The sequence below is a fragment of the Streptococcus sp. LMAG:39 genome (assembly GCF_008680485.1).
GTDB lineage: Bacteria > Bacillota > Bacilli > Lactobacillales > Streptococcaceae > Streptococcus > Streptococcus pasteurianus.
The window spans coordinates 1,095,164-1,152,834 of record NZ_NALE01000001.1 but is presented as its reverse complement, the minus strand read 5'-3'; the positions used below and the strand labels follow the sequence as shown (position 1 = coordinate 1,152,834).

At 36.4% G+C, this 57,671-nt stretch carries 52 protein-coding genes, 3 tRNA genes, 2 pseudogenes and 1 other annotated feature (1 of these 58 cut by a window edge); of the genes and pseudogenes, 27 read left to right on the top strand and 30 right to left on the bottom strand.

Features of this window, described 5'->3' with window-relative positions; genetic code table 11:
• Positions 1–1,104: 1,104 nt before the first annotated feature.
• Entirely contained in the window at positions 1,105–1,416 is a 312-nt protein-coding gene (locus tag CCC20_RS05685) for an IS3 family transposase (protein WP_238374705.1), read from the top strand.
• Positions 1,417–1,544: 128 nt separating this feature from the next.
• Here the strand turns inward: CCC20_RS05685 and ftsH are convergent, their stop codons facing one another.
• Genes ftsH through CCC20_RS05650 form a run of 7 tightly spaced genes read right to left on the bottom strand, consistent with a single transcriptional unit; the run spans position 1,545 to position 7,419 of the window.
• The gene (gene ftsH / locus CCC20_RS05680) at positions 1,545–3,527 is read right to left on the bottom strand and encodes an ATP-dependent zinc metalloprotease FtsH (RefSeq protein WP_003067077.1); all 1,983 of its coding nucleotides are present in this window, start codon (positions 3,525–3,527) and stop codon (positions 1,545–1,547) included.
• A 21-nt stretch (positions 3,528–3,548) separates the two neighbouring features.
• Positions 3,549–4,091 carry a hypoxanthine phosphoribosyltransferase gene (gene hpt, locus CCC20_RS05675; RefSeq protein ID WP_041974053.1) on the bottom strand — a complete coding sequence of 181 codons (543 nt, stop codon included), beginning with the start codon at positions 4,089–4,091 and terminating at the stop codon, positions 3,549–3,551.
• A gap of 4 nt (positions 4,092–4,095) precedes the next feature.
• Positions 4,096–5,361, bottom strand: coding sequence for a tRNA lysidine(34) synthetase TilS (tilS, locus tag CCC20_RS05670; protein WP_003067072.1), 1,266 nt, complete (start codon positions 5,359–5,361; stop codon positions 4,096–4,098).
• Between the two features lie 4 nt (positions 5,362–5,365).
• A complete protein-coding gene (locus tag CCC20_RS05665) occupies positions 5,366–6,652 on the bottom strand; it encodes a serine hydrolase (protein ID WP_058692596.1) in 1,287 nt (428 codons plus the stop codon).
• Between the two features lie 15 nt (positions 6,653–6,667).
• Positions 6,668–6,787, bottom strand: coding sequence for an SP_0009 family protein (locus CCC20_RS05660; protein ID WP_013851384.1), 120 nt, complete (start codon positions 6,785–6,787; stop codon positions 6,668–6,670).
• A gap of 1 nt (position 6,788) precedes the next feature.
• On the bottom strand, positions 6,789–7,160 hold the full coding sequence (locus CCC20_RS05655; RefSeq protein WP_009855232.1) for an FtsB family cell division protein: 372 nt from the start codon (positions 7,158–7,160) through the stop codon (positions 6,789–6,791).
• Positions 7,147–7,419: an RNA-binding S4 domain-containing protein gene (locus CCC20_RS05650; protein WP_003067061.1), complete on the bottom strand. Its 273-nt coding sequence runs from the start codon at positions 7,417–7,419 to the stop codon at positions 7,147–7,149. Before CCC20_RS05650 ends, CCC20_RS05655 begins: the two co-directional genes overlap by 14 nt.
• A gap of 278 nt (positions 7,420–7,697) precedes the next feature.
• Here CCC20_RS05650 and CCC20_RS05645 point away from each other — a divergent pair.
• A pseudogene (locus tag CCC20_RS05645) lies at positions 7,698–8,018 on the top strand (IS982 family transposase); the annotation flags it as partial.
• Between the two features lie 126 nt (positions 8,019–8,144).
• Here the strand turns inward: CCC20_RS05645 and mfd are convergent.
• From mfd to CCC20_RS05600, 9 genes are all read right to left on the bottom strand, one after another.
• Complete coding sequence (gene mfd / locus CCC20_RS05640) at positions 8,145–11,642, bottom strand: transcription-repair coupling factor (protein ID WP_058692883.1); 3,498 nt, start codon at positions 11,640–11,642, stop codon at positions 8,145–8,147.
• A gap of 4 nt (positions 11,643–11,646) precedes the next feature.
• On the bottom strand, positions 11,647–12,216 hold the full coding sequence (gene pth / locus CCC20_RS05635; protein ID WP_003067049.1) for an aminoacyl-tRNA hydrolase: 570 nt from the start codon (positions 12,214–12,216) through the stop codon (positions 11,647–11,649).
• A gap of 77 nt (positions 12,217–12,293) precedes the next feature.
• Positions 12,294–13,409, bottom strand: coding sequence for a redox-regulated ATPase YchF (ychF, locus tag CCC20_RS05630; RefSeq protein ID WP_058692595.1), 1,116 nt, complete (start codon positions 13,407–13,409; stop codon positions 12,294–12,296).
• A gap of 140 nt (positions 13,410–13,549) precedes the next feature.
• Complete coding sequence (locus CCC20_RS05625) at positions 13,550–13,744, bottom strand: DUF951 domain-containing protein (protein WP_003067038.1); 195 nt, start codon at positions 13,742–13,744, stop codon at positions 13,550–13,552.
• A gap of 11 nt (positions 13,745–13,755) precedes the next feature.
• On the bottom strand, positions 13,756–14,640 hold the full coding sequence (locus CCC20_RS05620) for a diacylglycerol/lipid kinase family protein (protein ID WP_003067036.1): 885 nt from the start codon (positions 14,638–14,640) through the stop codon (positions 13,756–13,758).
• A 130-nt stretch (positions 14,641–14,770) separates the two neighbouring features.
• Entirely contained in the window at positions 14,771–15,907 is a 1,137-nt protein-coding gene (gene dnaN / locus CCC20_RS05615; RefSeq protein ID WP_003067033.1) for a DNA polymerase III subunit beta, read from the bottom strand.
• 157 nt (positions 15,908–16,064) lie between these two features.
• A complete protein-coding gene (dnaA, locus tag CCC20_RS05610; RefSeq protein ID WP_058692594.1) occupies positions 16,065–17,420 on the bottom strand; it encodes a chromosomal replication initiator protein DnaA in 1,356 nt (451 codons plus the stop codon).
• Positions 17,421–17,623: 203 nt separating this feature from the next.
• Positions 17,624–18,400 carry a ParB/RepB/Spo0J family partition protein gene (locus tag CCC20_RS05605; protein WP_058692593.1) on the bottom strand — a complete coding sequence of 259 codons (777 nt, stop codon included), beginning with the start codon at positions 18,398–18,400 and terminating at the stop codon, positions 17,624–17,626.
• A gap of 59 nt (positions 18,401–18,459) precedes the next feature.
• Positions 18,460–19,725 carry a S1C family serine protease gene (locus CCC20_RS05600; protein WP_058692592.1) on the bottom strand — a complete coding sequence of 422 codons (1,266 nt, stop codon included), beginning with the start codon at positions 19,723–19,725 and terminating at the stop codon, positions 18,460–18,462.
• A 210-nt stretch (positions 19,726–19,935) separates the two neighbouring features.
• Between CCC20_RS05600 and rlmH the strand changes: the two genes are divergently transcribed.
• A complete protein-coding gene (rlmH, locus tag CCC20_RS05595) occupies positions 19,936–20,415 on the top strand; it encodes a 23S rRNA (pseudouridine(1915)-N(3))-methyltransferase RlmH (protein WP_003067023.1) in 480 nt (159 codons plus the stop codon).
• A gap of 136 nt (positions 20,416–20,551) precedes the next feature.
• Here rlmH and CCC20_RS05590 read toward each other — a convergent pair.
• A tRNA-Arg gene (locus tag CCC20_RS05590) sits at positions 20,552–20,625 on the bottom strand.
• Positions 20,626–20,887: 262 nt separating this feature from the next.
• Positions 20,888–21,225 (bottom strand): annotated as a pseudogene (locus tag CCC20_RS11475) (helix-turn-helix domain-containing protein); the annotation flags it as partial.
• Positions 21,226–21,422: 197 nt separating this feature from the next.
• Here CCC20_RS11475 and CCC20_RS05580 point away from each other — a divergent pair.
• Positions 21,423–21,494, top strand: a tRNA-Glu gene (locus tag CCC20_RS05580).
• 30 nt (positions 21,495–21,524) lie between these two features.
• A tRNA-Asn gene (locus tag CCC20_RS05575) sits at positions 21,525–21,598 on the top strand.
• Positions 21,599–21,663: 65 nt separating this feature from the next.
• On the opposite strand, the gene CCC20_RS05570 is transcribed toward CCC20_RS05575, so the two are convergent.
• The 3 genes from CCC20_RS05570 to CCC20_RS05560 all read right to left on the bottom strand — a co-directional run bounded on the left by CCC20_RS05570 (position 21,664) and on the right by CCC20_RS05560 (position 26,932).
• Positions 21,664–24,258 (bottom strand): YfhO family protein, encoded by a 2,595-nt coding sequence (locus CCC20_RS05570; protein ID WP_287179457.1) that lies wholly within the window; start codon positions 24,256–24,258, stop codon positions 21,664–21,666.
• Positions 24,259–24,352: 94 nt separating this feature from the next.
• A complete protein-coding gene (locus tag CCC20_RS05565) occupies positions 24,353–25,975 on the bottom strand; it encodes an ATP-binding cassette domain-containing protein (RefSeq protein WP_058692590.1) in 1,623 nt (540 codons plus the stop codon).
• Between the two features lie 84 nt (positions 25,976–26,059).
• Positions 26,060–26,932 carry a YitT family protein gene (locus CCC20_RS05560; protein ID WP_003067016.1) on the bottom strand — a complete coding sequence of 291 codons (873 nt, stop codon included), beginning with the start codon at positions 26,930–26,932 and terminating at the stop codon, positions 26,060–26,062.
• Positions 26,933–27,156: 224 nt separating this feature from the next.
• Positions 27,157–27,359: a binding site (T-box leader), on the top strand.
• Positions 27,360–27,413: 54 nt separating this feature from the next.
• Between CCC20_RS05560 and trpS the strand changes: the two genes are divergently transcribed.
• The 3 genes from trpS to CCC20_RS05545 all read left to right on the top strand — a co-directional run bounded on the left by trpS (position 27,414) and on the right by CCC20_RS05545 (position 31,282).
• Positions 27,414–28,436 (top strand): tryptophan--tRNA ligase, encoded by a 1,023-nt coding sequence (gene trpS / locus CCC20_RS05555; RefSeq protein WP_013852368.1) that lies wholly within the window; start codon positions 27,414–27,416, stop codon positions 28,434–28,436.
• Positions 28,437–28,694: 258 nt separating this feature from the next.
• Entirely contained in the window at positions 28,695–30,176 is a 1,482-nt protein-coding gene (gene guaB, locus CCC20_RS05550; RefSeq protein WP_003067014.1) for an IMP dehydrogenase, read from the top strand.
• Positions 30,177–30,415: 239 nt separating this feature from the next.
• Positions 30,416–31,282 carry a GRP family sugar transporter gene (locus CCC20_RS05545; protein WP_058692589.1) on the top strand — a complete coding sequence of 289 codons (867 nt, stop codon included), beginning with the start codon at positions 30,416–30,418 and terminating at the stop codon, positions 31,280–31,282.
• Positions 31,283–31,343: 61 nt separating this feature from the next.
• Here the strand turns inward: CCC20_RS05545 and recF are convergent, their stop codons facing one another.
• Positions 31,344–32,438 carry a DNA replication/repair protein RecF gene (recF, locus tag CCC20_RS05540; RefSeq protein ID WP_285394584.1) on the bottom strand — a complete coding sequence of 365 codons (1,095 nt, stop codon included), beginning with the start codon at positions 32,436–32,438 and terminating at the stop codon, positions 31,344–31,346.
• A gap of 2 nt (positions 32,439–32,440) precedes the next feature.
• Positions 32,441–32,818, bottom strand: coding sequence for a S4 domain-containing protein YaaA (gene yaaA, locus CCC20_RS05535; RefSeq protein WP_270619764.1), 378 nt, complete (start codon positions 32,816–32,818; stop codon positions 32,441–32,443).
• A gap of 88 nt (positions 32,819–32,906) precedes the next feature.
• Here yaaA and yfmF point away from each other — a divergent pair, with 88 nt between their 5' ends.
• The 9 genes from yfmF to CCC20_RS05490 all read left to right on the top strand — a co-directional run bounded on the left by yfmF (position 32,907) and on the right by CCC20_RS05490 (position 41,009).
• On the top strand, positions 32,907–34,151 hold the full coding sequence (yfmF, locus tag CCC20_RS05530) for an EF-P 5-aminopentanol modification-associated protein YfmF (RefSeq protein WP_041972964.1): 1,245 nt from the start codon (positions 32,907–32,909) through the stop codon (positions 34,149–34,151).
• A complete protein-coding gene (gene yfmH / locus CCC20_RS05525) occupies positions 34,152–35,441 on the top strand; it encodes an EF-P 5-aminopentanol modification-associated protein YfmH (RefSeq protein ID WP_003067004.1) in 1,290 nt (429 codons plus the stop codon).
• Between the two features lie 63 nt (positions 35,442–35,504).
• Positions 35,505–36,446: a helix-turn-helix domain-containing protein gene (locus tag CCC20_RS05520; protein WP_003067002.1), complete on the top strand. Its 942-nt coding sequence runs from the start codon at positions 35,505–35,507 to the stop codon at positions 36,444–36,446.
• A gap of 8 nt (positions 36,447–36,454) precedes the next feature.
• Complete coding sequence (pgsA, locus tag CCC20_RS05515; RefSeq protein WP_003066999.1) at positions 36,455–37,009, top strand: CDP-diacylglycerol--glycerol-3-phosphate 3-phosphatidyltransferase; 555 nt, start codon at positions 36,455–36,457, stop codon at positions 37,007–37,009.
• On the top strand, positions 37,006–37,848 hold the full coding sequence (locus CCC20_RS05510) for an energy-coupling factor ABC transporter ATP-binding protein (RefSeq protein ID WP_003066997.1): 843 nt from the start codon (positions 37,006–37,008) through the stop codon (positions 37,846–37,848). The genes pgsA and CCC20_RS05510 overlap by 4 nt, the downstream gene beginning before the upstream one ends.
• On the top strand, positions 37,824–38,666 hold the full coding sequence (locus CCC20_RS05505; protein WP_003066995.1) for an energy-coupling factor ABC transporter ATP-binding protein: 843 nt from the start codon (positions 37,824–37,826) through the stop codon (positions 38,664–38,666). The genes CCC20_RS05510 and CCC20_RS05505 overlap by 25 nt, the downstream gene beginning before the upstream one ends.
• Positions 38,659–39,456, top strand: coding sequence for an energy-coupling factor transporter transmembrane component T family protein (locus CCC20_RS05500; protein WP_003066993.1), 798 nt, complete (start codon positions 38,659–38,661; stop codon positions 39,454–39,456). The genes CCC20_RS05505 and CCC20_RS05500 overlap by 8 nt, the downstream gene beginning before the upstream one ends.
• Positions 39,457–39,588: 132 nt before the next feature.
• A complete protein-coding gene (gene apf, locus CCC20_RS05495; protein WP_003066990.1) occupies positions 39,589–40,173 on the top strand; it encodes an aggregation-promoting factor in 585 nt (194 codons plus the stop codon).
• Positions 40,174–40,379: 206 nt separating this feature from the next.
• On the top strand, positions 40,380–41,009 hold the full coding sequence (locus CCC20_RS05490) for a transglycosylase SLT domain-containing protein (RefSeq protein ID WP_003066988.1): 630 nt from the start codon (positions 40,380–40,382) through the stop codon (positions 41,007–41,009).
• A 29-nt stretch (positions 41,010–41,038) separates the two neighbouring features.
• Here CCC20_RS05490 and CCC20_RS05485 read toward each other — a convergent pair whose 3' ends face one another.
• The 3 genes from CCC20_RS05485 to sdaAB form a co-directional block, all read right to left on the bottom strand.
• Positions 41,039–41,674: an HAD hydrolase-like protein gene (locus tag CCC20_RS05485; RefSeq protein WP_003066986.1), complete on the bottom strand. Its 636-nt coding sequence runs from the start codon at positions 41,672–41,674 to the stop codon at positions 41,039–41,041.
• 98 nt (positions 41,675–41,772) lie between these two features.
• A complete protein-coding gene (sdaAA, locus tag CCC20_RS05480; protein ID WP_003066983.1) occupies positions 41,773–42,645 on the bottom strand; it encodes an L-serine ammonia-lyase, iron-sulfur-dependent, subunit alpha in 873 nt (290 codons plus the stop codon).
• 11 nt (positions 42,646–42,656) lie between these two features.
• Positions 42,657–43,328 carry an L-serine ammonia-lyase, iron-sulfur-dependent subunit beta gene (gene sdaAB, locus CCC20_RS05475; RefSeq protein WP_003066981.1) on the bottom strand — a complete coding sequence of 224 codons (672 nt, stop codon included), beginning with the start codon at positions 43,326–43,328 and terminating at the stop codon, positions 42,657–42,659.
• A gap of 228 nt (positions 43,329–43,556) precedes the next feature.
• Between sdaAB and mnmA the strand changes: the two genes are divergently transcribed.
• The 8 genes from mnmA (at position 43,557) to rpsD (ending at position 52,359) form a co-directional block, all read left to right on the top strand.
• Positions 43,557–44,678, top strand: coding sequence for a tRNA 2-thiouridine(34) synthase MnmA (mnmA, locus tag CCC20_RS05470; protein WP_013852355.1), 1,122 nt, complete (start codon positions 43,557–43,559; stop codon positions 44,676–44,678).
• Positions 44,679–44,893: 215 nt separating this feature from the next.
• Positions 44,894–45,352, top strand: coding sequence for an NUDIX hydrolase (locus tag CCC20_RS05465; protein WP_003066976.1), 459 nt, complete (start codon positions 44,894–44,896; stop codon positions 45,350–45,352).
• A gap of 1 nt (position 45,353) precedes the next feature.
• On the top strand, positions 45,354–47,258 hold the full coding sequence (gene mnmG / locus CCC20_RS05460; protein WP_013852354.1) for a tRNA uridine-5-carboxymethylaminomethyl(34) synthesis enzyme MnmG: 1,905 nt from the start codon (positions 45,354–45,356) through the stop codon (positions 47,256–47,258).
• 86 nt (positions 47,259–47,344) lie between these two features.
• Entirely contained in the window at positions 47,345–49,321 is a 1,977-nt protein-coding gene (locus CCC20_RS05455; protein ID WP_117575218.1) for a DHH family phosphoesterase, read from the top strand.
• The gene (gene rplI, locus CCC20_RS05450; RefSeq protein ID WP_003066969.1) at positions 49,321–49,773 is read left to right on the top strand and encodes a 50S ribosomal protein L9; all 453 of its coding nucleotides are present in this window, start codon (positions 49,321–49,323) and stop codon (positions 49,771–49,773) included. The genes CCC20_RS05455 and rplI overlap by 1 nt, the downstream gene beginning before the upstream one ends.
• 36 nt (positions 49,774–49,809) lie before the next feature.
• Positions 49,810–51,171, top strand: a complete 1,362-nt coding sequence (gene dnaB / locus CCC20_RS05445) for a replicative DNA helicase (RefSeq protein WP_013852353.1) — start codon at positions 49,810–49,812, stop codon at positions 51,169–51,171.
• Between the two features lie 37 nt (positions 51,172–51,208).
• A complete protein-coding gene (locus tag CCC20_RS05440) occupies positions 51,209–51,481 on the top strand; it encodes a Veg family protein (RefSeq protein WP_003066965.1) in 273 nt (90 codons plus the stop codon).
• A 266-nt stretch (positions 51,482–51,747) separates the two neighbouring features.
• On the top strand, positions 51,748–52,359 hold the full coding sequence (rpsD, locus tag CCC20_RS05435) for a 30S ribosomal protein S4 (protein WP_003066963.1): 612 nt from the start codon (positions 51,748–51,750) through the stop codon (positions 52,357–52,359).
• A 95-nt stretch (positions 52,360–52,454) separates the two neighbouring features.
• Here rpsD and CCC20_RS05430 read toward each other — a convergent pair whose 3' ends face one another.
• Positions 52,455–52,997, bottom strand: a complete 543-nt coding sequence (locus tag CCC20_RS05430; RefSeq protein ID WP_270619768.1) for a TetR/AcrR family transcriptional regulator — start codon at positions 52,995–52,997, stop codon at positions 52,455–52,457.
• Positions 52,998–53,128: 131 nt separating this feature from the next.
• Here CCC20_RS05430 and CCC20_RS05425 point away from each other — a divergent pair, with 131 nt between their 5' ends.
• Positions 53,129–55,438 (top strand): YhgE/Pip domain-containing protein, encoded by a 2,310-nt coding sequence (locus CCC20_RS05425; protein ID WP_287179442.1) that lies wholly within the window; start codon positions 53,129–53,131, stop codon positions 55,436–55,438.
• Positions 55,439–55,656: 218 nt separating this feature from the next.
• Positions 55,657–56,010 carry a DUF1304 domain-containing protein gene (locus CCC20_RS05420; protein ID WP_003066957.1) on the top strand — a complete coding sequence of 118 codons (354 nt, stop codon included), beginning with the start codon at positions 55,657–55,659 and terminating at the stop codon, positions 56,008–56,010.
• Positions 56,011–56,048: 38 nt separating this feature from the next.
• Here the strand turns inward: CCC20_RS05420 and CCC20_RS05415 are convergent, their stop codons facing one another.
• The 3 genes in view from CCC20_RS05415 to CCC20_RS05405 are tightly spaced (each overlapping or abutting the next) and all read right to left on the bottom strand, a layout consistent with a single transcriptional unit that may run on beyond the window.
• The gene (locus CCC20_RS05415) at positions 56,049–56,954 is read right to left on the bottom strand and encodes a DUF4097 family beta strand repeat-containing protein (protein WP_287179441.1); all 906 of its coding nucleotides are present in this window, start codon (positions 56,952–56,954) and stop codon (positions 56,049–56,051) included.
• Positions 56,951–57,535 (bottom strand): DUF1700 domain-containing protein, encoded by a 585-nt coding sequence (locus CCC20_RS05410; RefSeq protein ID WP_287179439.1) that lies wholly within the window; start codon positions 57,533–57,535, stop codon positions 56,951–56,953. The genes CCC20_RS05415 and CCC20_RS05410 overlap by 4 nt, the downstream gene beginning before the upstream one ends.
• A protein-coding gene (locus CCC20_RS05405; protein WP_287179437.1) for a PadR family transcriptional regulator crosses the window boundary here: on the bottom strand, positions 57,522–57,671 show its final stretch. 177 nt of this gene lie beyond the right edge of the window; 150 of the gene's 327 nt are visible here — the last part of the coding sequence; the start codon falls outside the window, past its right edge — the gene reads right to left on this strand; the stop codon is at positions 57,522–57,524. The genes CCC20_RS05410 and CCC20_RS05405 overlap by 14 nt, the downstream gene beginning before the upstream one ends.

The following is a 57,671-nucleotide window of genomic DNA, read 5'->3' as shown; positions in this document are numbered from 1 at the left end:
TCTAAAACAGCTTGTCAACTACTTTTTTAAAGTTTTCTTCAAATCTGTTTCAATCTGATTACTGCTGAACATCTCGGACAACAGCTATATTAGTGTATCATCTCAAACTTACTTTGTCAACTTCTTTTTTAGATTTTCTGTAAGCCTGACTCCTGCTCTCTTACGACAGCTCAACTAGTATACTAAACTTAAGATAAACTGTCAACTACTTCTATCAACTTTTTTAAGTGTGGCTTGTCCCCCTCACGGGATGTAGTAGAGAATATGACTAAGGAGATTGTGGAAAAGGTGTAGGGGAGGCGTAAAAAGGGCGATTGGGGCTCTTCAAGTTTTTTGTCTTTCTACAAAAAAAGAGAGCTTATATTGAAAAGGAAGCAAGTTCACAAAATATCCACCCGAGTTCAAATTAGACTACCCAAGCGCAAAGAGCGGAGAGAGGCCTTCTATTGTCAAAAAATATGGGTTAAAATCAGACAACCAGACTCTAACTTGGACAAGAAAATACCGAGAAGAACCTACTTTACCCACCCAAGATTTACAAGGTAGGAAGTCCACTGGTCGTCCCAAAACAAAGAATCTAGAGGAACAGAATACTTATCTACGAATGGAGAATGCGATTTTAAAGACCTTAAGGACTCTCTTCAATCCGTGAGAAGAGTCCACCTCTATCAAATAGTGGAGCGGTTGAAAGATCGTTACTCCGTCTCCTCTTTGTATGTCTATTTCGGCTTCCCTAGTTTTTCTTATTGCTTTTGGTTGAGCAAGGGGAGACCGGTCTATAAGCGATTTGATGCGAACTTAGCCCCAAAGATTACAGCTATCTTCCATGACACTCAAAAGGGCTGTCGCTTCATTTTTTATCAACCGGGAAGACAGTATCAACTTTCCCCTAACCCTAAAACTGTCTTGCGCTATATGCGTATTCTTGGTCACCAGTCCCCTATTCGGAAGACGTAGTATCAATACTGCACCTGCACGCAACGAGAGATAAATGAAAAGGCAAGACACGTCCACTACAACGTGCTTGCCCGAAACCTTAAAGCAGAACGTCCTCTCCAAAAACTGACAACAGATGTCAGCTACGTTTACCACAAACAAGGGAGAATGTTCCTGAGTGTCATTAAAGATTGTTATGACACTTCCATTTTAGCCTATACGCTATCAGATTTCAATGATAACAAGTTAGTTTTTGACAACATTGACCTGGTCTTTCATGATTCCTGGGATTCAACCAAAGTCTGTATCCTTCATTCTGGCAAGGGAAATTGTTATGATAATGCAGCATGTGAGAATTTCTTTTCCCACTTGAAGAGTGAGTCCTTAAGACTATTTCCGCCTGAGGACAGGGAAACCCTCGTCCGTCAAATCAGGGAATACACTGACTGGTATAATTACCACAGACCACAAAAAAATTAAAAGGTATGACTCCCTTAGAATTTAGGGAAGCATACCTTCTAAAACACTAACCTTTTTTACTGTCCATTTTATTTGGGGCTTGACATATAGGCTCTCTCTTTGGTAATCATTGATATTAAGAATTTATACTATTCTTTAGAATCATCAGAGTCATCCATCTTTTCTTTGACTTCATCATATGATAGAGCGTGTGCTTCTTCACTATCGTTTTCTAGTTCTTCAGGCATTTTTCCTGTTTCATAGATTGATTTAATCTGAGCAGCATCAAGTGTTTCATATTTTAGAAGCGCTTCTGCAATAAGTTTATGTGTTTCACGATTATTATTGATAATATCCGCAGCTTTATCACGTGCTTCGTTAAGAAGTGTGCGAACTTCATCATCAATCATTTGTGCAGTTTGTGCAGAATAGGTCTTTTCAGGTGACAATTGGCCTGTCATTATTGCGTGATTTCCTTCATATTGAACAGGACCAAGTTTATCACTCATACCGTACTCAGTCACCATAGCACGAGCTAATTGTGTGGCTTGTTCAAAGTCATTTGAAGCACCTGTTGTTTGAGCATTAAAGATAATTTCTTCAGCAACACGACCACCCATCAAACCAGCTAATTGTTCTTTCAAATTATCTTTTGAATGTAACATTTGATCTTCTTTAGGAAGGGCAATCATATACCCACCAGCACGACCACGTGGCACAATAGTAACTTTATGGACAACACGTGCACTTGAAAGTACTAAACCAACGATTGTATGTCCTGCTTCGTGATATGCAACCATTTCTCGTTCTTTTTGAGAAATCGTACGGTCTTTCTTAGAAGGGCCTGCAATAACTCTATCTTCTGCTTCGTCAATATCTGAAGCATCGATTTTTTTCTTATTCCGACGAGCGGCCACTAGGGCTGCTTCGTTAAGAACATTTTCCAAGTCAGCACCTACAAATCCTGGTGTTTGTTGAGCAACAACTTTTAGATTAACATCTTCTGCTAATGGTTTATTTTTAGCATGAACTCGGAGAATAGCCTCACGTCCTTTTACGTCTGGGCTACCTACAAGAATCTTACGGTCAAAGCGTCCTGGGCGAAGAAGGGCTGGGTCTAGGACGTCGCTACGGTTTGTTGCTGCAATAACAATGATACTTTCATTGCCTTCAAAACCGTCCATTTCAATAAGGAGTTGGTTGAGCGTTTGTTCACGTTCATCATTTCCACCACCCATACCAGCGCCACGACGGCGTCCAACGGCGTCAATTTCATCGATGAAAATAATGGCACGTTCAGCCTTTTTAGCATCTTCAAAAAGCGATCTTACACGGCTTGCACCGACACCAACAAACATTTCAACGAAATCAGAACCTGAGATTGAGAAGAATGGAACACCAGCTTCACCAGCGACAGCTTTAGCAAGGAGTGTCTTACCTGTTCCCGGAGGGCCTTCTAAAAGGACACCAGCAGGAATACGAGCACCAAGGGCTTTGTATTTTTTCGGATTTTTCAAGAAATCAACAACTTCAACAAGTTCTTGTTTTTCTTCTTCAGCACCAGCGACATCAGAGAAACGAACTTTTACATTACCCTTACTTTGAGATTTGGCACGATTTTTACCAAAACTCATCGCTCCACGAGCGCCATTTCCTCCTTGATTCATCATCACAAAGAAAAAGACAATCAAGACAATGAAAGGAATGTAAGTAATAATGTAAGAAATCCAAGTTCCGCTTGAACTTTCTTGTTTGACAGTAACTTCAACATCGGCATCTTCTGCTGCACTTGTAATGGCTTCAATAGAAGAGTCACTTGGTAAAACAATTGAAGTGAATTCTGTTACAGTAGAAGTGGTACTTCCCTCCAAGAACGGAAGGCTTGAACTTGTTTCAGTCGTTTGAGCTTTTGTATATTCACCACTGACTTCAATAATACTTCCACTTGGTTGGTAAGTGATTGATTTAATATCACCCGCTTTAATTTGTTTAATTAAAGTTGAGTAATTAATTTGTTGACTTTGTGTACTTGTCCCTCTTAGATAATATTGAAAGGCTGTAATCCCTGCAATAATCAAAAGAATGTAAATAAAGGAATTTCGAACAAAGCCATTATTTTTGTTGTTTTTCATATAGTAATTATCGACCTTCTATTATTTTGAATAGATTTCTTCCTTTAGTACACCAACATATGGTAAATTACGGTAACGCTCAGCATAATCAAGACCAAACCCTACAATAAATTCGTTTGGAACATCGTAACAGACATAATCTGCTTCGATTTCGACAACACGACCTTCTGGTTTATCAAAAAGAGTTGCAATTTTTACTGAATTTGCTTTACGGTATTTAAACATATCACGAAGATATTTAAGAGTACGTCCAGTATCAATGATATCTTCGATAAAGACGACATCACGACCTTCAATATTAGTGTCAACGTCTTTTAAAATTTTAACTTCACCGCTACTAGTTGTTTGATTACCATAACTAGAAACGACCATAAAGTCTAATTCAACATGTGTATCGATGTGTTTGATTAATTCTGCCATGAATGGTACAGAACCTTTCAAAACACCGATTAAAAGAGGATTTTTGCCTTCATAATCTTTCGTTAGTTGTTCGCCTAATTCTTTGGTTTTGGCAATAATCTCCTCTTCTGAGTACAAAACTTTTTCAATATCTTGTTCAAGCATGACATCACCTATTTCTAATTTTTTCAATATACAATTTGCCCCCCATTATATCATGTTTAGAGGATTTTCTCAAATAAGTTTTACCGCCAACCAAGACAAAAATAATTTTTTTATCTTGTTCACCGATAATAGCATCTGCTCGTTCTTGAATCGGAATTTTTTCGTCAATAAAAAGCCTACGCAATTTTTTTGAAAAAGTTCCAAAATCAATGGAATCACCCGCTTGTCTTTGTCTTAAAAGAATGGGGTGAGAACTATAAACAGGAATGCCATCCTCATCCTTGTTTTTAAATTGAAATTGATATTGACCATATTTGACTATACTGTCATATTCTAGCATTTTTTCTGCTGATTCCCTATCGGTCTTAGGTCTGATTTTTGTGACCTGAAAGCTTTGGTAATCTTTCTTTAACCAATAATTTCCCTTGATTTGATAAACTACATTTGCCTTACTTCGTAACAACCGCAGCATTTCATCAAATTGACCGTGTGACACTTGCAAATCAGGAAATTCTTCAAGATAATTTTGAAAAAGGACAGCTTGTACAGCTGTTGTTTGTGCTAAAAATTGCGAACAATCTGTTACATCAATTTCTGCTGTTAAATCTTGAATAGCTTGAAAGAGTTGTTGACTTTCCTGTCCAAGATGTTGCAAAGCTTGCCTAAATTTGGGATTTTCCTTTTCCAAACTTGGCAGATATTGATTTCTAATACGATTTCGCAGATAATCCAATGACTGGTTAGAATCATCTTCAAAATGAAAAATTTCTGGTAAATTTTTTTTAGAGATTGTCAAAAAAGGACGGATTAATTCTCCTGTACAAAACGAGCTGACACCCTGCATTCCTGATAAATGACGGAGACGACTGCCACGCAAAAAACGCATAAAAATCGTTTCAGCTTGGTCATCTGCATGATGTGCGGTCACCACAGCAGTGTAGTTTTTTTCTACCATAATTTTTTTAAAAAATTGATAACGAAAATCACGCGCAGCTTTTTCCGAAAAAATACCAGAAAAATAATCGACATAAATCGGAATCTGATGTTTTTCAGCCCATTCACAAAGATAGGCTTCTTCCATTTCTGACTCTTGTCGCTGTTTATGATTGATATGAGCAATTCCAATCTCAATTTCTAATTTATCACGGTATATATACAAAAAGTGTAGCAGATTCATAGAATCTACTCCACCCGATACAGCTATTAAAACTTTTTTATGTTTGGCAAAATATGCCTTTTTTTGAATTTCTTTAAAAATATTATCGTACATATCACTATTTTAAAATGGCGTAAACATCATTAGCGATATTTGAAATATCGTCATAAGAAGCGTTGTTGGTAAAAATTGACAAGATGAAAGGTTCATCAGCATAAATAATGGCAACGTCATGTTTGTAATCATAGGCATCACCTATTTTATGAGCTACTTGAACGTCAATATCTCTTGAAATACGTGTTGTATCAAAAGCAGTTGATGATAGATAAGAAATAATGTCACCATCTTGATTGTAAATAGCTTCCATTAAGTTAGCTGCTGTCTTAGATGACATATTACGTGCTTTCATATCAATATCTGTTCCTGCTATCGCACTAATTTCTGAATTAAAGTCATCATCATATTGATTAGCAACATAATAACCTAAAATATTAGTTGCCACATTATCAGAATTTTGAGCGACAGCTTTTAACAAATCGTCAATAGCATATTCTTTATTATCAGCGGTTTTGCTAATTTTACCACTACCACTTGGGTCATAGGCTTTAGCAAAACTATTGACAGCATCAACATATTTTAAAGTATCATTTGCTGAAATTGTACCATCTTGAAGTTTTCCCTCAACATAATAAAGTGTAGCCAATTTAGCAATGCTTGCTGAATACATAACAGTATCAGCGTTAATCCCAGCGGTTGTTTGCGTTGATAGCTGCTTAACGTAAATAGAATAATTACTCTTATTATATTTTTGATTAAGAACTTGCTGAACTTTTTCCATACGGTTATCAGTAGCTGACAAATCATCTTCGCTAATCCAGCCTTTACCATCTACTTTATAGTATGTTCCGTGGTAAGTTGTTGCTTTTTGAGTCACTGTCACTTCTGAATACGAAGTCAAATCAGTTTTTACTTCTTTGGTTCCCGTGACATAAGGTGCTTGATAAACTTTAAAATCATCTTCTAGCCAATATTCTTTTGAAATATTTTCTTGGCTAATCACAACATCATCATAAATGAATTGACGACTGGCTTCAATATAACTACCATCCGATAATTCAAAAACTGGAATGGCACTATCATTAATGGTTAAATCAACAATTGATAACGTATCACCAGCTGATAAAGTATCAGATACTGTCGTTAAAGCAGCGTCTTTGTAGGTGTTGCTGTCTTGAGCCAAAATAGGATTGGTCGGAATACTATCAAAATAAGTTGTTTCCACTACTACATTTGATGTCAGTTGATACTTTTCTTCATTTGTTAAGGCAATCGTTTTTTCGGTGCTAACGACAGAAAGAGAAGTCAAGAAAAATGGTATCAGCATTACTGCAAATAGTTTTTTCATTGGCTTCTCCTTTCGTTAGTTTTTAGTTGATTGATAATTTTCTTCTCTGATTTTTTGATTTTCTTTGGCTAATTCTTCCAATTTTTCATCGGAATAAGCCAGAAATTTTTCAATGGTTTCGATTAAATTTTCCATATTATTTTGGTAATAAGTTTGGCAACGGATAGATTGTTTCACCAGAACGTGATAAGTAATATTTAGCGCGAGCATATTTTTCAACATAAGTATCATCTTTTAGACGGTCAGCTAGTAGCTTTTCTGCGTCTGTTTCAACGACTAATTTATCATAACTTTTTTGCAGTGAAACAACTTGCTCTTTACGCTCTTGTAAAGTTTGGTAACTTTTAACAAGGTTATAAGTTGGTAAAATAAACAGTAACATGACAACAATCAAAATCCAACCCATAAAACGATTACGTTTGCGGTTTTCTTCTTCGACATAACGCTTTTTGGTGTTTTCATCATTGATATATTGATTGTTCAATTGAACGATATTAGGCTTCTCCATCCGCTTCTATCCTTGTTTCGTTAATGATTTCATACATTCTGGTTGCATCTTCTTTTTTCGTGCTATCTTTCATTTCTAGAACACGTACTGTTAGCAATTTATTTCCAAAACGAATTTCAATTTCGTCGTTAATTTTTAAATCAGTTGATGATTTGGCTAAGATACCATTGACTTTGATGCGTCCTTTATCTGCAACTTCTTTAGCTACTGGACGACGTTTTATAATACGGGATACTTTTAAATATTTATCGAGTCTCATAATATGTCACCTCGCAATCTTTTCTATTTTATCATTTTTTTAGGAAAATAGCCGACTTAAACGCGTTTGTTAAGATAATGTAATAAAAGAGAGCTAATACCCTCCTATGTAAATTATGAAATGGCTTAAAATAATTTAATAATGAAAAATCAGGGCAGAAATAACTGTACCAGCAAAAAAGATAATAAATATCCGTGGTGCTAGTTCATTTCAACATACAATAAAAAGCCCAAATGGACTATACTGTAAGTGACGAAACATACAGGAGGTTAGTCCAAATGAGCCACTTACAGTATACAGCTAAATCTCATCATTTGCAATGGAATGTACGCCAATTATCACAAATTTGCCACCATTTTTATCAAAAGTATTGCCCAGATTCCTTTAAACATCGGCGTAACGTTGGATTAGTCAAAGTTTCAGATACATCACTCTTAGTTTTGCTCTTATTGCAGGCTGAATTAGGAATCACTTCGCAAAGACATTTCTACAAAATTTGTCGCCTCTTTCCGTGTGGTCAATTACTTGAGAGAAGTCGATTTAATCGACGGTCGAGACAATTAATTTGGTTAGTCCAACTTATCCGAAAAGCTATGAGTGATATACTTCTCTGTATTCAAGTTCCATTTTGACCTCCTTGATAATTCCAGTCTAGACTTTATCAAAAAGTTTACCATAAAATCTCTTTGATATACTAGCTTTCTACTGACAAAAGGCTTTGACAACTAGTCCTTTTCAATTTTTCTGGATTTGATTTCAGCTAGCATTTTACCGAAATTCTGAAGTTCTTCTAAAATCTCATAATCTTTTTTATCACGGATATTAAAAGTAATTTCAATTTTACCTTGATTTTCGCCAATACGGGCTTTCAAGTTTGTTTTTGAAAGAGCTTCAAAATAATCTTGTGTCAAGTAATGTTGCAGCGAAGCTTTTTCAAAACGTACTAATAGATTGTTATCTTTACGTTCCACAAGTTCTGTGAAAGCATTGTCCATATAAGCTTTACCCAAGCCAATTTCAAGTAAGTAGGCGACTTGGTCAGGGTATTCGCCAAAACGGTCAATTAACTCATCTTGTAAACTTTGATAATCTTTCTGGCTTTCAATTTCACGAATACGTTTATAAATTTCAATTTTTTGACGTTCATCGTCAATATATTCGCTTGGTAAATAGGCATCGATTTGTAAATTCATCTCCGCATTGCTCTTACGGCGCGCTTGAGATTTGCCTTGTTTCTTAGCGATAGCCTCTTCTAGTAACTGTGAATACATTTCAAAACCAACAGAGTCAATAAAACCACTTTGTGAGGCGCCAAGAATATTTCCTGCACCACGAATGGATAAATCACGCATGGCAATTTTGAAACCAGAACCTAATTCTGTAAAGCCTTTAATGGCATCTAAACGTTTTTCAGAGACCTCTGTCAAAATCTTGTCTGGGTGGTACATGAGGTAGGCGTAAGCAATTCGATTAGAACGCCCAACACGTCCACGAAGTTGATACAAAGTTGACAAGCCCATGTGGTCTGCATTTTCGATAAATAAAGTATTAACATTAGAAATATCAACACCTGTTTCAATGATAGTTGTCGCAACCAGAACATCGTAAACACCGTCAATAAAGTCCATGAGCGTATTTTCAAGTTGAATTTCACTCATCTGACCATGAACAAAACCAATACTTGCTTCAGGAACCAACTCTTGCAATTCTGACACTTTTTGGTCAATGGTGTCCACCCTATTGTAAACATAGAAAACTTGTCCGCCACGGTCAATTTCACGAATGATAGCCTCACGAATCAGACCAGGATTAGTTTCCAAAACGTAAGTTTGAACAGGGTAACGGTTAGTCGGTGGCGTTTCAATAACTGACAGGTCGCGAATTCCCAACATTGACATGTGAAGGGTTCGTGGAATTGGAGTCGCTGTCAAGGTCAATACATCAACTTTAGTCTTAAGCTCTTTTAATTTTTCTTTGTGCTTAACGCCAAAACGTTGCTCCTCATCAATAATAATCAAACCTAAATCAGCAAAATCAACATCTTTAGATAGCAGACGATGAGTACCAATAATGATATCAACTTGACCTTTTTTCAACTTGTCTAGGGTGTCATTTTGTTCTTTTTTGCTACGAAAACGACTAAGCACATCAACTGTAACAGGATAATTTTCAAAACGCTCCGAGAAATTTGTGTAGTGTTGTTGAGCAAGAACAGTTGTTGGCACTAAGACAGCTACTTGTTTATGGTCTTTAACAGCTTTAAAAGCGGCGCGCATCGCAACTTCTGTTTTACCAAAGCCAACATCCCCAACCAATAAGCGATCCATTGGCTTATCTTCTTCCATGTCGTTCTTAATTTCCTTGATAGAGCGAAGTTGGTCCTCTGTTTCTACAAAAGCAAAATCTTCGTCAAATTCCCGCTGCAAATCATCGTCTGGTGAAAAAGCAAAACCTTTTAGCTGACTACGTTCCGCATACAATTTCAACAAATCATCCGCAATGTCCTCAACTTGCTTAGAAACCTTTTGTTTGGTCTTTTGGAAACGACCATCATTTAATTTATTGATTTTAGGTTCCTTGCCATCTGCAGAAACGTATTTTGATAAACTTTCAATTTGCTCTACTGGCAATGAAATTGTTGAAGAACCTTGATATTGAATGGTCAAATAATCGCGGTGCACACCATGGATTTCAATTGTTTCAATTCCTAAAAATTTACCAATACCATGAACATGGTGAACCACATAATCACCTTTTGACAATTCATTGTAGTCTTTCAAACGTTCGGCATTGCTAATATTTGAACGACGAATACGGCGCTTAATTTTCTTATGATAAATTTCATGCTCGGTAATGAGAACAATTTTCTCATCAGCAAAATAAAAGCCATTTGATAAATTTCCAACAACTAGCTGAGCTTGTTGTGCTTGTAAATCATCTGCAGCAACCACAGGTAATTCCAAACCATATTCATGTAAATTCTCCTGTAAACGTTCTAAGCCATGCTGCGAATCTGCTTGAATTAAAACGGTCGCTTTAGATTTTTGATAACGATTAACTTCATCAATCAATAACGGAAATTGATTGAAAAATTCTTGCATTGGATATTGTGTAAAATTATGAAGTTTATCAAATTTAAGATTACCCAATCCTTTATGAAAATTAGAAAAGAACGTTGCTGGCTGATATTGACGTAAGTCTTTATAAATATCAGCAAAGTAAACCAAGCTTGACACTGCTTTACCACGTTGTAAATCTTCTGTCAATAAGTTTGCAACTTCCAAATCAAACTTAGCATTGCGGTCAACTAGCTTTTGAAAATCATCAAAAAAGACTGGTGTTCCCTTAGGAATGTAATCAAGTAACGTCCACTCTTTTGCATAAAAGAGTGATAAGAAACGTCTAATGTCTTGATGCTTATACTGTTCCTGAGTTGCAGCATAAAGCTCACTTAAATAAGCCTGCTGTTCATCTTTAGCAGTCTCTAAAAACGTCTCAAATGCCTTACTAGCTCTAGCAAAATCTTCTTCCGATAAAATGAGCTCATCAGCTGGGGAAATGGTTACCTGCTCAATATTACTAAGTGATTTTTGTGTTTCTGCATCAAACTGACGAATGCCATCAACTTCATCACCAAAGAACTCTAAACGATAAGGATAGTCAGCTGTCATCTCATAAATATCAACGATATCACCACGCCGACTAAATTCGCCTGGATTAAGAACCTGTGATACTTTTTGGTAACCGACATTTGACAGTACCTTTACAACCTTGTCAAGGTTGTAATCCTCACCGACAACAAAATTTAGCTGACTTTCAGCATAAATTTCTGGATTTGGTAGTAAAACACGGGCTCCCACTAAACTTGTAATTAAGATACCAGATTGCTTATTATCTTGTAAAAAATTTAAAGCTTCTAGGCGTGAGTGTGCCTTATCCATCGAGGCAAAAATAAACTCTGCCGCCGCAACATCATCCGCAAAAAAAGTATAAACCTTGTCCTCACCAATCAAGCTAGATAAATCACTAGCCAATTTTTCAACTTCATTTTGTGTTGAGGTGATGACAACTATTTTTTCCTCATTAGCCTGATAAGCAGAAGCAATGGCAAGAGCTCTACTAGAACCTGATAAGCCCATAATCAGTTGCCTACCAAGATTAGCCACGCCGCTATGCCATGTTTGAATAATCTTATTTTGGCTAAATAAATCAATAATATTCATAGACTTACCCATTAAATTTTTGCATGGTTTTTACAAAATCTGCTTCCTGTAAATAAAATTGAACAGCTTCATTAACCTTTTCAAGTGTATTAGTAACTGTAATATAATCATCTTGGTCAAATTTTCCAAGAACATGGTCAACTACCGAACGGCCTTGCTTCGGACGTCCAATACCAACTTTAATACGGTCAAATGCCTGCGTTCCAGTGTGTGCAATGATAGATTTTATGCCATTATGCCCACCAGCAGAGCCTTTTTGACGTAGGCGAATACGACCCACTTCCATATCTAAATCATCGTAAATCACCAAGAAATCTTTAATATCAATATTATAATACGTCAACAAAGCATGAATAGCGATACCTGAATTGTTCATAAAAGTGGTTGGTTTGACTAGATAAACTTTTTCTCCGTTGACAAAACAAGAACCAACTTCTGCTTTAAAATTCTTTTCCTCTGAAAATGTGACATTGAAAACCTTAGCAAGGCGATCAATTGCCATAAAACCAATATTATGCCTTGTTTCGTGATATTTACTGCCTGGATTTCCCAGACCAACAATCATTTTTACCATTAATTTTCCTTTCCAATAAATGCCAAAAGGGCTGGAAAAACTTTTTTCCAACCTCGGCAATATTTAATTAATTTTGCTTATACGTTAAAGCGGAATTCCATGATATCACCATCTTGAACCACATAATCTTTCCCTTCTTCACGAAGACGACCTGCTTCTTTGACAGCTTTTTCAGAACCATAATTGATTAAGTCATCGTAAGACATTGTAATCGCACGGATAAACCCACGTTCAAAGTCAGAGTGAATGATACCAGCTGCTTGAGGAGCCTTGATACCGCGTTTAAATGTCCATGCACGAACTTCTTTTTCACCTGCTGTAAAGTAAGTGCCAAGACCGAGCAAGTGATAAGCTGCACGTGTCAATTTATCAACACCAGATTCTGTTAAACCAAGGTCTTCAAGGAATAATGCTTTATCTTCATCATCAAGTTCAGAGATTTCTTCTTCGGCACGCGCTGAGATAACAACAACTTCTGCATTTTCAGTTGCAGCAAATTCACGAATTTGTTTTACGTATTCGATATCGTCTGGATTAGCTACTTTATCTTCATCAACGTTTGCAACGTAAAGTACTGGTTTTGTTGTCAAAAGGAACAATTGTTTAACAATTTTTTGTTCTTCTTCTGTAAAGTCAATCGTACGCGCTGATTTTCCATCTTCAAGGACTGGTTTAATTTTTTGAAGAACGCTAAATTCTGCGATAGAATCTTTATCTTTTTGAGTACGTGCCACTTTTTCTACACGCGCATAACGTTTATTAACAGATTCCAAGTCAGCAAGAATCAATTCTAAGTTAATTGTGTCAATATCTGCAAGTGGGTCAACAAAAGCATCCTCACGTCCTTGCTCACGCATAACATTTTCATCATCAAAAGCACGAACAACATGAACGATAGCATCTACTTCACGAATGTTAGCAAGGAATTTATTACCAAGACCTTCACCACGTGAAGCACCTTTTACGATACCCGCAATATCAGTAAATTCAAAGGTTGTTGGAACTGTTTTTTTAGGTGTGATAAGTTCAGTCAATTTTTGTAAACGTTCATCTGGCACTTCTACCATACCAACGTTAGGGTCGATTGTCGCGAAAGGATAGTTAGCAGCTTCCGCACCTGCCTTTGTAATCGCATTAAAAAGAGTTGATTTTCCAACATTTGGTAAACCAACAATACCTGCTGTTAAAGCCATATTTTATAAGTCTCCGTTTAAATTATTCAATCATACCTATTATAGCAGAAAAACTCAGCATTAAACAAGCATTTCTACTATATAGCAAGCGCTATTAGCCATAAAAATTGAGTTAAGTATGATTATTGATTATTTTTAGTTTACGACAAAACTTTCTTTAATTTGCGTTCAAAGTCGTGGCGGCTCATCATGACGATATGGTCGCAGTTTGTGCAACGAATTTTAATATCAGCCCCAATTCGAATGACTTCCCATTCATTGGCTTTTTTTCCAGTAGCTTTTATCCTACAAGCATGGGGCTTTTTCATTTCAACGTGACTTCCAAGTTCGTACATCGTTTCTCCTTTTACAAATAAATATAGCGTTTTTGTGATGATAAAGTAATTTCATTCAATGATACAATTTCACCATCAATTTCAATTAAACTCTCTTTTGGAAAATTAACCGTAACCTGTTTTAACGAACAATGATTTAAGTAAGACGATTTCTCATGTCTTTTAAGAACCAAAGACAACAGTACCGTTAATCGTTGGAAAAAAGTTTCTCCTTTGGCATAAACACACTCCAAATTCTCAGAATGAACAGTCGCTGTTGGCCAAATCATGATACCCCCACCAAAATAAGTATTATTAGCTAGTGAAAAAAAGAAATGATCATTTAATATTAAGTTATCTCCTTCCGAACTTTCCAAACTCACAGAAGCTTGGAGGGGATTTTTTAATAAAAATTGAATAGCGATTGCAACATAAGTCAATTTCCCAAGGTGGCATTTATTAAGCACAGTTTTTAACGTTGAATTAGTAGCTTGATTAACAACCCATGCTGCAAATCCTAAATCTAAGCTATTTAATACTAAACATTCTTGATAACTGTAAACCGTAATTCCTTTAGGTTGATTTGTTAACGAGACTAATAATGTATCTAAGTTCGGTACTATACCAAGAGCACGCGCAAAATCATTACCAGACCCGACAGGATAATAGGCAAATGGAAGATTTGCTGGCAAATGATAGAGAACTTTTGATAATGTCCCATCGCCTCCGACAATCAGAAGCTTATCTTTTTCTGGGTCAAATGTTTTTAGCAGTTTCTCAACTTGATGTAATTCATCGTTTTTATAGCGTGTTAATAAAGTGCAAATATCTGATGTATGATGTTTTTCAATATCACTGATAACTTGTTTTGCCCCATGATTTCCTGCATGGGGATTAGCAATAATATAAAGCGTCATATTAATAGATATTATACCATAAAAAGCGAGAACACCGCATAAACAGTGTTCTCGCTGGAGATTATGAAAAAGAAAAGTTTTAGGATGTTTATAGTGTATAAATTCTTCCTTAAATTTTTCTTAAAGATTTTTAGTTTGTACGAACTGGAGTGATTAATTGAATAAAGTTCTCAGCATCATCACCTGGCATTAAAGTAAATGGACGCACTGGTGAAATAAAGCGAATAACAACTGTTTCACTCTTCAAGGCTTTAAGAGCTTCAATCAGATAAGTTGGGTTAAAGCTGATTGTCAAATCATTGCCTGATTGGTCAATAGTATCCAATTCTTCGTTAACTTTACCGACCTCAGGTGAGTTAACGTGAGCAGAAACGCTATTATTAGCAATTTCAAGTTTAACAGTACCATTTTGTGTTGCATTTGAAATCAAGTGAGCACGTTCCATTGCTGAACGAAGTGCATTGGTATTAAATGTCACTTCTGTTTCAAAAGCATTTGTCAACAAGCGGTCAGTATCTGGATAATTTCCTTCTAAAAGTCGTGTATAGAAGCTAATGTAGTCACTTCTAAAGAGCATTTGGCTATCAGAGAAGAAAACTTCTACCGTTTCAATATCATCTGTAAATACAGCTGCAAATTCACGTAAAGATTTACTTGGAATAACAACGTTGAAATCATTTGAAGTATTTTCCAAAGTTAATTTACGTTGGCTCATACGGTGAGAATCAGTTGCGACTGCTTTAAAGTCTTTGTGGTCACTAAGAACCATGTGAACACCAGTCAAGATTGGACGGCTTTCTTGAAGACTTGCTGCAAAGGCTGTTTCAGCAATGATAGATTTCAATAGTTTTGTTTCCAAAACTAAAGGATTTTCAGTAGCCATTTCTTGAAGACGAGGGTAAAGATCAACATCTTTTCCTTTTAAGGTAATTTCTGATTTACCACTTGTTAGAACAATTTGATGGTGTTCAATTTCTTCAAAATCCAATGTTACATCTGGAAGACTTGAAACGATATTAATAAAGAAGTTTGCTTCTAATAGTACAGCACCAGTTGAAGTAATCAGCAAACCTGCATTTTCATTAGAAGTTGGAATAGTATTTTCGATTGAAATTTGTCCGTTAGAACCAGTTAATGTAATGTTACTATTTTGAACTTCAATTTTAATTGTTGATAAAACAGGAATCGCATTTTTAGTCGAAATAGCTCTCTTGGTTGCATTCAATGCTTGAAGAAAGAAAGATTTATTAATTGAGAATTTAATCATAGGAAAACTCCTTTAGTTATTAAGTATTAAATTAGTAGTAGTAGTAGGTCTTGTTTATACTGTTGATAAGTCCTGAAATCGCACGGGCATCGCGCGAAAAGAGTTGTTAACAACCTGTGGATAAGTTGCTGTGGATTTTATTGGTTATCCACAAAACCTATTTTATCTTATTTTTTATGGTTTCAATTTCAATACGTAAACTGTCATCTTGAGCTAACATATTTTTGATTTTATTATAGGCATGTAAGACTGTTGAATGGTCGCGACCGCCAAATTCTTTTCCGATTTTTGGAAGTGAGTTATCAGTCATTTCACGTGCGAGATACATAGCTACTTGGCGCGCTAAAACAATATCTTGTGTCCGTTTAGTTGCCTTGATTTCTTTAACAGTAACGCCATAGAATTTTCCAACTTGGCTTTGGATTTCATCAATTGGGATGACTGTCATTTTTGGATCGTCTTGCTTACGAGCGCGAATCGCTTCTGCTGCGACATCAACTGTAATGGTTTCAATCTTTTTAATGCTAGCAACTAGGCTAATATCTTTTAAAGCTCCCTCAAGGTCACGAACGTTGGAATCAAATTGTCCTGCTAAATACTCAATGGTATCTTGCGGAAAAATATAATTATATTCTTGCGTTTTATTCGTTAAAATGGCAACACGTGTTTCAAAATCAGGGGGAGTGATATTAATTGTTAAGCCCCATTTGAAGCGCGTGACCAGACGTTGTTCCAGGTTGTCCAGATGGTCAGGTGTACGGTCACTTGTCAGTACAATTTGCTTGTTATTATCATAAAGAGCATTGAAAGTATTGAAAAATTCTTCCTGTGTCCCAGACAATGTTTTCTTAGCTAGGGATTGAATATCATCAATTAGTAAAACATCAAGATTGCGGAATTTTTCCTTTAACTCTTCCATTGTGTCCAAACGGATATGAATAACAAATTCATTGATGAAATTTTCAGCAGTAATATACTTTACACGTGCATTGGGATTATTTTGCAAAACCGCATTACCAATGGCATTGAGCAAGTGAGTTTTTCCCAACCCAGGTCCTCCCCAAATAAAAAGAGGATTGTAAGTTGTTCCTGGAGCGTCTGCAACGGCGTAAGACGCAGAAAATGCCCAACGGTTTTCATCACCTTGTACGAAGTTATCAAAGGTATATTTGGTATTTAAATCAGAATCAACTAGGGGCAAAGTGTTTTTTTGAGTTGTTGGAACAGCTTGTGAAGTGGTCATTACTTCTGTTTGATTGGCTAAATCTTCTTCAAAGACATAGTTGACAACAATTTCAGCATTATAAACCTCAAAACCAGCCGTCAAAATAATTGGTTTAAGATTTTTATCCCAAAACAACTCTTTCATAGGGTCTAAATAAATGGTAGCCATATTTTGCTCAATTTGAATCAAACGAGCATCTAAAACAAAAAATTCATACGTTGCTTGTTTTAGTTGGCTTTTTGCTAATTCCAGAACCCTACTCCAAAAGATTTGTTCATTTTCAGTCATAGTAGTTTCCTTTTTGTGGATAATTCAATACTCATTCTAACATAAAAAATAAAAGTTTTCCACAATGGTGGAAATAAAAAATCCACACTGTTCACGAAAGTTTTCCACAGGTTGTGGAAAACAAAGAAAGAGTGATAAAACTGGGGATACTCAACTGTAGTTGCTGTGGAAAACTGTGAAAAATAAAAAAAGAAATCAACAAGTTATTTTAGCTTGTTGATAATTCTGTTTAAGTCTTCTTCAGACTGAAAATATAAACTCACATCTCCTTTTGTGCCGGTTTTAGAGATAGTAATTTTAACAGGAAGTCCTAACTGTTTAGTCAATTCTTCTTCTTGATTTCTAATAAAAATATCTTTCTTTTTAGAACGATTTTTTTTCTGTTTAGCAGGTTTTAGTAAACGTTCAAGTTTTCTAACACTAAGGTCTTCTGTTAGAATTTTTTGATACCACTTTTCTTGTTCTCCCGCGTTTTTAAGGGTTAAAAGGACACGCGCGTGCCCTTGAGACAGGTCACCTTTTTCAACGGCATCAGAGAGACTTCTAGGAAGATTAAGTAATCTGAGGCAATTGGTAATGTAAGGGCGAGATTTTCCCATAAACTGTGCTAATTCTTCATGAGTCATTTGATTTTTTTCCAGAAGTTGCTGGTAAGCTTTTGCTTCTTCGATTGGATTTAAATCAGAACGTTGCAGATTTTCGACGATAGCCAGCTGCATGCTCTCCTGATTGGAGATATTTTTTATGATGGCAGGAATTTCGGTTAAACCTGCTATTTTTGAGGCTCTTAGACGTCTTTCACCAGCAATAAGCTCATAACCAAAGACAGTTGATTCTCGGACGATAATCGGCTGAATAAGCCCATTAGCTTTAATAGAACGTGCTAATTCTTCCAGCTCTTCTTGTTTAAATTCTAAACGGGGTTGGTAGGGATTAGGTGAGATATTTTCAATTTTGATTAATGTGAGTGTTTCAGGCATAGGTCTTTTATCCTTAAAAAATGAGGCTGAGGAATGCTCAGCTTCATTTTTATTAGTTATTAGTTTGAGGAAGATAAATCTTGCGTTGTCTTAGTTAATTCAATTGTAGCTGTTTTCTTATCAGTTCCACGGTAGAAGGTTACTTTGACAGAGTCACCAACAGAATGAGTATAAAGAATACTTTGAAGATCTGAAGTAGCTGTTACTTCTTTGTCGTCAATAGCTGTGATGACATCGTACTGTTCGAGATTACCTTCAGCAGGCATACCAGATTGAACAGCAGCAACAACGACACCACTTGTTACACTTGTTGGAATGTTAAGTTGAGCAATTGCATTAGTTGAAAGGTCGCTCAAGTTTATCATTGAAATACCAAGTGCTGGGCGGATAACTTGCCCATTTTCTTCCAATTGGTTAATAATGGATACAACATCGTTAGATGGAATGGCAAATCCCATACCTTCGACAGATTCACCAGAACTTGATGTAGATGAAATCTTACTTGAATTGATACCGATAACTTGTCCTTCAATGTTAATTAAAGCACCACCAGAGTTACCTGGGTTAATTGCTGCATCTGTTTGGATAGCATTTGTTGAGATAGTTTCACCATCATCATTTGTCATGGTTACTGTACGGCTAAGACTTGAGACAATACCTTGTGTTACAGAGTTAGCATATTCAGTACCAAGTGGGCTACCAATAGCGATAGCAGTTTCACCGACAGTCAATTTATCAGAATCGGCAAATTCAGCAACTGTAGATACATTGTCAGAAGAAATTTTAACAACAGCAATATCTGAATAAGTATCTGCTCCGACTAGCTCACCAACAACTTTTGTTCCATTAGCAAGCATAATTTCAATTTGTTCGGCACCATCAATAACGTGATTGTTAGTGACGACATAGGCAGAATCACCATCTTTTTTGTAAATAACCCCAGACCCCTCACTGTAAACAGTCAAATCATCTGTAGAGCTTGAATTGCTACTACTGTCTGAGTCATTGCCAAACATTTGATTGTAGAGGTCACTTGCAGAAGATGACGAGTCTGATTTGTAGTTAATAACAGATACAACCGCGTCTTGAACTTTTTCCACAGCTTTTGTTGTATCGTTAGAGTTAGAATAGCTTACGCTACTTGTTGTTGTTTTTGTACTTGAACCACTGACGTTAGTGATTGAAATACCTGCCATGTTTAGGACGAGTATTGTACCTGCGATACCAGCTATAAAGCCGACTAAAATGACACCCAATGGTTTTAACCAATTTTTGTAATTAAATTTTGGTAACTTTGGTAATTTTGGTAATTTTATTTTTTTCACGTCTCTACCTCCCATTTTTCTTGGATAGCATATAAAAATTGACTTAATTATACCTTAAAAGTAAAAAAAAGAAAAGTAATCCACAACCTGTGGAAAACTTTTTGAAAATGTGAAAAAATCTTGATTCAAAGCTACTAAAATCCATATTGATGATTTATGAACATGTGGATAATGTGTGAAAAGCTTGTGAATATGTGGTAAAATGGAGCTATGAAAGTAAAAATTATCGCTATTGGAAAATTAAAAGAAAAATATTTAAAAGATGGTATTGCCGAATATGGTAAACGCATGAGTCGTTTTGCAAAATTTGAAATTGTCGAGTTAGCAGACGAAAAAACACCAGATAATGCTAGCGCTGCACAAAATCAGCAAATTATGGAAAAAGAGGGAGAACGCATCTTAGCAAAGATTTCAGAGCGTGATTATGTTATTGTCCTAGCCATCGAGGGAAAACAACTATCTTCTGCAGCTTTTAGTAAAGTCATTGCTGATGCGACATTAAGAGGCTATTCTGATATTGTTTTTGTGATTGGAGGAAGTCTTGGTTTAGCGGATAAAGTCAAAAAACGTGCCAATTTGCGATTGAGTTTTGGTTTATTAACCTTACCTCATCAATTAATGCGTTTAGTTCTATCAGAACAAATTTATCGTGCTTTTATGATTCAACAAGGAAGCCCTTATCACAAGTAATTCTTGTAGTGAAGTAATAAAAGAATAGTAAGGAAGTTAATTTGTCATTTCTTCCTACTATTCTTTTTTGGCTACTTTGTTTCATGTGAAACATTTGTCAAAAATAAAAAAGTCGGCTTTGAGCCGACTTGAGATTTGATCCCAGCAGGATTCGAACCTGCGACCGTTCGCTTAGAAGGCGAATGCTCTATCCAGCTGAGCTATGAGACCATACCAACTTAATCATTTTATCAAAATATTGACTATGCTGTCAACTAAAAATCAATTCATAAAAATAAATCATGATTAGAAAGTAAGTGAGAAATATTGTGAATTTTGACTAATCATTTTTCTCCCACTTGTCAAGTTAAGTGCAACAAAGCATTCATCTGAGTAAGTTAATAGTTCTTATGCTGTTTGAGCTAGTTCAAATCGTTTTTTAGCAGATTGATAGTTGTGTATTCTTCTTAATCTGTTATTAATGGATTGAGTAATGGATTCTAAATTTAGCCTTCATCGTTTTAGTAAATGACAATAAGAAAGTTTCTGATACTTTCTCAAGCTTCAGACTAATAACTCCCTTTCCTGCCTTTAGAGTACCGAATTTGAGCGGTTTCTGCGAAATACTCTTCATAGTAAATTTTCTTTCCATTGACCGGTTTGACAGTCCAACGTTTGAGTTCACGAGAGATGGTGGAGAGATGTCTATCCAAAATTCTCGCAATTTCAGCTGGTTTTAACCTTCTGAGAGAGATAGCTTTTCATTTTCCCACGTTCTACTTCAGAAAGGTGGTGATAGGGCTGTTTTTTAGTAGAGTAGTTAGTGGACATTTTCATTTTTCCTTTATACTTTGTTTACCGACTTTAGTATATCAGACGAATATGTATGTCTTTTTTGTTGTACCTCATTTTACAATGCGGGACCGATAATTTTTGTAAAAAACGTAAAAAATTTAAAAAAACTATAGACAAAGAAAAAATATCTGATATAATAGTATAAGTGTTAAGGAGAAATCCTTAAAGCTTCTGGTCCGTTGGTCAAGGGGTTAAGACACCGCCTTTTCACGGCGGTAACACGGGTTCGAATCCCGTACGGACTATAAACTACTGCCTAGCAGTTTTTTTCTTTATCCGGCATAGCTCAGTTGGTAGTAGCGCATGACTGTTAATCATGATGTCGTAGGTTCGAGTCCTACTGCCGGAGTGATAAGACACCTTCCTAAGTTACTTAGGAATTTTTTAATACCTAAAAATAAAGCAGGCTAAGTTTTAGCCTGCTTTTATCCTTAAATGATACTTTCTTCGTGCAATCATGTAAGCAAGGAAAAGGATGATGCCTAACATGGATAGATAAGCTCCTTCTTTAAAACCATTTGGGATGTAAGTTAACGTTACTTTACCTTCACCAGCTTTTACATCAACTTTCATAAAACCATCTTGCGCTTTTGAAACCTTAAGTTTTTCCCCGTTTTGTGTAACTGTCCATCCTTTATCATATGGAATGGTGAAGAATAGTGAACTATCTTCGTCTGCTTTATAAGTAGCAGTAACGGTATTTTTATCAGTTGTAACGGTAACGTCTGGATTGTCAATAATCGCCATAGCTTTTTGATAACTTGTTAAATCTAAAGCATAAAAATTAGGTTGATTGAAGGAAACTTGACTATTTTCAGGGAAAGTAAATGTGATGTCAAGCGTTTGTCCTTCTTCAAAGTAACCAAGGTCAAAGAAGCTGTAAGCATTATCGGTTGTGTATTCTGTCGTTTTTCCATTAACTGTAATTTGCACAGATTCACTATTATCATTAGAGAAAGTAATGTTAGGGACACTTACATAAAGTTGAGTATTAGCAGTGACAGTGACTTGATAAGTAGCACTTGTTGTCAACTGACCATCATTTGTAGTGGTGACTCGGTTATTAAGCAAATTAGCACCACCGGTTAGTTGAGAAGCTAAACGTGTGAAGTATTTCTCAGATAATCCTGTCAAGTTATTGATAAAATTAGTTTGGTTGTCAAGCGTGTTGACACCAAAGGCAATATCCTTGTAAATACCATTCGTTAAAATAGCTAGCTGACTAGCATATTGATTTTCATAAAGTGATACATTGCCAGAACCGTCAACATAATTGAAACCAAATTTATCAACACTAGTTTCAGAAAGATTATACTTCACAGCAAATAAACTATCCATCAGCAAGGTATTATTTTGGTAGCGAAGGTTGAGATTAGTCCCTGTTGATTTAAAGCCAAGCCGGTCTAATGTGCTACTAGAGGTCGTGTTTCGGATAGATGAAAATTGAGAGATACCATTGTAATTATATTTCATACTGTCATTGCCAGTTTGAGGTAACAATTCTTCGGTACGATAGAAAGTAGTATTCAGTTCTTGTGTTTCGTTGACAAGTTTGTCAATGTCTGTCAAGTTACGATTATAGCTTTGTCGAGAAGGAAAGACCCACTCGCTATCAAGGGCTGCAATTTGATAATAAGTATTTAATGATATTTCAAAAATTGTAAAGATAAGTGTAAAGCTGACAAAGAGTTTAAATGATAGATACTTATTTACATAACTGATGAGTATAATAGCATAAGCAGCTAAGAAAGCAAAGGTGATAATGACTTGCGAAGGTTCTAAAAAGTCATAATGACTTTGGAACAACGCTGTAACAATAAATCCAAGAGCCAAGGGAATAATCCCAATAAGATATTGCTTGAGTGTTAATTCTTTTAAACGAGATAATGTTTCAGCTGCTAATAGGATGATAAGAATAGAGAATGTCCAAGAATAGCGGTGAAGAAACATATTTGGTGAATGCATACCTTGCCAGATAAGATCTAATGGTTCAAGATAAAAACTAGCGACAATGAGAGCAAGCATTATGCCATAAGCTAAACGAGTTTGCCACCTGATTGATTTAATCGTAAAGAAAATAATAGCTAATATTAATGGGAAAATTCCCACGTAAATCATCGGAATAGAACCAAATTTTGTTGTGTCGTAAGAGCCAACAAAATTCTTAGCAAATAAATCAAAGAACCATGACGCATCTGTAAACCACTCTGTAAACTTAGAAAATTCCTCACCGTGTGTAGATAGGTCTAAGTAAGTTGGTAACAGCATGATGCAGCTAGAGAGACCAGCAGAGATTGACACAACTGTAAAGTCAATAAATTTTCGTAGAATGACTTTCCATTTAAATTCTTTAGTTAATTGAACAAGGAAATAAAGAATTAAAAAGATAACAACCATGTATCCAAAATAATAGTTTTGGATAAAGAGAATCGTTAAACTTAGGTAATAAAGGATGAATTTTTGCTGACCTAATAAGCGATTAATTCCTAAAATGATTAAAGGCAAAAGAATGAATACATCAAGCCACATATTAATTTCAATTTGGCTGATGGCAAAACTCATCAATGCATAAGAAGTCGATAAGATGATGCTGAAAGGTTTCAGCACTTTAGGGTAGAGTTGTCTGAGACTATAAAAACAACTTACCCCCATACAAGCAACTTTCAGTAATGTAAAGATATAAATAGCATCAGGCATGCTCTTTAGACTGAAGAAATAAACGAAAGGTGAGAAGAAGCTTCCTAGATAGTAACTAATAAGAGCATAGAAGTTTAGCCCCAAACCACTCGTAAAGGTGTAAAAAATACTATCTGAACCGTGTAAAATATTTCGTAGATTTTCAGCAAAAATGACATACTGGTGGAAACCGTCACTAGCTAAAATAGTCGTGTCACTATTGAATGAAATATCTTCAGACAATAAGGCGAAAAATAAGATAAGAAATGGCAGAGCAAATGCTGCTAAGTAGTAAAGAGTATTAATGTTTGGTTTTAAAGATTTTAATGTCATAGCTTTAGTAAGACAGGTTGAGATAGCTTATCCCAACCTGTTTCTTTTCTATATATTGTAAAGTTTGTGTAAACGTCAGGAAATTATTAATAAATTAATCTTTCCAGAGTTCTTTAACTTTGGCTTGAACTTCTTCATTTTCAAGAAATTCATCATAAGTTTCATCGATACGGTCAATAACCCCATTTTTTGAGATCACGACAATGTGATTAGCAAGTGTTTGAATAAACTCATGGTCATGACTTGCAAAGATAATAGATTCTTTGAAATCTTTCAGCCCATCATTCAAGCTTGAAATTGATTCCAAGTCTAAGTGGTTTGTTGGATCATCAAGGACAAGAACGTTGGATTTGAGGAGCATCAATTTAGAAAGCATCACGCGCACTTTTTCTCCCCCTGACAATACGCTAACTGATTTGTTAACTTCGTCACCAGAGAAAAGCATGCGTCCAAGGAATCCACGAAGGAATGTGTTATCGTCCTCTTCTTTAGAAGCAAATTGACGAAGCCATTCAAGAATTGATTCACCAGAGGAAAAGTCACGTGAATTATCTTTTGGAAGATAAGAGCGGCTAGTTGTGACCCCCCATTTGATAGTACCTTCGTATTCTATGTCATCCATCAAAGCACGCATAAGAGCTGTTGTTTGAATATCGTTTTGTCCAATGAAAGCTGTTTTATCACCTGGACGTAGGATGAAGCTGATATTATCAAGAACAGTTTCTCCATCAATTTTAACGGATAAATTCTCAACCGTTAAAAGGTCTTTACCAAGTTCGCGTTCTGCTTTGAAGTTGATAAATGGGTATTTACGACTAGAAGGAACAATTTCTTCTAATTCAATTTTATCAAGCATTTTCTTACGAGATGTGGCTTGTTTTGATTTAGAAGCATTGGCAGAGAAACGTGCCACGAATTCTTGTAATTCTTTAATTTTTTCTTCTGCTTTAGCATTGCGGTCTGCTTGTAGGCGAGCAGCAAGCTCAGAAGATTGTTTCCAGAAGTCGTAGTTACCGACGTAAAGTTTGATTTTACCGAAATCAAGGTCAGCCATGTGCGTACATACTTTATTTAAGAAGTGACGGTCATGGGAAACGACAATAACAGTATTTTCAAAGTCAATCAAGAAATCTTCTAACCAAGAAATAGATTGAATATCAAGACCGTTGGTTGGTTCGTCAAGGAGAAGGACGTCAGGTTTACCAAAAAGAGCTTTGGCAAGAAGGACTTTCACTTTATCACCATTGGCTAATTCACTCATGTTTTGGTAATGAAGATCTTCTGGAATGTTTAAGTTTTGAAGTAATTGAGAAGCTTCGCTTTCGGCTTCCCAACCGCCAAGCTCTGCAAATTCGCTTTCTAACTCGGCAGCGCGGACACCATCTTCATCTGAAAAATCAGGTTTCATGTAGATAGCATCTTTTTCTTTCATAATGTTGTAAAGACGTTCATTTCCCATAATAACAACATCAATAGCACGTTCTTCCTCATAGTCAAAGTGATTTTGACGAAGAACTGATAAGCGTTCATTTGGACCAAGGGAAACATGACCTGTTGTTGGTTCAATATCTCCTGCCAAGATTTTTAAAAATGTTGATTTTCCTGCACCATTGGCACCGATTAAACCATAGGTATTTCCAGCTGTAAAGTTGATGTTAACCTCATCAAATAGTTTTCTATCGCTGAAACGTAGTGATACATCAGAAACTGTAAGCAATTTTTCACCTCATAATATTTATCTATAAGCTTCATTGTACATGAAAAAGCCCCAATTTTCAATCAGAGAAAGCGAGGCTTTGCATTACATTGGTAAAATGATGTCTTTTTCGTCAAGTTTATAGTATTTTTTGAGGCTAAATCCACGTCCCATAACTTGTGTAGCAGGCATAACGACGATAAAGGCAGTTTCGTCAATTTTTTGGATATTTTTTTCTAAACGAGGAACTTCTTGACGAGAAACAGTTGTCATTAGCATGGTATGATTTTCACCTGAATAACCACCAGTAACTGGAATTTCAGTGACCCCACGGTCTGCTTTCGTAGAAATATAATGTTTGATTAAATCATTCTTAGGTGAAACAATCATGATATTTCGTGATGAAGTGACCCCAAGTTGCATGCTATTAACGACATAACCAATCGTAATCAATGCAATAATAGAATACATAACTGTGTCAATATCAAAGGCGACAAATCCCATCGCAACACTACAACCATCAACGATTGTCATTGCAACGGCAAGAGGAAGTGGTGTGTATTTATGGAGAATTTGGGTGATAATACCTGTTCCACCTGTTGAAGAATTTCCCCAAAAGACAACCCCTAAACCAAAACCACAAATAATACCTCCAAAAAGCGCAGCTAACAAAGGATTGTCTGTTAAATTTGGCACACCTTCAGTTAGTTTAACAAAAATAGAATAAATCCATGACCCATAAACGGTTTTTACAAATGTCTCTTTCCCTAGGAAAAGCCAGCAAGCTATAAGGAGTGGAAAATTTGAAATCATAACAAAATTCCCAGTATTCCAACCAAATAAAGCTTTCAAACTAACAGCTAAACCAACAACCCCACCAGATGCAATGTGATTCTCTAGGAAAAAACTGTTAAAACCGATAGCAGCAATAAAGGCTCCTACTGTAACGAGCCCAAAATCAATTAATTTTTTCTTCATAATAATCCTCTTCTTTATAACAAACGATTCTATTATTGCAAAGAAGAAGATACTCGTCAAGATTTATGTGAGAGAAAGTTGATTACGATGTATAATTCTCATTTTTTTAATTTTATTAAAAAGGAATTCCCGAAGAAACTGTATAATTATTCTTTCTAAGAAAGCGAGAATTTCCTAGGAAAATAGCTATTAGCTTGACAAAGTTTCTAGAATTTCATAAAATGAAGAAGATTCAGAAGAGTAATGTAGACGCGTACTTTTAGAGAGCTGATGGTGCTGAAAATCAGTAGTACCCTTGCATGAATGGGCTGATATATATAATGGAAAATAATGTTTGCATTTATCTGTGAACTTTTAATAGTGGTAAGAGATGGTAGAAAATTTTCTATCAATTGAGGTGGTACCGCGTATTGAGAACGCCCTCACGTAGTTTATAGCTACGTGGGGGTGTTTTATTTGAAATTAATTTTGAGGTGATAGAATGGTAAAACCAATTATTTTGACAGGTGACCGTCCAACTGGTAAGTTACACTTAGGACACTATGTCGGTAGTTTAAAAAATCGTGTGTTATTGCAAAATGAAGATAAATACGATATGTTTGTTTTCTTGGCAGATCAACAAGCTTTGACAGACCACGCTAAGGAATCTGAAATTATCAGAGAATCAGTTGGAAATGTAGCATTGGACTACTTATCAGTAGGGCTTGATCCAGCGAAATCTACGATTTTCATTCAAAGTCAGATTCCTGAATTAGCTGAATTAACCATGTACTACATGAACTTGGTATCATTGGCACGTTTGGAACGTAATCCTACTGTAAAAACAGAGATTGCACAAAAAGGATTTGGAAGTTCAATTCCAACAGGATTTTTGGTGTATCCAATCTCTCAAGCTGCGGATATTACAGCTTTTAAAGCGAATTATGTGCCAGTTGGAAATGACCAAAAACCAATGATTGAACAAACACGTGAAATCGTTCGCAGTTTCAATCATACTTATAAAACAGATGTTTTGGTTGAGCCAGAAGGTATTTTTCCTGAAAATGAAGCAGCTGGTCGTTTACCAGGGTTAGATGGTAATGCTAAAATGTCTAAATCTCTTGGAAATGGTATTTATTTGTCTGATGATGCTGATACTGTTCGTAAAAAAGTAATGAGCATGTACACAGACCCTAATCATGTTCGTGTCGAAGATCCAGGACAAATTGAAGGAAATATGGTTTTCCATTATCTTGATATTTTTGGACGTGAAGAAGACCAAGTTGAAATTGCAGCCATGAAAGAACACTATCAACGCGGAGGTCTTGGCGATGTCAAAACAAAGCGTTATTTGCTTGATATTCTTGAACGTGAATTGGCACCAATCCGTGAACGTCGCCTAGAATATGCAAAAGACATGGGTGAAGTATTCCGTATGCTTGAAAAAGGAAGTGAAGCAGCGCGTGAAGTTGCTGGTCAAACACTGTCAGAAGTTAAAGCTGCTATGGGAATTAATTACTTCTAAATTAAAGTGAAACTCTAAAGTAACAATTTTTACTTTGGAGTTTTTTATTTTTGTAATTACCATTTAAAATAAATGATAATTACAAAAATATTCAGTCTAATAATGGGTAGAAAATACTATGTTTTTTTAAAAGATAATTTGGAAAAAAATTGAATTTATTTTATTGACAAATGATTCTGGCGTGTTATTATAGTAACAATAAAAAATTAGCTGGGGGGCTGAAAGCCCCTACAAATACATAGAAAAGAGGGTTATTTAATGTCAAATTGGGACACTAAATTTTTGAAAAAAGGTTACACTTTTGATGACGTATTACTTATTCCTGCTGAAAGTCATGTTCTTCCAAATGAAGTTAATATGCAAACAAAACTTGCAAAAAATTTGACATTGAACATTCCTATCGTGACAGCTGCTATGGACACTGTAACTGACAGTAAAATGGCGATTGCAATTGCACGTGCGGGTGGTCTAGGTGTTGTTCATAAAAACATGTCTATTCAAGACCAAGCTGAAGAAATTCGTAAAGTAAAACGCTCAGAAAACGGTGTTATTATTGATCCTTTCTTCTTAACACCAAAACATTCTGTTTCAGAAGCAGAAGAATTGATGCAACGTTATCGTATCAGTGGTGTTCCAATTGTTGAAACTCTTGAAAATCGTGAATTAGTTGGTATCATTACCAACCGTGATATGCGTTTCATTTCAGATTATCACACACCAATCTCTAAACACATGACAAGTGAAAAATTGGTTACAGCTCCTGTTGGAACTGATTTGGAAACTGCTGAACGTATTCTTCATGAACATCGTATTGAAAAACTTCCTCTGGTTGATGAAGCAGGACGTTTGTCAGGTCTTATCACTATCAAAGATATTGAAAAAGTTATTGAATTCCCTAATGCTGCTAAGGACGAATTTGGTCGTCTTTTAGTTGCAGGTGCTGTGGGTGTCACATCAGATACCTTTGAACGTGCTGAAGCACTCTTTGAAGCTGGTGCTGATGCCATTGTTATTGATACTGCACATGGGCATTCAGCAGGTGTTCTTCGTAAAATTGCTGAAATTCGTCAACACTTCCCAGAACGTACGTTGATTGCTGGTAATGTCGCTACTGCAGAAGGAGCTCGTGCGCTTTACGAAGCTGGTGTTGATGTTGTTAAAGTCGGAATTGGTCCTGGTTCAATCTGTACAACACGTGTCGTAGCAGGCGTTGGTGTTCCTCAAATTACAGCTATTTATGATGCGGCAGCTGTTGCACGTGAATATGGCAAAACAATTATTGCTGATGGTGGTATCAAATATTCAGGTGATATTGTTAAAGCCTTAGCAGCAGGTGGTAATGCTGTAATGCTTGGTTCTATGTTTGCTGGTACAGATGAAGCACCAGGTGAAACTGAAATTTACCAAGGTCGTAAATTTAAAACATACCGTGGTATGGGATCAATTGCAGCTATGAAAAAAGGATCAAGCGATCGTTACTTCCAAGGCTCAGTCAATGAAGCTAACAAACTTGTTCCAGAAGGAATTGAGGGGCGTGTAGCTTACAAAGGTGCTGCAGCTGATATCGTCTTCCAAATGCTTGGTGGTATTCGCGCTGGTATGGGATATGTTGGAGCTGAGGATATTTTAGCACTGCACGAAAAAGCTCAATTTGTTGAGATGTCAGGCGCTGGTTTAATTGAAAGCCACCCGCACGATGTTCAAATCACAAATGAAGCACCAAACTATTCCGTACATTAATTTCTAAAATATTTAATTAAGAAAATCTCTGATAGGGCTTATGCTTGTCAGGGATTTTTTGATAGCCTTTACAAAGTGATAGTAATTGTGGTAGAATATAAAGCTGTGTTCGTTTTAAAAATGAAAATTTCTTTTATTTTTCTGAAAAACGTTTTCACACAAAATAAACGATTATTTTTATATTTACAATATTGTAAATAATGTTTACTTAATTGTAAAAATATTGTAAAGGAGAAAAAATGCAAGGTATTTTATATGCATTGATTCCCATGGTTGCGTGGGGAAGTATTGGTTTTGTCAGCAATAAAATTGGTGGTAAACCAGATCAACAAACATTAGGAATGACTATTGGAGCGCTTCTATTTGCTTTTGTTGTTTGGCTATTTGTCCAACCCGAAATGTCAGTATCACTCTGGGGATTTGGAATTATTGGTGGTATGCTTTGGTCTATGGGGCAAAATGGTCAATTCCGTGCTATGCAATACATGGGTGTTTCTGTGGGGAATCCATTATCAAGTGGTGCTCAATTAGTTTTCGGTAGTTTAATTGGAGCTATCGTCTTTGGTGAGTGGAGTAAACCTGTTCAGTATACTCTTGGTATTATTGCTTTACTTTTGCTTGTCATTGGTTTTTATTTTACAAGTAGACAAGATGCTGAAAAAGTTGAAACGAGTGAATTGACCGATTTTGGGAAAGGTTTCCGTGCTTTAACTTATTCTACTGTTGGTTACCTTTCTTACACAATCTTATTCAACAACATCATGAAATTTGATGCGTTGGCAGTTATCTTCCCAATGGCTGTTGGTATGGTTATTGGTGCAATGATGTTCATGAAATTCAACGTTAAATTTGAAACAGTTGTTATCAAAAATGCTATCGTTGGTTTGATGTGGGGTGTTGGTAATATCTTCATGCTATTAGCTGCTGCTAAAGCTGGTTTAGCTATTGCTTTTAGCTTCTCACAATTAGGTGTTGTTATTTCTATCATGGGTGGTATTCTTTTCCTTGGTGAAACAAAAACACGTAAAGAAACACGTTGGTTGGCAATTGGTATTGCTTGTTTTGTTCTTGGTGCTGTTTTACTAGGAGTTGTCAAGTCTTATTAATCGTTGACAATATTGTCAACTTATCTGTAAACATAACAAAAAGCTGGCAAACGCCAGCTTTTTAATTTTCTTGAATGTTACCTTGATTAACTGTAAAGATTTTTAACTCGTCCGGAAGCTGTGATAGGTGGTCGAGGCTTGTTGTTGTAATGAAAGTTTGAACGTTTTTATCAATAATCATTTTTAAGAGTTCGGTTTGTCTGTAATTATCAAGCTCGCTCATGACATCATCTAAAAGCAAAATAGGATAATCACCAGTTACTGTTCTTATTAACTCAATTTCAGCCATTTTTAGTGATAAGATTAAGCTACGGTGCTGACCTTGGCTGCCAAAATTTGCTGGCATATCATTGATGAAAAATTCCAAATCATCGCGGTGAGGACCAACACTTGTATTTTTTTTGAAAATATCACGCTGATGATTTTTCTGTAAAGCTTTTAAGAAGTTTGGCTTAATGCCATCCTTTTCTTGGAAGGAAACAGATGACAGATAATGGATACTAAGATGTTCAATGCCGTTTGAAATGGCATAATGATAGCGGTCGGCTTCTTTTTCTAAATTAGAAATGAAATCTAAACGATGTTCCATGACACGGCTACCAAAATCAGCTAATTGCTCATCAAGCACAGCTAAAAAATCAGTATCAACTTTTTCAGCCGTTTTAAGATAAGTATTACGCTGTTTTAGCACGTGATTATAATTAGACAAATCAGCTAAATAAATCGGCTTTATTTGCCCTAAATCAATGTCAATAAATTTTCGACGAAGGCTTGGAGCGCCTTTGATGAGTTGTAAATCTTCAGGTGCAAAAAGAACAACGGTCATTACACCAATATAGTCTGATAACTTAGCTTGTTTTAGATGATTAACTTTTGTAACACGTCCCTTACTTGAAAGACTAATATCTAAAGGAACAGTACCACTTGAACGTTGTAAAATACCAGAAACCAGAAGTTCTTTGGCATCAAAATGAATCAACTCTTTGTCTGTTCGTGTGCGGTGGCTGCGGGTAAGAGCAAGGAAATAAATTGCTTCTAAGAAATTTGTTTTTCCTTGGGCATTTTTTCCGATGAAAACATTAAGTCCAGGAGAAAATTCAAGCTTACTAGTCAGATAGTTACGATAATTTTTTAACGTTATTTTTTGAATCCACATGCTTAAGTTCCTGGGAAACGAACGGGTTTACGTTCAGTTGTTTGTTTTGTTTTTCCTTGATTTTGTTTTTTAACTTTTTTATTTTTCTGATTGAGCTCTTTGACAATGGCAGCGACACGTTCTTTTTCAACAATTGCTTCTAGGTGCTCTTGTTTTTCAGCTGATGTTGGTTCGACAATCTGAATCTCAACATTTTCTTCGGGAATGGTGATGGTATCGCCGATACGAATTTTTTTGCCACGACGTTTTTCATCTTGACCATTAAAAAGAACAGTTGTTTCTGCTAAATACCCTTTTATAGCCCCACCACTTTGGATAATACCAAGTTCTTTTAGTAATGCTTGTAATGTGATATAGTCATCAAATAATTTGTATTCCATTGTTTTCTCCATTTTATAATTCAAGTAATTATAACATAAACGTGGTATAATTTTAGCTAATAATGTGTTTTTTAGTAAGGAATTTGCAATGAAATTAGTTGAGGGTGTTGAATTACATCTTATCAAAAGTGAAAAATTTAAAATGAATCACCTAACTTTTCGTTTTTCTGGTGACTTTAGTCAAAAGACGGTTGCGCGACGTGTTTTAGTCGCGCAAATTTTAGCGACAGCCAATGCGGAATATCCAACAGCTCAGCGTTTTAGAGAGCGTTTAGCTAGTCTTTATGGTGCAACGTTGTCAACCAAAGTGTCAACCAAGGGACTAGTCCATATCGTTGACATTGAGTTGGCTTTTATAAAAAATCAATTTGTAATGACAGATGAAAATCTGTTGGAAGAAATGATTGATTTTCTTTACCAAAATTTATTTTCTCCACTTGTGACGGTTGAGCAGTATCAGTCTAAACTTTTTAATATCGAGCAGACCAATTTGATTAATTATTTGAACGCTGATAAAGACGATAGTTTTTATAGCAGTGAGTTGGGGCTTAGGAAACTTTTTTATGAAGATTCTGCTTTTCAAACTTCAAAATATGGAACAGCTGAATTAGTAGCTACTGAAAATTCTTACACGGCTTTTCAGGAATTTCAGAAAATGTTGCGGGAAGACCGTTTAGACATCTTTTTATTAGGTGAGTTTGATGATTATCGTATGCTACAGTTGTTTAATCGTTTTCCATTTGAAGAACGTCATAAAGATTTAATATTTGACTACCAACAAGAATTCACAAATGTTATTAGACAACAATTTGAAACAAAAGATGTTAATCAATCAGTTTTACAGCTAGGCTATCATTTTCCAATACGTTATCAAGATGAAGAATACTTTACACTACTAGTCTTTAATGGGCTGTTTGGAGGTTTTGCTCATTCTCGTCTGTTTACAGAATTACGTGAGAAAGAAGGCTTGGCATATACCATAGGAAGTCAATTCGATATTTACACAGGTTTACTGAATGTTTACGCTGGAATTGATAAGAAAAACCGAAATAAAACACTTCAATTAATCAATAAACAATTTTCGGATATTAAGATGGGGCGCTTCTCTGAATCACTTTTAAAACAAACGAAAAAAATGTTGAAGGTTAATTTAAAATTGGCTTGTGATTCCCCAAGAGTAATCATTGAACGTGACTACAATCATCAGTATCTTACAGGTGATTTTAGTGTTGATAAGATGATTGACAAAATTGACAATGTTAGTAAAGAAGATGTTTTAAGATTCACAAGAAAAGTAAAATTACAGGCGCTTTATTTTTTGGAGGGAAAATAAATGACGGAATTAAAGGAGCAAATTTTTTCAGAAATAAATGAAAAAATTTACTCGGCTGAGTTAGAAAATGGATTGAAAATTTTTTTGATTCCAAAACAAGATTTTCAAGAAAGTTGTGGAATGATGATTGTAAATTTTGGCTCTCTTGACACAAAGTTTACATATGATGGACAGCCCAAAGAATACAACGAGGGGATTGCTCATTTTTTAGAGCATAAATTGTTTGAATTGGAAGATGGTCAGGATGTTGCGGAGCTATTTACTAATGCGGGAGCAAATAGTAATGCCTTTACAACATTTGACAAGACTTGCTACTATTTTTCTGCGGTTGACAACCTAGAAGAAAATGTGACACTTCTTCAGCAGTTTATATCAGAAACCTCCTTTACAGAAGCCTCTATTACGCGTGAAAAAGATATTATTGATCAAGAAATTGACATGTATCAAGATGATGCAGACTACCGTCTCTATCAAGGAATTCTTGAAAATTTATATCCTAACACTGCCCTTGCTCAAGATATTGCTGGCACGCAAGAAAGTATTGAAAATATTTCGGTGGCAGATTTAAAAGAGAATCACAGTATTTTCTACTCTCCACAGGAAATGACATTGTTGCTTGTTGGAAATTTCGATAAGGACTTGCTATTTAATCAAATCAAAAAAGAGCAAAAAGAAAAGGCAAGTAAAAAACACGTTGTTAAGCGACAAGGTTTGGTGTATGAGCAGGTAGTGCCGAAAAAGAATATTCAAATGGATGTCACTCAACCTAAATTGGCAATTGGTTATAGAGGAGCACAGTTGCCCAAGGGAACTTCAAGTTTACGTCAAGAATTGGCGTTGCGATTATTCTTTACCATGTTGCTTGGCTGGACATCAAAACGTTATCAGCAGCTTTATGAAAGTGGACAGATTGATGACTCTTTTGATTTTGAAATTGAAGTTTGTCCAGATTTTCAGTTTTTGATTATTTCTTTAGATACTTTGGAACCAATTGCGATGGCAAATAATATCTGTCAATATTTGAATAAAGTATCCCAATCAAGCAATTTGGATGACTTATCAGAAAAACACTTTGAAATTGTCAAAAAGGAACTGTATGGAGATTTCTTCAAAAGTTTAGATTCTATTGATAACTTATCAGCACAATTTATTAATCATTTATCAGCAAATGAAACTTATTTAGATGTTCCAAAAATATTAGCAACGTTGGGTTTTGCAGAAGTCTTGAAAATCGGTAATGATTTCTTAGCACATGCTGATGCAACAGAATTCACAATCTTACCAAAATAAATCGAAATACTTTCTAAAATTTGCTATAATAGACTTGATTACATTTTATTAAAGGAAAACCGCATGAGAGAACAAACGATTGGTGAGATTTTAAGAGAAGCTCGGGTGGCAAAACACCTGACATTAGAAGATGTTGAAGAAAAAGCAGCGATTCCTTCGCCACATCTTTTGGCTTTGGAGCTTGAACAATTTAAATTAATCCCTAAGGATAAGGTTGAAACTTACCTACAACAATATGGCGAAGCTGTTGAGCTTGACACTGCTGATTTGTTGGAAAAATATCATGAGCAAGAAGTTGGTTCATCAGATGAGGAGCAAGAAGAGCATGTAGTAGAATCTACTACTAATATTGAGAGCATTGTGAAAACACCACAAGATGAAACAATTAGCATTGCAAAATCAGTTAGCGATGATAGTATCATTATTGGTTCACGCTCAAGCCGCTACAAAGGAAAGGAAAAAACAAATTCTTATCTTCCGATTGTGATGCTTTGTTTGGTAGCCTTGGGAATTTTAGCTTTTGTTTCTTTCGTGACTTGGAATCAATTACAAAGTGATAGCAAGAATGCAAGTACAAGCTACTCCGTTGTTCATAGTAGTAGTGCAACAACGACAGACTCAACATCCTCAGAAAGTGCTTCTTCAACAAGTGAGTCATCATCTTCTAAGGAAGATACTTCTTTGAAAATGTCCACTGAAGGAAGTGGTAACAGCTTGACGGTAAATTTGTCAAATGTGACAGATAGTTTAACTGTTGAAATTAGCTTATCTGGTGCAAACAGTAGTTGGGTATCTGTGACAAATTCAGAATCTAATGACTCTGGGACGCTTCTTTCATCAACTGGAACAACAAGTTACACTGCAGTGCTTCCTTCTGGAACAACAAGTTCTTTAATTACTTTGGGGGTTACTGAAGGTGTGACAGTAACCATTGATGGACAAGAAGTTGATACTTCTGCATTAACAAGTACAGCACTAAGTTATATTACAATTAATATTCAGTAGGTAGAAAAATGAAAATCGATTTTACAAAAAAAGAAAACATTCCTAATTTATTAACATTAGGACGTATTGTGATGATTCCGCTCTTCATTCTCATCCTTTGTTTCTGGAAGAGTTCGACAGGACATGTTGTTGCTGCAATTGTTTTTGCATTGGCAAGCATTACAGACTATTTAGATGGTTATCTTGCAAGAAAGTGGAAAGTTGTTACTAACTTTGGTAAATTCGCTGACCCATTAGCTGATAAAATGTTGGTAATGACAGCATTTATTATGCTTGTTGAATTAAAAATGGTTCCTGCTTGGATTGCTGCTATCATTATTTGTCGTGAATTAGCTGTTACAGGACTTCGTCTTTTACTTGTTGAAAATGGTGGAACAGTCTTAGCAGCTGCTATGCCTGGAAAAATCAAAACATTTACACAAATGTTTTCAATTATTTTCTTACTATGCCACCTTTCAATCATTGGTACACTCTTGCTTTATGTAGCATTGATTTTTACTGCTTATTCAGGATATGATTACTTTAAGGGGGCAGGATTCCTTTTTAAGGATACATTTAAATGACATTGAATAGCATTGACGTTAAACATTTAAAATTCAAATATGATGACAATCAGGATAATTACACCTTGGATGACTTATCGTTTCACGTGAAACAAAGTGAATGGTTGTCTATTATTGGGCACAATGGTTCAGGAAAATCAACAACAGTTCGTTTGATTGATGGGCTATTAGCCGCTGAATCAGGTGATATTTTTGTTGAAAACGAACTTTTAACGGAAGACAATGTATGGAACATTCGTCAGAAGATTGGAATGGTTTTTCAGAATCCGGATAATCAATTCGTTGGAGCAACTGTTGAAGATGATGTCGCCTTTGGACTTGAAAATAAAGGAATTCCTCTTGAGGAAATGCAGTCACGTGTTAAAGAGGCACTTCAATTGGTTGGAATGTCTGACTTTGCTGACCGTGAGCCGTCACGTCTTTCTGGTGGACAAAAACAACGTGTTGCGATTGCTGGAGCAATTGCTATGCGTCCCAATATTATTATTTTGGATGAGGCAACAAGTATGCTGGATCCAGAGGGACGTTTAGAATTAATTCAGACGATAAAAGAGATTCGTGATCAGTATAATATGACGGTTATTTCTATCACTCATGACCTAGATGAAGTTGCGTTGAGTGACCGTGTGTTAGTTATGAAAAGAGGAAAAGTTGAGTCCAGCTCAACACCGCGAGAACTCTTTGCTAGAGGAGAAGAATTATTGACGTTAGGACTAGATATTCCTTTTTCAGCCAATCTTATCTCTACTTTAAAAAATAAAGGGTTTGAATTTACAGCGAATTATCTTACGGAAAAGGAATTAGAAGATCAGTTATGGGAATTACTCTTGAAAGCGTAAACTATACTTATCAAGCGGGGACACCTTTTGAAGGGCGTGCCCTTTTTGACATTAATCTTAGTATTAAAGAGGGGTCTTATACTGCTTTTATCGGACATACTGGATCAGGTAAGTCAACGATTATGCAGCTGTTAAACGGGCTTAATGTGCCTACGGAGGGCGCCGTTATCGTAGATGATATAAAAATTACAGCTGACTCTAAAAATAAAGACATCAAACCTGTGCGTAAAAAAGTAGGACTTGTTTTTCAATTTCCTGAAAGCCAACTTTTTGAGGAGACTGTTCTTAAAGATGTCGCTTTTGGTCCACAAAATTTTGGTGTTTCCATAGAAGAAGCTGAACAATTAGCGCGTGAAAAACTAGCTATGGTTGGCATTAGTGAGGAATTTTTTGAAAAAAATCCATTTGAATTATCAGGTGGTCAAATGCGCCGTGTTGCGATTGCTGGTATTTTAGCCATGGAACCAGAGGTGCTAGTCTTAGATGAGCCAACAGCAGGCTTAGACCCTAAAGGACGTCGTGAGCTTATGAGTTTATTTAAGGAATTGAATCAAAATGGTATGACGATCGTTTTAGTAACTCACTTGATGGATGATGTTGCTAACTATGCAGATTATGTCAATGTCCTTGAAAGTGGAAAATTAGTTCGTTCTGGTTATCCTAAAGAGGTTTTTCAGGATGTTGATTTTCTTGAAAGCAAACAGCTTGGTGTGCCTAAAATCACCAAATTTGCTCAGCAGCTTGTCAAACGTGGTTTACAGCTAGAAAGTTTACCAATTACTATAGAAGAATTTGCAGAGGTGGTGAAACATGGATAAATTAATACTCGGACGTTATGTTCCAGGAAAATCTTTGATTCATCACCTAGATCCACGTAGCAAACTTTTAGCAATGATTTTGTACATTGTTATTGTTTTCTGGGCTAATAATGTGGTGACAAACATTATTATGGTTGCATTTACCTTGATAGTTGTTTTGCTATCAAAGATTAAGTTGAGCTTTTTCTTAAAAGGTGTTCGGCCAATGATTGGTATTATTTTATTCACGACTTTGTTTCAAATGTTTTTTACACAAGGTGGTCAAACCTATTTTCAATTTGCTTTTCTTAAAATAACAAGCTACGGTTTTAGCCAAGCAGTTTTGATTTTTATGCGTTTTGTATTAATCATCTTCTTTTCAACGTTGCTGACTTTGACAACAACACCGTTAAGCCTTGCAGACGCTGTAGAATCGCTTCTAAAGCCATTTGTTCGTTTTAAGGTGCCTGCACATGAAATTGGTTTAATGCTCTCACTAAGCCTGCGATTTGTTCCTACGTTGATGGATGACACGACACGTATTATGAAGGCACAGCGAGCGCGTGGTGTGGATTTTGGAGAAGGAAATCTGATTCAAAAGGTAAAATCAATCATTCCAATTCTTATTCCACTTTTTGCATCGAGTTTTAAACGAGCAGATGCTCTTGCTCTTGCTATGGAAGCACGTGGCTACCAAGGTGGAGATGGACGAACTAAGTACCGAGTTTTGCAATGGCACCTAAAAGATACTTTGGTTTTAATAGTGTTAGTTATTTTAGGAATTTTGCTATTTTGGCTTAAGAAAAGCTAAAACCCACTATTTGTATGCGCTTTCTTTATGTTAACACAATCTAATTGTAATAATTTTAATAAAAGACTAAAGTTCAGGTAACATTAACCCTGTATTATATATCCTATACTAATTTGTAAAAAGGAGCATATAATGCAAAAAAATACTTTAAAAAGTAAATCGAAAGCTATTAAGTTAGGAGTTGCTAGCGCAGCTTTTGCAGCAGCACTGATTGCCCCAGCAGTTGCTAATGCAGATTCTTACACAGTTAAATCAGGTGATACTCTTTCTGAAATTGCCTCAACTTACAATACGACAGTTGAACAATTATCATCCTTAAACGGTATCTCTAACGTTGACTTCATTACTGTTGGTCAAATCTTAGAATTGGATTCAACAGCTTCAACAACAGAAACTACAACTTCAGCAGCTACTACTGATGATTCATCATCAGCAACATCTGCCGCTGAAAGTACAGATACAACTACTACAAGTTATTCATCAAACTTGAGCTCATCAGATGCAGCTGCTAAAGAAACAATCGCACAACGCGAATCAAGTGGTAGCTACACAGCTCAAAATGGTCAATACTACGGACGTTACCAATTAACGATTTCTTACTTGAATGGTGACTTATCAGCTGAAAACCAAGAACGTGTTGCAGATGCATACGTTGCAAGCCGTTATGGTTCATGGTCAGCTGCCCTTGCCTTCTGGAATGCAAATGGTTGGTATTAAGATTTTAGATAATTAGTTAAAAAGATTTGAGAGTTTCTCTCAAATCTTTTTTGTTTGCTCAAAATGGCTTTAAAACAGTATTTTTTAGGAAAATTAGGGTAAGTTTCAATGTTTTTGTAACATTTTTAACATATTTTCAATCTCCGAGTAACAATTAAATTATATGATAGAAAAAGGAGTTTTAGAGAGGTATATAGTTTATATTTATGTATAGTAGGATTGCTAAAGCAAAACAAAGAAAAATAAGAAATATTATCGTTAGTGTGCTCGGAGCAACTTTGAGCTTGGCTATGATTATTTTACTTATTCCTAAAATAGAATTATTCTCAGATACGTTTACAACACGTGCTGAGGCAGAAGTTGTAAAAGCAACATCTACAAGTTTTTCATCGACTTTAAACGAAACATCAATAAGCACGATATCATCTGAATCTAGTTCGGTAGAAGTCAGTGAAGTGTCTGAAGAACCTGCTATCGAAGAAGTTTATACAGAATCAGAAGAGCCGGTTGGTGAAGAGACAACTGTTACAGAGTCAGCTGTTTATATGACAGATTCAGAAGTAGCTGATACAACAACATCAAATGGAAACACTGCTGGTACTGTCGGTACAGCAGCTGCAGCGCAAATGGCAGCGGCAACAGGTGTTCCTCAATCAACTTGGGAAGCAATTATTGCACGCGAATCTAACGGTGATCCAAATGTGACAAATGCTTCTGGGGCATCAGGGTTATTCCAAACAATGCCTGGTTGGGGATCAACAGCAACTGTTCAAGATCAGATTACGGCTGCTATAAACGCCTATAATGCTCAAGGGTTATCTGCTTGGGGTTATTAAGCTAAATAAAAAGGAAAGCACTAATCATCTTATAGTGATGATAGTGCTTTTTTAATGTCCTGTGGATGATGACAGATTATTTCAGCACCATATTCTTGTAAACTTTCAGCAGAACCAAAGCCCCAAGTAATACCAAGCCTTCTAATACCTGTTTTCTGACCACCAATCATATCAAATTTTGTATCACCGATGATGACAGCTTCGGCTGCTTTGATTCCTTGTTCTGTAAGACAAGCGTTAATCACATCTGCTTTGTGAAAATGTTCAGGAGTTGAACCATAAACTTGCTTAAAGTTTGAAATGACACCAAGCTCGGTTAACATTAGTCTTGCCATTGGTTCATGTTTACTTGTTGTGACATAGAGAGAGTAGCCTGACTTATTTAATTCTTTTAGTAGGTCGGAAATACCAGCATAAAGCGAAACTTGATGAACACCTTTAGCGTTGTAGTATTCTCTAAAAGTTTTTATTGCATGGTCAATATCAGCTTTCTCAGTGAAATAATTAGCAAAGGTAACTTCTAAGGGTGGACCGATGAATGTTGACAATTGCTTGTCAGTCTGTAAAGGTAACTGTAATCTTTCAAAAGCGTAATTAAATGCTGCTTTGATTCCTGGACTGGAATTTACCAAGGTTCCGTCGAGGTCAAACAAGATAGATTTCATATTTACTCTCCTGTAAAATAGTGTCAAGTTTCATTGACGATTTTGTCAATATCGAATGTTTTGCTACTATAGTATTAAAATACTAAATGCTTAGCAAACTATTCTCCAAAAATTTGAGTTTGTAATCGTCGTCCTGTTGGTGTGGCAGCTAAGCCACCTTCGGCAGTTTCACGAAAGGCAGTTGGCAGACTTGCTCCAACTTGATACATAGCATCAACAACTTCGTCAACTGGAATTTGAGATTCAATGCCAGCAAGTGCCATGTCAGCAGCCACAAGTGCAAAACTTGAACCAAGAGCATTACGTTTAACACATGGGACTTCAACAAGCCCTGCAACAGGGTCACAGATAAGCCCAAGCATATTTTTGATAACAAAAGCAACTGCTTGGCTGGCTTGGAAAGCAGAGCCACCAGCAGCCTTAACCAAAGCTGCGGCACTCATTGCAGAAGCAGAGCCAACTTCAGCTTGACAGCCACCTTCAGCGCCAGAGATTGAAGCATTATTTCCAATAACGAGTCCAAAAGCACCAGCAGTGAATAAAAAGTTCAACTGTTCTTCTTCAGAAAGTTTTAATTTGTCAATAGCAGTTGTCAGAACGGCAGGTAAACAACCAGCAGAGCCAGCTGTTGGTGTAGCACAAACAAGTCCCATTTTGGCATTCAGTTCATTGACAGCAATGGCATTGCGGACAGCGGTCAAGATAGTGGTATCTGACAAAGTCTTACCCGATTTAAGGTAGGTGTCCATTTTGACGGCGTCTCCACCAGTTAGACCACTAATTGATTTACTAGGTGTTAGTCCGTCAGTAACAGAATTTTTCATGACTTGAAGGTTTTTCGTCATGATGTGAATGATTTCGTCACGGCTACGTCCACTTAATTCCATTTCGGTGGCAATCATCAGTTCAGCAATATTACCGTTAAAATCTTTATCGGCTTGCTCAACCAATTCTTTAATAGAATAAAACATTCTTTTCCTTTCTAATCAAAGAAATTAACATTGTGCAAATGTGGAATTTGTTGAATCTGTTCAACAGCTTTGTGACAATCACGAGAGTCAACTTCGATAATCATGATTGCTTTTTCACCAGCACGTTCCCGAGTCACATTCATTTGGGCGATATTGATATTATGTTCAGACAGAATATCTGTTACTTTAGCAATCATTCCAGGAATGTCTTGGTGAACAATAATTAAAGTTGGTGTATTCATTTTCAGCGATACAGAGAAACCATTTAGTTCAGTTACCTCAATATTTCCTCCGCCGATTGATACGCCAGTAATACTCATGCTTTTGTCACCTTTTTCAACGGTAATTTTAGCGGTATTTGGATGTGGAGCGTTACTATCTTTAAGAATATCCCAATAAATGCGAACCCCTTTCTGGTGAGCGATTTCTAATGAATTTTTGATGTCAGGATTGTCAGTATCCATACCAAGGATACCTGCAACGAGGGCTTTGTCAGTTCCATGGCCACGGTAAGTCTTAGCAAATGAATTGTACAAATGAAAGGTTACGGAATCGGGAATTTCTCCGAAAATAGAGTTAACAATTTTTCCAATACGAACAGCCCCAGCCGTATGGCTACTAGACGGACCAATCATCACGGGACCGATGATGTCGAATACGGATTGGAATTTTAGATTTTTCATATCTACTCCTTTAAGAATCTATGCTTACTTATTATAACAGAGGAAGGCAAAAGGGTAAATGAGAAAAAGCATTAGAATTAAGTGTAAAAGACTTACATAAATAAAATTTCGTGTTATAATAGTTTTCGCGTGGTTTCATGCATTCAAAATCGACCTTCAAATCGATTTTTGAAAAACTAGGCCCTTCAAGCCTATGTTCGAAAAAAATATCTTGATGGGAGGATTATCATGTCAGATAATTCAAAAACACGTGTTGTTGTCGGTATGAGTGGCGGCGTTGATTCGTCTGTAACGGCTCTCCTTTTGAAAGAGCAAGGTTATGACGTTATCGGTGTCTTTATGAAAAACTGGGACGACACAGACGAATTCGGTGTTTGTACAGCAACCGAAGATTATAAAGATGTGGCAGCTGTTGCTGACCAAATCGGTATTCCTTATTACTCTGTCAATTTTGAAAAAGAGTATTGGGACCGCGTTTTCGAATATTTCCTAGCGGAATATCGTGCAGGACGCACACCAAATCCAGATGTTATGTGTAACAAGGAAATCAAGTTTAAAGCTTTCCTTGATTATGCCATGACGCTTGGAGCTGATTATGTAGCAACTGGACATTATGCGCAAGTTTCTCGTGACGCAGACGGTACTGTTCATATGTTACGTGGAGCAGATAATAATAAAGACCAAACTTACTTCTTGAGTCAATTATCACAAGAACAATTGCAAAAAGTAATGTTTCCACTTGGGCATTTAGAAAAACCAGAAGTGCGTAAAATTGCAGAACGTGCAGGTCTTGCGACAGCTAAGAAAAAAGATTCAACAGGAATTTGCTTCATCGGTGAAAAGAATTTTAAAGAATTCCTTAGTCAATATTTACCAGCACAAAAAGGTCGTATGATGACTGTTGATGGTCGTGATATGGGTGAACATGCTGGATTGATGTATTATACAATCGGTCAACGTGGCGGTCTTGGTATCGGTGGACAACAAGGTGGTGACAATCAGCCTTGGTTTGTTGTCGGAAAAGATTTGTCAAAAAATATTCTTTACGTTGGTCAAGGTTTCTATCATGAGTCACTAATGTCAACTAGCCTTGACGCCTCAAGTATTCACTTTACACGTGATATGCCTGAAGAATTTACAATGGAAGTTACAGCAAAATTCCGTTACCGTCAACCAGACTCTAAAGTTACAATACATGTCAAGGGTGACAAAGCAGAAGTTGTCTTTGCTGAACCACAACGTGCCATTACACCAGGTCAAGCCGTTGTTTTCTATGATGGTAAAGAATGCCTAGGTGGCGGAATCATTGATATGGCTTATAAAAATGGAGTCGCTTGTCAATATATCTAGTTGACAAAGTTGTAAAGATAAGTTGACGGGCTTGGCTTATCTATATAATCAACTATTGCTCGAAAAATTATCGGCAATTAAATTGACATTTTAACTTAATTTGATACAATAATCGTAACAATAATCATGATGGTCAAAGCTCATGAGAATTGTGCGTCTTTGCCGCACAATTTTCGAGGGTTTTGGCTGTTTTTTGTGCAGTTAAGGAGTTTTAAATGGATTTTAGAACTAGAATTGGTGAGCAGAGCTTTGGTGTTAGAGCATCAGCCTTAATTATTAAAGATGAAAAAATATATTTAGCAAAATCTCCTAAAAATGAATATTATTTGTTAGGCGGAGCAATCTTAGTAAATGAATTAACTGAAGATGCCATAATACGCGAAATGAAAGAAGAACTTAATATCGATATTGAAGTTAAACAGTTGGCTTTTGTTGTTGAAAATCAGTTTTCTTTGGATCTCACAAAACATCATCAAATTGAATTTCTTTACTTAGTGAACCCACTTTCTGACCTTAATAAAGAGATATATGAGGGAGGTCAGAAGCGTATGTGTGAGTGGATTTCGTTTGAAGAACTCAGTAAGATTAACCTAAATCCAAGCTTTTTAAAAATTACCCTAAAAAACTGGGATGGTCAAGTCAAACATTTTGTAAATAAGAATAAGGAGAAATAAAATGACACACGAATTTGCTGAAAATTATGATGTAATTGTTGTTGGTGCTGGGCATGCTGGTGTTGAAGCTAGTTTGGCTGCGGCTCGTATGGGTTGTAAAACGATGCTGGCAACAATTAATTTGGAAATGTTGTCCTTTATGCCATGTAACCCTGCAATTGGGGGTTCTGCCAAAGGGATTGTTGTTCGCGAAATTGACGCTCTCGGTGGTGAAATGGGTAAAAACATTGACAAGACTTACATTCAAATGAAAATGCTCAATACTGGTAAAGGTCCTGCGGTCCGTGCTCTTCGTGCACAAGCAGATAAGGCTCTTTACTCTCGTACAATGAAGCATACGGTTGAGCAACAAGAAAATTTGACATTGCGTCAGTCAATGATTGAAGAAGTTTTAGTCGAAGATGGTAAAGTTGTCGGTGTTCGCACAGCTACTAATCAGAAATTTTCAGCTAAAGCCGTTGTTATCACAACAGGAACAGCCCTTCGTGGCGAAATTATCCTAGGTGAGCTTAAATATTCTTCTGGTCCAAATAACAGCTTGGCTTCTATCGGACTTGCAGATAATTTGAAAGAATTAGGTCTTGAAATTGGTCGTTTCAAAACAGGAACACCACCACGTATCAAAGCAAGTTCTATCAATTACGATGAAACAGAGATTCAACCAGGTGATGAAAAACCAAATCATTTTTCATTCATGTCCAATGATGAAGATTACCTCAAAGACCAAATTCCTTGCTGGTTGACTTATACGAACCAAACAAGCCATGATATTATCAATAAAAATCTTTACCGTGCACCAATGTTTTCAGGGATTGTCAAAGGGGTAGGACCTCGTTATTGTCCATCTATCGAAGATAAAGTTGTGCGCTTTGCGGATAAAGAACGTCATCAACTTTTCCTAGAACCAGAAGGTCGTGAAACAGAAGAAGTTTACATTCAAGGGTTGTCAACAAGTCTTCCTGAAGATGTTCAAAAAGAATTGATTCATTCTATTAAGGGGCTTGAAAATGCCGAAATGATGCGTACAGGATATGCAATTGAGTATGATATCGTTTTGCCACACCAATTGCGTGCAACGCTTGAAACGAAGAAAATTTCAGGTCTCTTTACGGCTGGTCAAACCAATGGTACGTCAGGTTACGAAGAAGCTGCTGGTCAAGGAATTGTTGCTGGTATCAATGCTGCTTTGAAAGTTCAAGGCAAGCCAGAAATGATTCTTAAACGTAGTGATGCTTACATCGGTGTTATGATTGATGACTTGGTAACGAAAGGAACGTTGGAACCTTATCGTCTGTTGACAAGTCGTGCGGAATATCGTTTGATTTTGCGTCATGATAATGCTGATATGCGTTTGACTGAGATTGGTCACCGTGTCGGTTTGGTTGATGATGAACGTTATCAACGTTTCTTGAATCGTAAACGTCAGTTTGACAATGAATTGACAAGATTGTCAACTCTTAAAATCAAGCCAGTTAAAGAAACTAATGCACGTATTGAAGCACTTGGTTTCAAACCATTGACAGATGCTTTGACAGCAAAAGAATTCATGCGTCGTCCTGAAATCAATTATGACATTGCGACAAGCTTTGTTGGTCCTGCTGAAGAAAAACTTGACAGCAAAGTGGTTGAACTTTTGGAAACTGAAATCAAATATGAAGGTTATATCAACAAAGCCCTTGATCAAGTAGCCAAAATGAAACGTATGGAAGAAAAACGTATTCCTGCTAATATTGACTGGGATGATATTGATTCTATCGCAACAGAAGCACGTCAAAAATTCAAGAAAATTAACCCAGAAACAATCGGTCAAGCAAGCCGTATTTCAGGTGTTAACCCAGCAGATATTTCTATTTTGATGGTTTACCTAGAAGGCAAGCAAAAACATCATAGAAAAGCGAATGATTAAGTCATCAAATTGTAATCTTTAAACCAATGACAGCTCTATCAAATAGGGCTGTTTTATGGTATAATTATAAGCTAAGAGGTTAACCAATGAAAAGATTTCGATTTGCAACTATTCACTTAGTCATGATAGGCTTGATTTTATTCGGGATTTTGGCTATTTGTGTCAGACTTTTTCAGACGGAGTCAGCTACTTTAGCTGCAATCTTTTTGGCGCTGTCTTTGCTTGTTGCATTGCTTTATTATCAAAAAGAAACATATGAGTTATCAGAACTTGAACAAATTGAATTACTAAACGACCAAACAGAAGTTAGTTTGAAAAGTTTATTAGAACAGATGCCTGTTGGTGTTGTTCAATTTGAGCAATCTACAAATGAAGTTGAGTGGTTTAATCCATATGCTGAACTTATCTTCACTAGTGAAGAAGGAGAATTTGAGGATGAACTCATCCAAAAAATTATTGGCAATAAGCGTGAAGGAGATGCCAGCCAAACTTTTGAGTTAAACGGTAATAAATACTCGTCTTATATTGATTCATCTTCAGGGATTTTTTATTTCTTTGATACATCAATGGGAAATCGTCAATTAGGCGATGCTGCGCTTTTGCGACCAGTTATCGGGATTATCTCAATTGATAATTATGATGATGTGACAGATGATTTATCTGATGCGGAAGTTTCTCAAATCAATAGTTTTATTGCTAATTTCATCTCGAATTTCACGAAGTCTAACAATATTTTTTATCGTCGTGTGGATATGGACCGTTTTTACTTTTTCACAGACTATGCTGTTTTAAGTAGTCTAATTGACGATAAGTTTACAGTACTAGAAGCTTTTCGCAAGCAGGCTAAAGAAGGAAGTGAGTTACCGCTGACTTTGAGTATTGGGGTTGCTTATGGTGATGATAATCATCAGCAAATTGGGCAAGTAGCTCTCCAAAACTTGAATACGGCACTTGTGCGTGGTGGTGACCAAGTTGTTATTTGTGAAAATGATGAACATAAGAAACCATTGTATTTTGGTGGTGGGTCAGTATCTACCGTTAAACGTACCCGTACGCGTACCCGTGCGATGATGACTGCTATTTCAGACCATATAAAAAATGTGGACAGAGTATTTGTTGTCGGACATCGTAATCTCGATATGGATGCTCTTGGTTCAGCGATTGGGATGCAGTTCTTTGCAAGTAATATCATTGAGGATGCTTATGCGGTTTACAATCCAGATGAAATGAGTCATGATATTGCAAGAGCAGTCAGAAGATTACAAGAAGATGGAAAAACGAATCTAATTTCAGTCAACAAAGCTTTACAACTAGTGACAAGCCAATCACTGTTGATAATGGTTGATCATTCTAAGGTTGATTTAACGTTATCGCAGGAACTTTACAACATGTTTACAGATGTCATTGTTGTTGATCATCATCGTCGTGACAATAATTTCCCAGAAAAAGCCATATTAACATTTATTGAAAGTGGAGCAAGTAGCGCTAGTGAATTAGTAACCGAATTAATTCAATTCCAAAACGCAGGCAAACGCTTAAGTAAAATTCAAGCTAGTATTCTAATGGCAGGGATTATGTTGGACACGAAGAATTTTTCGGCTAGCGTTACAAGTCGAACATTTGATGTTGCAAGTTATCTTAGATCTCAAGGAAGTGATAGCATTGAAATTCAAAACATTTCTCAAACAGATTTTGAGGAATATCGATTGGTTAATGAACTTATTCTTAAAGGGCGTAAACTTTATGACAACATTATCATTGCTAGTGGTGGTGATAATGTTGTTTACAGTAAAGTAGTTGCCAGTAAAGCTGCAGATACCATGTTATCTTTAGCTGGCATTGAAGCAACGTTTGTTATTGTTCAAGTTGCTCCTAATAAAGTAGCTATTTCGGCACGTAGCCGCAGTAAAATCAATGTTCAACGCATAATGGAAGAACTTGGTGGCGGTGGGCATTTTACCCTAGCAGCTTGTCAATTATCAGATATAACTGTTAGTCAAGCCGAACACTTATTATTTGAAATAATTGAAAATGATTTAAGAGAAAATATGGAGGTAGAGTGATGAAAGTTATTTTTCTAGCAGATGTTAAGGGTAAAGGGAAAAAAGGTGAGATCAAAGAAGTCCCGACAGGTTATGCCCAAAACTTTTTAATTAAGAAAAATTTAGCTAAAGAGGCGACTAATCAAGCTATTGGTGAATTAAAAGGTAAACAAAAATCAGAAGAAAAAGCACAAGCTGAAATTTTAGCAGAAGCTCAAGCGCTTAAAGCAGAGCTTGAGAAAGAAGTCACAGTTGTTAAGTTTACCGAAAAAGTTGGACCTGATGGACGTACATTTGGTTCAATTACAGCTAAGAAAATTGCTGAAGAATTGGCTAAACAGTTTGGTTTAAAAATCAACAAACGTTCTATCGAATTAAATCATCCAATTCGTGCAATTGGTTCTGTCGAAGTCCCTGTTAAGTTACATAAGGAAGTAATTGCTGAAATTAAATTAAGCATTAAGGAAGCATAGTCCTACGTTTAGAGGTTATTAGGGGAGGTGAGGAATTTGGCAGAGGAGCCAGAATTGAGAGTTCAGCCACAAGATTTATTAGCAGAACAGTCTATCTTAGGTTCGATTTTTATCTCGCCAGATAAGCTTATTACTGTCCGTGAATACATTAGCCCAGATGATTTCTATAAATATTCTCATAGAGTTATTTTTAAGGCAATGATTACGCTTAGCGATCGTAATGAGGCTATTGATGCCACAACAGTTAGAACAATTCTTGATGACCAAGGAGATTTGCAAAACATTGGTGGCTTGTCTTACATTGTAGAACTCGTCAATAGCGTTCCTACAAGTGCCAATGCAGAGTATTATGCTAAAATTGTCGCCGAAAAGGCGATGTTGCGTAATATCATCTCTAGGTTGACAGAGACTGTAAACCTTGCATATGAAGGTTCTACGGATTCTGAAGACGTTATTGCAGGAGCAGAAAAAGCCCTTGTTGAGATTAATGAACGTAGCAATCGTAGTGGTTTTCGTAAGATTTCAGATGTTTTGAAGGTCAACTATGAAAATTTGGAAATTCGTTCGCGTCAGACAAGCGACGTTACTGGATTGCCAACAGGCTTTCGTGATTTGGATAAGATTACAACAGGTTTACACCCTGACCAACTGATTATTCTTGCTGCTCGTCCAGCCGTCGGGAAAACTGCTTTTGTTTTGAACATTGCGCAAAACGTTGGGACTAAACAAAATAAACCAGTCGCTATTTTCTCCCTGGAAATGGGTGCTGAAAGTTTGGTTGACCGTATGTTGGCTGCTGAGGGAATGGTTGATTCTCACCACCTTCGAACAGGTCAATTGACTGACCAAGAATGGAACAACATTACCATTGCCCAAGGTGCTCTGGCAGAAGCGCCAATTTATATTGATGATACACCAGGGATTAAAATCACTGAAATTCGTGCACGAGCACGTAAGCTGTCTCAAGAAGTTGAGGGGGGGCTTGGGTTGATTGTCATTGACTATTTACAGTTGATTACAGGAACACGTCCAGAGAATCGACAACAAGAGGTTTCTGATATTTCACGTCAATTGAAGATTTTGGCAAAAGAGCTGAAAGTCCCTGTTATCGCACTTAGTCAGTTGTCTCGCGGTGTTGAACAACGTCAAGATAAACGTCCTGTGTTGTCAGATATTCGTGAATCAGGTTCTATTGAGCAAGATGCGGATATCGTTGCGTTCTTGTATCGTGATGATTATTATCGTCGTGAGGGTGAAGAAAATGATGACGCTATTGAAGACAATACTATCGAAGTTATCTTGGAAAAGAACCGTTCAGGAGCGCGTGGTACAGTGAAATTAATTTTCCAAAAAGAATACAATAAATTTTCTAGCATAGCGCAGTTTGAAGAGCGTTGATAAATATAAAATACTTTATTAAGGAGCACAGTAGAAGATGAGTGATGCATTTGCAGATGTAGCAAAAATGAAAAAAATCAAAGAAGATATTAAAGCCCACGAAGGTCAACTTGTTGAATTGACACTTGAAAATGGTCGTAAACGTGAAAAAAATAAAGTTGGTCGTTTAACGGAAGTTTACCCTTCGTTATTTATCGTTGAATACAATGAAAATTCTGATGTTCCAGGAGCAATCAACAATTCTTATGTTGAATCATACACTTATTCAGATATTTTAACTGAAAAAACATTGATTCGCTATTTTGATTAATCCTTGATTAGAATTATCAGTAATAGTAGATAAAAAGGCTTTACAACGCCTTTTTTTTATGTTAAACTAAACTTTGTGTGAAATAATAGCAGGAGAGTATGAAGCTCGTCAACAGTTGGCTCTTCTACAGTTTTTCTTCTTGTAGAAAAGCTCCTAGAAGTCGGAAAAGTAATCTTGGCTGTTTAGATGAAAGTCAACTGCACGAATCAGGATTCTCTAATTTGTTATTTCCTACAAAATTTTTATTTTATAGGAGGACATTTTTAATGTCACGTTATACAGGTCCATCATGGAAACAATCACGTCGCCTTGGCTTGTCTCTTACAGGTACAGGTAAAGAATTAGCACGTCGTAACTACGTGCCAGGTCAACACGGTCCTAACAACCGTAGCAAACTTTCTGAATATGGTTTGCAATTGGCCGAAAAACAAAAACTTCGTTTCACTTACGGTGTAGGTGAAAAACAATTCCGTAACTTGTTCGTACAAGCTACTAAAATTAAAGGTGGAACTCTTGGTTTCAACTTTATGGTTCTTTTGGAACGTCGTCTTGACAACGTTGTTTACCGTTTAGGTCTTGCAACTACTCGTCGTCAAGCTCGTCAATTCGTTAACCACGGTCACATCCTTGTTGACGGTAAGCGTGTTGATATCCCTTCATACCGTGTAACTCCTGGTCAAGTTATCTCAGTTCGCGAAAAATCAGCTAAAGTACCTGCTATCCTTGAAGCTGTTGAAGCTACTCTTGGACGTCCAGCATTCGTATCATTCGATACTGAAAAACTTGAAGGTTCATTGACTCGTCTTCCAGAACGCGACGAAATCAACCCAGAAATCAACGAAGCACTTGTCGTTGAATACTACAACAAAATGCTTTAATTCTCAGTTGATTGAAGTATTTAAAACCATGGTTTTTACCGTGGTTTTTTTATAAATAGAAAAAGTCGCCAAGGGGCGACTGTAGGAATGGATGATTATAGTGACAGTGGTAAAAGTTTTAAAATGAGGTTAGTCATTTGGCGAGGAGATTCTTTTTTACCATTAGCTATCCAAGATTGGCAGAGACCAAAGAAGGCGTAGGCAAAGTAGATACTACTGTATTCTTTTTCGACAGGAGAAAGTTCTTCACGCCCAAAACGATTTTGAAAATCAGTGTTGATAAAGATGCGCACCTTATTAACAATAAAAGCTTGGAATTCTCGCGTGCCGTTCGCTGAAATCAAAGCAGATAGCAATTGCTCACGTTTTAGAAATTCAAAAATCTCTAAAAACGCTTGTTCTTTATTGCCTTCGTGTTTTTCAAAAATATATTCAACTTGATTGAAAAGGGTTTGTTGACAGGAATCAATCAATTCAAATTTATCCTTATAATGTGTGTAGAAGCTTGAACGGCTAATGCCAGCTTCTTTAGCAATTTTGATGGTGGTAATGTCGTCAAAACTCTCTGTCTTTAAAAGGGCGACCATAGCTTCTTGAATGGCTTTTTTGGTGTTAGCTCTGCGATTATCATTTGTCATAATAAAAATCTTTTGAACACTCTTAGACAGAGTGTCTAAAAATCCCTTCTTTTGTCTTGAAATTATTTTATATCTCTGTATAATATATTTTATCATAATTTTTGAACAATATGTCCAAATTAGGAGAAAATATGTTAGAAGAATTAAAAGCACTTATAAAAAGCCCAAAACTTTGGGTAACAATGATTGGTGTTGCTCTTGTTCCAGCACTTTATAACTTATCTTTCTTGGGGTCTATGTGGGACCCGTACGGAAATGTTGATGATTTGCCAGTAGCAGTTGTCAATCAAGATAAGTCATCAACTTTAAATGACCAAACGCTATCAATCGGTGATGATATGCTGGACAGCATGTCTAAAAATAAAGCCTTAGATTATCACTTTGTTAGCGCAGAAAAAGCAGAAGAGGGTCTGGAAAATGGTGATTACTATATGGTTATCACATTGCCAGAGGATTTATCTGAAAAGGCAGCTAGTCTTTTGACAGATGACCCTGAAAAATTAACAATTAATTATCAGACAACAGCTGGACGTAGCTTTGTCGCTTCTAAAATGAGCGAATCTGCGATGACTAAGCTTAAAGATACTGTTTCTGAAAATATCACAGAAACTTATACAAAAGCTGTATTCAAGAGCATGTCTGGTTTACAAGATGGTTTACAAGAAGCAAGTGACGGTGGCAATGAATTGCTCTCAGGAAGCCAACAGCTTGAATCTGGTAGTCAAACCATTACAGATAATCTCAACACAGCAGCATCAGGCAGCCAAACTTTAGCAGACGGAACAGCAACACTTTCAAGCGGCTTGACAACTTATACAAATGGTGTATCAACTTTGGCGAGTGGTGCAAATGAATTAAATAGTAACTCCGTGGCTCTTATCAGTGGTATCGCTCAGCTAAAAGAAAGTTCTACACAAGTACAACGACTAGTTGATGGGGCTAATAGTTTAACAGATGGTTTACAGCAACTGGCAACCTCTACAACACTTTCGGCAGAAGAAACTGAAAATATTCAGTCATTAATTTCAGGTTTACCTCAATTAAATGCTGGAATTCAACAATTAAATGCTTCAGTTTCTGAGATTTCTACTAATGTTGATATTCCACAAATTTCGACTGTTTTAAGTGATATTGCTTCACAAGCTCAGGGAATTTTGGAGGCAGAAGAAAAGGACAGTTCAGCCAGATTGACTGCTATTCAAGCAACTGATGCTTATCAAAGTTTAGGGGTAGCACAACGAGCTGAGTTAGTCAATGCATTGAATACTTCAGGAAATAGTGTTAGTCAACAAGCACAGCAAATTTTAACAGATGTTCAAACAATGAAGGCTTCTTTAACGGCGTTATCAACTAAGTTACAGACGGCAGTTTCTCAAATTGCCAATCGGTCAAATGTAGCTTTGCCTGGTTCTGTTAAGGCTTTGACAACATTATCTACTGGTTTAAATCAGGTTAATACGGCTACTACAACACAACTTGTCCCTGGAAGTAGTCAAATTGCTTCAGGAATCTCAACACTTAACACAAAATTAAGTAGTGGTGCAAATGAATTGTTGACAGGGGCAACAACCTATACAAACGCTGTCTCGCAAATCGCTTCTGGTGCTAACCAATTGGTTGCTAATAATACTCAGCTAACAAGTGGCGCTTCTCAATTGCAATCTGGTGCAGAAGCATTAGCTTCTGGTTCAAGTCAGTTAGCTGCTGGCAGTGGCACGTTGACGAGTGGCTTGACAACCTTGACAAGCGGTCTTTCAACATTGTCCTCTTCACTTACAGATGCAAGTAAGCAATTATCACTTGTTTCTGTAACAAATAAGAACGCCAAGTTGGTTTCCAATCCTGTATCAACAAAAGAAACAGACAATGATAACGTGAAAGTAAATGGTATTGGTATGGCACCTTACATGATTGCGGTATCACTTATGGTAGTTGCCCTTTCAACGAACGTTATCTTTGCCAGCTCATTGTCAGGACGCCCAGTGAAAAATCGTTTTGAATGGGTCAAACAAAAACTCTTTATTAATGGATTGATTTCAACTGTTGGTTCGTTAGTATTGTATGGTGCTATTCAATTCCTTGGATTTGAGGCCAACTATGAATGGAGAACAATCTTCCTTATCATCTTAGGTGGTTGGACATTAATGGCTCTTGTAACGGCTCTAGTTGGTTGGGATAATCGTTACGGTTCATTCCTTTCGCTTGTTATGTTATTACTTCAAGTCGGTTCTGCAGGTGGTTCATATCCAATCGAGCTTAGTCCTAAGTTCTTCCAAGTTGTTCACCCATATATGCCAATGACTTACATTGTAACAGGTTTACGTCAAACCATTTCGATGACAGGTTCAATTGGTACACAAGTCGGTGTTCTTTCAGCATTCCTTGTTGCTTTCATGGTACTTGGGCTTATCATTTACAGACAACCAAAAACAGGAAATTAAGATTACTAGATTGAGGAAAACGTTCATTTTGGACACTTTCTTCAATCTTTTTTTGATGTGAACGATGTTCTCAGTTTTTACAATCAGATTATTTGAAAAACGAAGGAAACTTTTATACACTTAATGAGTTAACTAGAAATATTAATTACAGCAGTCTTGCTTTACAGTATATTTACAGCGATGTAAATGATTAATTTGCTATTTAGATTGAGGAAACGATGTCACTTATTACTATTATTTTGTCGTTATTGGTAGCTCTGGAACATTTTTACATTATGTATTTAGAAACAGTTGTAACACAATCACCTGCAACAACGCGTGTTTTTGGACTATCGCAAGAAGAGTTAGAACGTGAGTCTGTAAGTAATTTATTTAAAAATCAGGGTGTTTACAATGGCTTGATTGCTGTTTTTCTGATTTACGGTATCTTTACAGCCAATGCTACTTTGGTAACTGTTTTTCTAATAAATGTCGTTCTTGTTGCTCTTTATGGTAGCTTGACCGCAGACCGTAAAATTATTTTAAAGCAAGGCGGTTTAGCCATTTTAGCTTTACTGACGTTGTTATTTTAAAATGATAAAGGCATCGCATTTGCGATGCCTTTTAAGTTTTATTGAACTGTAATGTCACCAACGTTTCCGTCGATTGTCAACGTGTTTTTACTTGATTGATTTAAGTTTGAAGTGATATCAGCATCGCCTAGAAGGTTTGTCATTAATACTTTCAGATCTTTGCTGGCAAGAGTAATGTCAACCTCGCCAGTAGTCATTGTTATGGTGTTATCATTTTTGAAGGTGGCGGCATTGGCTGAAAAATCTCCCATGCTTAACTCAAAGGTTGTGTCAGAAGCTTGGCTATTTTCTAAATCAATATCACCTGTTGTAATTGAAAAGGCGATGTTTGCTAAGTTGCTGTTCTCAATTTCAGCGTCCCCAGAGGTGATGGTTACAGTCCCTGAGTTGAGGGTTGTGTTGGTCATTGTTAGTTCCCCGGCCAGAAGTTCGAGCGTTGTGGTATCAAGTGAAAGCTGACTGACATCCAAATCTCCTGAGCTAAGATTTGCTTTGACTGAAGTGAGTTCTGTATCTTGAGGAACAGATATAACGATTGTATGTGAATTTTCGATAATACCAGTTTTAGCAATGCCAATAATATCTCTTAAACTCAGAAAATGGATGTTTGTATTCCCTAACTGGGTGCGAGTTCCTGTTTGCTTTACAGTAAGGGTGTTATTCTTGACTTCGTAGTTGACAGATGTTTTTTTGTTGTCTGAGTAAGAAATAAAGGGTTTGTCAATATTGGCCTTTGAAATGATGATATCAGATGTTGTGCTGTCAATATCAATTTTACTGAAACTGTCAAGGTTAGCTTTTTGATAGTTTACATTCCCTACAATATCAGTGCTATTTTCTAAATCAGAAAGTCCACCAGTTGCGAAACCATAACCTGCAAGGGCTGCCCCCAATAAGCTACAACTAACGCCAATTCCTAAAATAGTCTTTGTCCACGATTTCATAATTTTCTCCTTTTGTTTTCTGTTTTTCGTGCTAAATTGACAATGCTACGTCCAACTACTTTACAAACAGCCCCTGCAGCAAGGAGAGCCAGTAATGATAAACCGAGAGCTAAAAGTCCTAGGCCAAAACTAAGAGCAGTAGTAGAAAATGAAATGTTAAGGTAAGACCAGCTATCAAATAGCATGTAAATTCCAGAGGTCAGGAAGGCAACCCCAAGGGAAAGAACAACAGCGATAGCCGCCACTCCAAGAGCTAGGATAGTGATGACGGCTAAGAAAAGGAAGAGAGCTAGTGTGAGAGTAACGGGTGCTGATAGAATGGCTAAAATAGCAAGCCAAACCATAGATACTCTGCTTTTAGGTGTCTTTTCTTGATCAATGATTTTTTCGTCAAGTAAACGGCTAATGATGTCTCGCGCCGCTTCTTTTGGTGTTCCAAGTTCGGTGATAACTTGTGCTTCATTTTCTGGACCAGCTTCTTCAAAGTATTCGCTAAAGTAGTCCATAGCCTCTTGATAATCCTCTTTGGGTAACTTACGTAGGTATTTATCTAACTTAGCTAAATAGTCAACTTTTGTCATACTCTAATCTCCCTTCAATAATCTCATCGACTTTTTCTTTGTACTGTTGCCATTCTTTTTTGAGAAAGGTCAACTGTTCTTTGCCAGCTGCTGTGATAGCATAATATTTTCGTTTACGTCCTTGGTAGGCTTGTTG

Excerpts from the sequence above, each read along its gene's own strand:
- CCC20_RS05685 (WP_238374705.1), top strand. The coding sequence starts at position 1,105 with ATGTTCCTGAGTGTCATTAAAGATTGTTATGACACTTCCATTTTAGCC.
- guaB (WP_003067014.1), top strand. The coding sequence starts at position 28,695 with ATGTCAAATTGGGACACTAAATTTTTGAAAAAAGGTTACACTTTTGAT.
- CCC20_RS05545 (WP_058692589.1), top strand. The coding sequence starts at position 30,416 with ATGCAAGGTATTTTATATGCATTGATTCCCATGGTTGCGTGGGGAAGT.
- CCC20_RS05485 (WP_003066986.1), bottom strand. The coding sequence starts at position 41,674 with ATGAAATCTATCTTGTTTGACCTCGACGGAACCTTGGTAAATTCCAGT.
- dnaA (WP_058692594.1), bottom strand. The coding sequence starts at position 17,420 with ATGACTGAAAATGAACAAATCTTTTGGAGTAGGGTTCTGGAATTAGCA.
- CCC20_RS05505 (WP_003066995.1), top strand. The coding sequence starts at position 37,824 with ATGGGAATTACTCTTGAAAGCGTAAACTATACTTATCAAGCGGGGACA.
- CCC20_RS05560 (WP_003067016.1), bottom strand. The coding sequence starts at position 26,932 with ATGAAGAAAAAATTAATTGATTTTGGGCTCGTTACAGTAGGAGCCTTT.
- CCC20_RS05430 (WP_270619768.1), bottom strand. The coding sequence starts at position 52,997 with ATGACAAATGATAATCGCAGAGCTAACACCAAAAAAGCCATTCAAGAA.
- CCC20_RS05520 (WP_003067002.1), top strand. The coding sequence starts at position 35,505 with ATGAGAGAACAAACGATTGGTGAGATTTTAAGAGAAGCTCGGGTGGCA.
- dnaN (WP_003067033.1), bottom strand. The coding sequence starts at position 15,907 with ATGATTAAATTCTCAATTAATAAATCTTTCTTTCTTCAAGCATTGAAT.
- tilS (WP_003067072.1), bottom strand. The coding sequence starts at position 5,361 with ATGTACGATAATATTTTTAAAGAAATTCAAAAAAAGGCATATTTTGCC.
- CCC20_RS05625 (WP_003067038.1), bottom strand. The coding sequence starts at position 13,744 with ATGTACGAACTTGGAAGTCACGTTGAAATGAAAAAGCCCCATGCTTGT.
- CCC20_RS05455 (WP_117575218.1), top strand. The coding sequence starts at position 47,345 with ATGAAAAGATTTCGATTTGCAACTATTCACTTAGTCATGATAGGCTTG.
- CCC20_RS05420 (WP_003066957.1), top strand. The coding sequence starts at position 55,657 with ATGTCACTTATTACTATTATTTTGTCGTTATTGGTAGCTCTGGAACAT.
- pgsA (WP_003066999.1), top strand. The coding sequence starts at position 36,455 with ATGAAAATCGATTTTACAAAAAAAGAAAACATTCCTAATTTATTAACA.
- CCC20_RS05650 (WP_003067061.1), bottom strand. The coding sequence starts at position 7,419 with ATGAGACTCGATAAATATTTAAAAGTATCCCGTATTATAAAACGTCGT.
- apf (WP_003066990.1), top strand. The coding sequence starts at position 39,589 with ATGCAAAAAAATACTTTAAAAAGTAAATCGAAAGCTATTAAGTTAGGA.
- trpS (WP_013852368.1), top strand. The coding sequence starts at position 27,414 with ATGGTAAAACCAATTATTTTGACAGGTGACCGTCCAACTGGTAAGTTA.
- mfd (WP_058692883.1), bottom strand. The coding sequence starts at position 11,642 with ATGAATATTATTGATTTATTTAGCCAAAATAAGATTATTCAAACATGG.
- CCC20_RS05440 (WP_003066965.1), top strand. The coding sequence starts at position 51,209 with ATGAGTGATGCATTTGCAGATGTAGCAAAAATGAAAAAAATCAAAGAA.
- CCC20_RS05465 (WP_003066976.1), top strand. The coding sequence starts at position 44,894 with ATGGATTTTAGAACTAGAATTGGTGAGCAGAGCTTTGGTGTTAGAGCA.
- yfmF (WP_041972964.1), top strand. The coding sequence starts at position 32,907 with ATGAAATTAGTTGAGGGTGTTGAATTACATCTTATCAAAAGTGAAAAA.
- CCC20_RS05510 (WP_003066997.1), top strand. The coding sequence starts at position 37,006 with ATGACATTGAATAGCATTGACGTTAAACATTTAAAATTCAAATATGAT.
- sdaAA (WP_003066983.1), bottom strand. The coding sequence starts at position 42,645 with ATGTTTTATTCTATTAAAGAATTGGTTGAGCAAGCCGATAAAGATTTT.
- pth (WP_003067049.1), bottom strand. The coding sequence starts at position 12,216 with ATGGTAAAAATGATTGTTGGTCTGGGAAATCCAGGCAGTAAATATCAC.
- sdaAB (WP_003066981.1), bottom strand. The coding sequence starts at position 43,328 with ATGAAAAATCTAAAATTCCAATCCGTATTCGACATCATCGGTCCCGTG.
- CCC20_RS05570 (WP_287179457.1), bottom strand. The coding sequence starts at position 24,258 with ATGACATTAAAATCTTTAAAACCAAACATTAATACTCTTTACTACTTA.
- recF (WP_285394584.1), bottom strand. The coding sequence starts at position 32,438 with ATGTGGATTCAAAAAATAACGTTAAAAAATTATCGTAACTATCTGACT.
- CCC20_RS05425 (WP_287179442.1), top strand. The coding sequence starts at position 53,129 with ATGTTAGAAGAATTAAAAGCACTTATAAAAAGCCCAAAACTTTGGGTA.
- yfmH (WP_003067004.1), top strand. The coding sequence starts at position 34,152 with ATGACGGAATTAAAGGAGCAAATTTTTTCAGAAATAAATGAAAAAATT.
- yaaA (WP_270619764.1), bottom strand. The coding sequence starts at position 32,818 with ATGGAATACAAATTATTTGATGACTATATCACATTACAAGCATTACTA.
- rpsD (WP_003066963.1), top strand. The coding sequence starts at position 51,748 with ATGTCACGTTATACAGGTCCATCATGGAAACAATCACGTCGCCTTGGC.
- CCC20_RS05490 (WP_003066988.1), top strand. The coding sequence starts at position 40,380 with ATGTATAGTAGGATTGCTAAAGCAAAACAAAGAAAAATAAGAAATATT.
- CCC20_RS05655 (WP_009855232.1), bottom strand. The coding sequence starts at position 7,160 with ATGGAGAAGCCTAATATCGTTCAATTGAACAATCAATATATCAATGAT.
- rplI (WP_003066969.1), top strand. The coding sequence starts at position 49,321 with ATGAAAGTTATTTTTCTAGCAGATGTTAAGGGTAAAGGGAAAAAAGGT.
- CCC20_RS05415 (WP_287179441.1), bottom strand. The coding sequence starts at position 56,954 with ATGAAATCGTGGACAAAGACTATTTTAGGAATTGGCGTTAGTTGTAGC.
- CCC20_RS05410 (WP_287179439.1), bottom strand. The coding sequence starts at position 57,535 with ATGACAAAAGTTGACTATTTAGCTAAGTTAGATAAATACCTACGTAAG.
- mnmA (WP_013852355.1), top strand. The coding sequence starts at position 43,557 with ATGTCAGATAATTCAAAAACACGTGTTGTTGTCGGTATGAGTGGCGGC.
- ychF (WP_058692595.1), bottom strand. The coding sequence starts at position 13,409 with ATGGCTTTAACAGCAGGTATTGTTGGTTTACCAAATGTTGGAAAATCA.
- CCC20_RS05660 (WP_013851384.1), bottom strand. The coding sequence starts at position 6,787 with ATGGAAAATTTAATCGAAACCATTGAAAAATTTCTGGCTTATTCCGAT.
- CCC20_RS05620 (WP_003067036.1), bottom strand. The coding sequence starts at position 14,640 with ATGACGCTTTATATTATTGCTAATCCCCATGCAGGAAATCATGGGGCA.
- ftsH (WP_003067077.1), bottom strand. The coding sequence starts at position 3,527 with ATGAAAAACAACAAAAATAATGGCTTTGTTCGAAATTCCTTTATTTAC.
- CCC20_RS05500 (WP_003066993.1), top strand. The coding sequence starts at position 38,659 with ATGGATAAATTAATACTCGGACGTTATGTTCCAGGAAAATCTTTGATT.
- CCC20_RS05665 (WP_058692596.1), bottom strand. The coding sequence starts at position 6,652 with ATGAAAAAACTATTTGCAGTAATGCTGATACCATTTTTCTTGACTTCT.
- CCC20_RS05605 (WP_058692593.1), bottom strand. The coding sequence starts at position 18,400 with ATGCCTGAAACACTCACATTAATCAAAATTGAAAATATCTCACCTAAT.
- hpt (WP_041974053.1), bottom strand. The coding sequence starts at position 4,091 with ATGCTTGAACAAGATATTGAAAAAGTTTTGTACTCAGAAGAGGAGATT.
- rlmH (WP_003067023.1), top strand. The coding sequence starts at position 19,936 with ATGAAAGTAAAAATTATCGCTATTGGAAAATTAAAAGAAAAATATTTA.
- mnmG (WP_013852354.1), top strand. The coding sequence starts at position 45,354 with ATGACACACGAATTTGCTGAAAATTATGATGTAATTGTTGTTGGTGCT.